Raw genomic sequence first — 57,671 nt, forward strand, 5'->3', positions numbered from 1 at the left:
AGACGGAAATTCAGAATCTTCCACTTTTCGGATACGGGATCAAAGGTTTCACACTTTCCCTGATCGAAACGGCCATGCGCATCAGCCAATACCGCGTCAGCGCCCGGCAAATCGAACAGATCATCCAGATCGGAAAATCCATGCTGCAGTATCCTGTTGAGCTACTGCCCGAGGTCGAAACTACACTCAATCGCTTGACTCCTCATTACCGCCTGATTCTGGCCACCAAGGGCGATTTGCTCGACCAGGAGCGCAAGCTGCAACGGTCGGGAATCTCCCACTTCTTTCATCACATTGAGGTCATGAGCGAAAAAAACGCCGCCGCCTATCAACACCTGTTAGCCCATCTCGATGTACAACCTCACGAATTCGCCATGGTCGGCAACTCGCTGAAATCCGACATCCTTCCCACACTGGAGATCGGCGCGATTGCCTTTCATGTCCCCTACCATGTGGATTGGGTCCACGAGCGCGTTGAATCCTTTTCGGCACCCGAAGGACGTTGCTTCACCTGCCAACACATAGGGGAAGTTGCAGATCATTTGCACGTGGCCTAGCCATTCGTCTCGCGCCATGGTCACCATTCTCATCCTCTGTTTCAACAAACTGGAACTCAGTCAGCGCTGCGTGCAGGCCACGCTGGATGCTGGCTATCACCCAGAACAGATCAGCGTGATCGACAATGGCTCCTCCCAACCGTTGCAAGCAATGCTCCAGGAACGGTTTCCGGCGGTCAATTGCATCCGACTGGAGCACAACCTCGGTTTTGCCGGTGGCTTCACTCAGGGTATTCGGCGTTTTCTCACGATGCACCCGAATTGCCGGGATTTTCTTTTTCTGACCAATGATACCCAACCCCACCCCGGATGTGCAGAAGCGTGCGCAGCAAGCGCGAGAAAACACCGAAGCCACTTGATCGCGCCTCGCTTGCTGTTTCGCAACGATCCTGAGCGTATCGACTCGCTTGCAGCCCGATTTGAACGCACGGATGGAACGTTACACCACTGCCGGACCCTGGGACTGTCACCCCTGCTCCAGCACGATGAATACATTCCCGGGACCGCCATGTGGATGACACGCGAGGCGTTTGAGCAACTTGGTGGCACCGATGAATCGTATGTCATGTACTGGGAGGATGTGGATCTTTGCTTTCGCGCCCACCAGCAGGGAATCCGGATGGCCCGTTGCGAAGAGGCCATAATCGCACACGGAATCGGGCAAACCTGTCACAAAAAACCGCTTTATTCGACGTATTACTTCCAGAAAAACCGTATTCGATTCTGTAAAAAATGGCTCGATTCAGAATCGTGGAAACAGGTTAGCTCCCGCATTGCAACCGATCTTCAAGCCCTTATGGAGCGCGCCACACTACGGAATGACACCCAGCGCCAGCACTTTGTCGAGCAGCTTCAAATCCTGCTCAAATCTGAAAGCGCATAAGCCTGTTCAGGCAGTCGTACTTCGGTAGTCCAGAAACCGTTCGATGCGTTCAGGGGTTCCCAAATCAAAATACTCCTGCACGTCGATACTTCCTGCCGGAAAACAAGCACTGTGACCACACATGTTCTCATGCAATCTCGATGTTAAGCTCTGCATGAGCATCGGGTGCAGTTCTCCTGCAATACTCCGCTGAAATCCAAGGCAACACCAGATCGCGTTAAACGCACGCACATCCGTCGGCTTATCCTGCAGTCCACTAACCCTAGCGTCTTCATCCAACATCAGCGCACCGAATTGTCGAAGCTCCGCTTCATCATGGCTGCGTTTCACCCCAAATACGAGGGAATGGTAGGACAATGCTTCAATCATTCCTTCCAGTAAAGTAACGCGGACGCCTCTCCGCAGCCACGCGCTGCGGTCCAGAGAGGACAGCACCAAAAAACTGTCAGGCAAGAGCACTACGTTGCTTTCAGAAAAATGCTCCCTCGCCGAATGGATCGATCCGGGCCACTCGTGAAGTTCTGGATCAAACGAAACCGCCACAACCCGCATCACCGTCCCTTCGAGTTGCTCTATTACCCGCGAAACTACGGATTCCTTGCCGCTTCGGATCACGACCACTACTTGAGTTTTGGCGGCTAACTCCGGTGGCGTCTGCATCAACAGATCCAGCGAATACTGGATCAGCGGAATGCCAGGCTCAGCTTCATGCAATTCTTTCGGCCCACTTGCACCGAGTCGCCGTCCTTCTCCAGCACAGGGGAGTATCACCGAAAGCTTCGGTTGAGTGTTCAGTTGTGGATTCACACTCAGGGGAGCACTCCGGCTGGGATTGGGTTTCATGCTAAGAGGGAATTTCAGAACAGGCGTCTCACGATCCACCCACAACCTTTCCCCATGACTGCCGTTCGAGCTAGCCCAGGATTGAGATCAGGAGTTTTGCGATCACTGTCATCACGATGAGCGCAACCGGATAGGCAGTCGCATAACTGACGACAGGCAACTGGGAGTCAGTTCGTGCAGTGAGCGCACCCAGCGCAGGTGTGGAGGTCATGCCACCACAAATACCACCGAGTGCCTGCAAATTGTTTAATCCAAACAGCTTACCCGCAAGCAGATAGGTGACCACCATCGGAAGCAACGTGATCAGCACACCTGCGAGAAACAGCACGGGACCATGATCCACCAAGGTATCGACCATCGCCGCACCGCCTTTTACTCCCGCATTTGCCAGGAAAAACACCAGTCCCAGTTCCTGCAGCAGTTGCCGCGTCGGTCGTGGAATGTGACCTACCAATCGGCCCACTTTTCCGAAGTGCCCAAGCAACAGTGCCACAAACAGCGGTCCTCCCGCCATGCCCAGGGTGATGCCCTGACTGCCCGGAAGCGCAAGGGGAATCATGCCCGCAACCACCCCCAGTGAAATTCCCAGCGACAGGCTCAATAGATCCGTTTCATCAAAGGCTTCGGAGCGATGCCCAATCGCCTTGGCGAAGCGATCCAGTTCATCCGGGTTCCCCACAACCGTAAAAATGTCGCGACGTTCCACACGTGTATCCGCACTCGGAACGAAGGTAACATCAAGACGGGTTACGCGGCTGATCAAAACCCCGTGTTTGCGCAACGGCTGCAGCTGCGCCATCGTCAATCCCACGATGGAGGGATCGGTAACAACCAAGCGCCGCTGCTGTTTTTCCACGTCTTTGATAAAGGGTCGTTCACTCTTTTCACCAATCAAGGCCACCGCCAGTTCCATATCTCGCTGGCGTCCCACGATGAAGAGATGCTGACCCGATTCGAATTGGTCGTCATATTTCAGAGGAACCAATCGATCTCCTTCCAGACGGCGGGAAATTTGCACGGCTCCCAACGAGGACTCCAGCACCTCAGAGATGCGTTTCCCAAGCAATGCCGTGTTCTTGACTTCCACCAGGCCTGTCTGAACCGAATGATACAGGTCATTTGCCACTTTGTATGCGTCGGCTTCACGATCCAAATCCTGTCGAAGGATTCGAGGCATCAACTGTACGAATAATACCACTCCAATCACACCAAAGGGATAGGCTATACCATATCCGATCACCACGTTCGACCCGGCATCAGCCAGCCCTTCGGTTGCCGCCGCAAGGGCTGGGGTGCTGGTCAACGCCCCCGCAAAGATGCCAACCGTGAGGTCCGCCGGAATCTTCATCCACGTGTGGCAGGCCCACGCAATAAGGGCACCGAGTCCGACGATCATGACGCCAAGTTTCGCAAGTGTGGCTCCCTCGCGCGCGAGTGCTCCAAAGAACCGGCCTCCAGCAGATATGCCCACGCAGTAGACAAACAGTACCAGCCCGATGGTTCCCACCACGTCGGGCAACACCACCCCAAAGTGTCCCGCAAGCAGGGCAGAAAAGAGCACTCCCGAGCTGCCAAGGCTGAGCCCCTTAACCTTGAGCGAACCCAAAAACAGGCCCACTCCGATGATCAGAAACAACGCAAAAAGTGGATTACCGAGGAGAATTTGGATCGAATTCATGGGCTGAAAAGAATGCGCTGAACCTATGCACAAGCTTCAGCACTGTCCAGAGTTATGTCACTCAGCGTTGACCCGATCAGGGGCGTTCCCGTAGGCCTTCAAGCAGCAGCGAGCTTTGCGACTCGTTGATTGCGATGGTTTTTCCGTTCCACTCCAACAAAGCGTCAACTTCTTCTGGAATCCGTAGCATCATGTTCCATTGGTTTTGCTCAGGCAGATATTGCATTTGCAGGGTTAACTGCCCTTGGGGAAGGACCACGGTCGTGCTCAGGTCTTCAAGCGTACCCGGTCGCGGTTTCAAATGGACCGTCTGAAACCCCGGAGTTCCGGGACGCACGCCCGCTACCGACACGGGTAGATGATAGAGCGGGTGGGCCGCCCAGGCATGCACATCGGAGCGACTCTCGATATGGTGCTCCGGAAAAGTGGTGAGTCCCATCTCCAAAAACTGCATCCACCGGTCGAGTTGCGCAACAATGAGATCTGCACGTCCTGCCTGCCGATAAGCTTCGAAGACATAGAACTGGAAATAGAGGGTGGCTTGAATCAACGTTGCGTCGCTCGCAATGCGTTCGGCAAAGCTGGATCTCTCTTCCGCCGGAACCACTCCCGCAAGCAGGGCCAGTGCGTTGGTGTGCTGACTGAAAACCTTCTGTTCTGCCGTTTCTGCAAATTGCTTCCTCGCATCACTCCATGCCAGCGATATCACTGCCTGTTTCAGCCGCCTCGAAAGCGTCTCATAGTTTTCAGCGGCATGCAATTCCCCCTGGCTCTCCAACATCTGCGCCGTCTGATCGAGAGCAATCGCCAACATCAGCGACAGCTGCACCGATCCACCTTCTTCAGAGCCGGGTGGAGATCCATTAAAAAACCCTGAAGCACCACCATCCGTGTGATTCCAGTATGGCAGGGGTCCCAATAGCCCATCTTGCTGAATGCGCTCGGTAAACCAGGAAAGAATGTATCGGATCGCGGGCAGGTTTTCTCGAACCAGGTCAGCATCATTCTTATAAAGAAAGTGATCGTGGACCATGCTCACGAAGACCAGCGAAAAGGGCGGGATGATTTGTGCCGCCATTCCGCTGATGGGAAACGCGCTGCGAATCAATCCCATGGGCTGCAGTGAGTCGTGAAATTGATCGATGGCATTGCGCATCAGGCGGTCATCGCCGGTCAGGCAGAGGGATACCAGCGATTGAATGCGGGTATCACCGATGTACTGAAGCTGTTCGTAGTAGGGGCAGTCCATGTAGGTCTCGAGCGCGCACAATTCTAGCGTTCTCCAAGACGCATCCAGAATCGGTTCGATACGCAGATCCGACTTGCTTGAAAACGTACCTTGTTTGTCGAAGGGATAGCGAACCTGCCGGTAGTCGAAGCGTTCGAAAAGCAGGGGTTCGTCACGGGTTTTGATATCGAGTTCTACATAGCGAAAGGATCGCATCCAGAAGGGTTCGAACAAATGATTTTCCGATCCATCAGGATAAAACTGGTCGAATATTCCACGCATGGACTTCCCTTCGATTTGGTTGCGGTTTCCTTTTCTGCCCGCCGCATCCACGAGTGCTTCCTGATACTTCACCGTGATCTCGGCTCCAGCCCCGCCACTCACCTCCAGCATCGGAAAACCGTTGTCGACCACTCCATTGTCGAGCAGTAAAGTGACTCGACAGTTTGCAGGAATGTCGACTGGCCAATCTTTTGGGGTCGTAGTGGGTTGCCCATCCTGCGAGCTTCTTCGAAAGTCATTTAACGACAAAATCCGGGTTTCAATCAAGGGAATGGGGCGCTCCTGCAACAGCCGGTAGTTGAATACTTTCCACGTATTGAGTCCAAGGTGACTGCCCTTGTTCTTCACAACCGCATTTGGCCAGTCGCTGTCGTCAAAATCTGCCTGCAGCCAATCCGCAGGATGCTGTCCCGCATCCCAGGACTCGGTTCCTCCAGCGATATAACCTCTCACGGAATTTGTCGCTGTCATTTCGAGTGGTTTCCACCCAGGACTTTGAAGAACCTTCCAACTCGCATCACTCTGAAGGCGTGCACCCTGAATATCCGGACCGGACAGAATCATACCTGTCCAAAACGTGATCTCTCTCGGTCCGTTCAACGCAGCCGCTTGACGAACTTCAACTGCGATGATGTTGGTTCCCGTTTTCAGGAAAGGTTGGATGTCGAGAGTCTCGTAGTTCCAATGATAAAAATGACCAGCCGCAGGCCCAAAGGTCACCCACTCTCCATTGACCCACAGTCGATAACGTGGGTCCGCAGAAATGTGGATGACAAATGAATCCGGAATGTTCTTCACTTCGAATGTCTTACGAAACAAATAGAGACCCGGTTCATCCGCTTCGGGCGGAGCGATCCAATGTGGAAAAGTTGCATCATCGACCTGATGTGCACTCGTCAGGAATGGACGAGCGTGCATCCCATTCACCATAAACAGAATGCAGAGACAGAAGAGATTGGTAAGCGAATTCATCGTTCTGGAAGGGATTGACATGAATCGAAAGTAGAAATCCACCAGGCAGCAGGTTCCTGAAGCATGCTGCACGAATTCCGACTATTTACAATCCACACCTCTACCGATTTTTGTCTGGAATCATCCAAAGGGTCTCAATTGCAGATTGCGCATGACACGCAGCTCTCCCCAGTCTGCTCCCCGCATCCGTGCAGCACATGTTTTGCGGTTTGCTCCAAACCAGTCCCGATGGCACTCCTGCAGCTCCTTCAGATACGCCGCGCTACCGAGAGCCATTCCATCCGAAAAATACCGCACCCGACAGCGCAGTACTTCTGTCATTTCCAGTTTTCCCTCACCAGCCAGTACCGACTCCACCTTCTCTTCACTCAAGCGTCCCCGATCTTTACCCAAACTGCCCTTACTTCGGTAACCCTTGCCATACAAACAGATACGATAGGAACGAATGGCAGTCTTCCATGGCTTTCCAAAATAAATCCATGTATAGCCTGCCCGCGCTTCTTTCTGCCCACCCATCGCAGCACCGTAGCTGCAAAATCGATACTCAGCGGGATCTTCCACCAGTTTTGCCCTTACCGGGTTCAGATCAATATACGCTGCCAGCGTGCTCATTGCTTCCCGACTGGGTTCCACAATCAGACTCTTGAATCGGTCAGACCAAATGCTGCCTCGATTGTCATGCCGATGGTTGTACCAGATCCCGAAGCGTTGCTTCAATTCCCGCATGAACACTGAAACATCACCCATGCGGTGGCATAGACGCTGTCGCCATTCCATCGCCTCCTCTCCTCCATCGTCAAACAGCTTTTCAAGCTTTTCAGGATGGATTGCCCGAGGCCCCAAACGCTCGCCCCGATAGAGAATGCGATGGCGCCTGAGTAATTCAGTATCTGGAATTTCCGGCTCATGCCTCACCCGCACCAAGATATGGAAATGATTGCTCATCATGCAGTAAGCCAACACATCCACACCACAAAACAGTGCCTGCTTTCGCATCATGCGCACAAACATCTCCTTCTCCTCATCCCCAAACAAATGCTGCCCACAACTTGTGCGACTGATCAGATGATAAACACCGTCCATCCCCTGTATCACAGCCCTCGGCCTACGTTTGCTTCTCATTCACCCAAACTACCCCACTCCATCTCCAATATCAATTCAATTCTCAATTATCAGCCTGGGTGTTTATTGAAGAACTTGTATGAGTTGGGGTAAGCCTTGATGGAAAGCTGTGTTTCAGTCATGTTGGTGAACATGCGGTTCTGGCTCATGATTCTGTTGCTAGGGTTGTGTGGGTGCCATTCCCCAAACCCACACCTGCCTGTGTTCTGGACGCGCACGGCGGTTGACCCGTTGTTGCTGGCTGACGATGCAAGCCACCCGACCCTGCACCTGTTTATCATCTATTCGAGCAATCTCTGCTCGCACACCGTGCTCAGGATTTCAGATCCTTCATTGGGAACCGTCTTCTGGGATCCTGCTGGAGGATATGGCAAACCGGACTACCCCGTTGTTGCTCGCAGAGTGAGGGATCTTGTGGTCAATCCCGTTCCTTCCCTAGCGGACTACATCCATTTTCGCAATTATCTCCCAACTGCCTCCATGGAGATTTTTGAATTTTTGCTCGATCCGGTGGTTGCCAGGGAGATGATCGAAGCCCTTCGAGGAGAAGACACATCCTCACCCTGGAATACTCGAACCCAAGCGTTCCAGTGCAGTTCCAACATTTCCAGCTTTCTGGCGACGCATGGGGGAGAGCGATTTCGAATGAAATCCTTCTTTTTTCCGCACGATCTGGCTGCACAGCTCTATGAAATCGGCCCTGATCGCCTCTATCTGCTCAACCAGACAGGCTTTTATCTCTATCTTCCTCCTCCCAACAAATCCTTGAACCAAATGGCTAGAACTCAAGACCTACCGTGAGGAAAAACTGACGCGGATCTACGATTCGATAGGTATGAAATACTCCATCAGGGTTAACTCCAACCGGACGTAGTCCTCCTGCTTCAAAAGCGTCCCTGACGTTAAATTGAACTGTCAGCTGTATTCGATCATTCCAAATTCGATTCCGGTAAGTACACCACAAATCCACATGCCATTGTGCTTCATCAAATACGGGTTGATTTGCATCCAGCTCGCGCACGACTCCGTCTGTGCCAGCTGCGCCCGCCATATAGCCAATGACTGATTTGTCCTCCCATCGAATTCCACCCCCAAAACTCCAATTCCTCATCACTCCACTGGAAAATCGGTAATCACTCAGTAAATTCCAGCGCCACTCTCGCTGACCGCTTGTCACCTTGTCTTCCAATCCTTTGGAAAGGGTCACCAGCGAATCCACATTGGTGTAAAACCACGATTCCGGTGTTGCCGTCGCCTCACCACCGATGACTCCGATATGGCGGATTGGATCGCGTGCGGTGAGATTGGGGTAAGTCCAGAAATACTGATACCCTTCCGGAAGTGCGGGAGAGTAGGCCGCTTTCCAAACCTCGAGCCGCGCCTGCTTCCAAGCTTCATACTCTGGAAAAACATTGGAATACCGCGTTCGCTGCTGCGCCAGATTGAACTTGATTGTCCAATTGCGAGTTGGATTGTAAATCAGGTTCAACTCCAATCCGCTCGCAACAATATCTGAGGTACTGCTCGTTCGGTTCCAATACGACTGAAACCCCTCTGGAAACTTGAGAATTCCGGCAACACGTGCTTCGGCCTCTACACCTACCAGTCCTTCCATCTGCGCAACCAAATTTGCCCAATCCTGAAATGCTTCAAAATCGAAGTATCCCATGCGCCACAGTTGCGAGCTGATTCTCGTGTTCTTCTGTTCAATCTCGAACCCATTGACTCTCGCATAGAAACGACCCGCTCCAAGATCAAAGCTGACCCCAAAGTCCCTTCCGTGCCCCGTCGGCAGTGGTACGGTGCTGCCATCCAGAATATTAAAGCGAACTCCAGCTGGCTGAAAATTCTCCGATTCGTTAACGTGAACTGACAACCCCTTCCAAACCTTTGCCACAACACCCGCAGAGCGGGTATCACTCGATACCTTTTGAAAAGGGAACCATTGCTCCCCAATCTCATTGATGTCAGGCAAGCCCGTTTCAGGATTGACGGATGGAGGTAAAGTGGAGCGTGCATGATGCTCATCCCGTCGCCAGCCAAATGTCGCAACGAGACGGTCATCCCATGCGTAGTGCTGGTACACCCATGATTTTGACCGAATCTGCCGTTGCTCGATGCCGGAAACGCTGTGCAATGCATTGGTCATCTGCACACGCTCTCGAGTCCATGACCAGTTTTCGATCTTACTATGGTTCGAAGTTCCCGGAACCGGAATCGCTCTCTCAAGCCAAAAACTTTGCTCACCATTGCGAACCAATCCCGGACCCAAACTGACATTTCCTCCAGAATCCCCAAGGTAAAAGCGTCGATGCACGGCACCGCCCGGTCCTGTGGAGAGATCGCTACGATTCACCCAGCGGTTATTCGAATTCACCATCTGGCGAAACCGGTAGGTTCCCTGTTCCACATCCCGTTGCGACCAGAGCAGCATGAAATTCAATCGTCCCAATTTGGCCCATTTCGAAGAGATTTCCCCAAAATCCATGGCATAGGCCACCGCAGCCCTAAAATTGTGATTCGTTTCCCACTGGTGAAAATCATCAGGTTCACGGATTTCAATGAATGCTTTGCCGAAAAATGGATTGGTACTTCCATCAAGACGATGCGAATTCGGATCCACTTGAAGCGTAGCACCCGTCTGCTGTGCAAGGTAGTAGGAATTGTCCGAAGAAAACGACTCTCGAAACCAGCCAAAATTCACATACAAGCCAGCCAAAATTTCCTGATCAAATTCAACACCCCACAGGGTCGCTTCATCCTCGCCAGTGTTTCCCGAGAGCAAATTGAGATGTTCCCAGTCATAAAGATCCCGGTCCGTCACTCCAGTTGCCACCCACAAGGGGCCGGGTTGAATATAGCCACTGACCAGCGTTCGATAAATGGAAGTTCCATCGACTTCGTCTGGCTCATGACTCAAGCGCCTCTGCGTGAAAGACTGGAACACACCCCGCTCATAGGAAAGCAGTGGCCGGTTGCTCTCACTCCAGAGAACCCCGGGCAGGGCATCATCGGAGTCATACGGACCTGAGACTTCTCCACGCCAAGTCACGGTGCGATCCACCGGATGCCAGGAAGGAGAACCCGCCTGCTTCCAAGGAGTGATCAAATCCCGTGGGGTAAACGAATTGGGTCGTCGATTCTTATTTCGATAAACTTCATAAAACCCAATCACATGAGTTCCATTTCCCGGTTGAAAATTGAGCGAGGCATAGCTTCGAGTTGTGCGGTCATGGGACGGTTTTCGCTGAAAACCCTTTTCATCCCGAACACCCGCAATCTGGAGTGCCAGGACATCCTGCCACAGCGTTCGGTTGAGATTCCAGTTCGTTCGCTGCGCCCCCCAACTCCCCCATCGCTGCTGAAATGAAGTAGAATTCACTCCCATCAGCGGAGTACTCAGTGACTGGTTAACAATGCCAGCAGCATTGCCCAGCCCAAACAGAATGGAATTCGGCCCTCGATTGATCTCAAAAGTTGCAGCGTTGTAGCTGTCGAAGGGTATGCGATCAATGCTCGGAAAGTAGTTCCTCGCGGTTTCCGCACGGTCGATGCCACGAATGCGATTTGCACTGAACGGACCCGATGCAGTCGGACCATTGCTAAAACCTGCCGCGATATCCTGAACCGCCCCATCTTTGTCGATGGAATAGGCGGAATAGTTGAACATGCCCTCCGTATTGGCCTCGTAGAGAAACACATCATTGAGATCGACCGAGGCGGTGTCGCTCATCTGTTGACGCGTGATCACCGTGATGGAAGCCGCCAAATCCGACACTTTGCTGTTGAGACGACTCCCCGCTAAGGTGTACTCAGCAAAATACCCCTGATCCTGTGCCGAACTGTCCACCAGAAATGGCGACAGTTCAAAAGGTTCCTCCTGCCAGGGATCCCGATGTGAACGCTCATCATTTTCCCCCAAAACCTGCCGGATCCATTCGAACAAATTGCGAGCTGGAGGGAGGACCGGATCTTCAGACTCAGATGACTCCTGCTGTGCAGCGAGATCCTTGAGACGGACGTTAGATTCGGACAACTTGATTGCAAAGATCCGCTTCTGATCCGTCTGCACAATGGCCAGCGGAGTATCCCTCAACATCAACTCCAAGACACGCTCAGACACGAACCAACCTATCACTGCACGGGTTTGCACGCCGCTGACCGCAGCATCAGAATACATGAGCTGCAAATTTCCCTCCCGGGCGAATCGATTCAGTGTATCCGATGCAGGACCTTCCGGGATGTTCCAGAAGCGTGATTCCTCGGCTCGGAGCGACTGTAGTCCGAAACATGCAAGGCACAGCCACAAAAGCGGTACAAGGCGACGAAGCGAGCCTTTTGTTGGAATCGGCAGCATGGTTCGGGGTCAACAGAGTCCATCAGAAAAATCTGGGCAAGTCGAACATGCCAATATCTCAAAAAATGCGAATACTGCTTCGATGTGGACTGTCAGATCACTTTCAAAAAACCAACTGTCTTCCGACAAACGGATCCGTCCCATGCCCATCAACCCTATACTTTCACCACTGCGACCACTGGCAGTTCGGATTTCCGGCACCCATGCCACAGCGTCCAGCTCATCACGGAAGCCCCCGCTTTCGACATTTTGCCTCAACGCTCCACCCGGTTCCGCAAACTGAAAAACACAATTGCCCGCTCTCTCCAGTCGAACAGAGCGGGCATCGAATATTGCGGAGTATTCCGCAATTACAGGAAACGGGATCAGAAGGACGCTTTCACGCCGATCTTCCAAATCGTTCCGGTTTTGAGGATGCGCACAAAATTGTCGGCATCCCCGCGATAGGTATATTGGGAAGGAGTGTTTGTGAGATTTCGCGCATCCAGGAAGATGCGAATGCCGGGACGAATCATGTAGTCCAGATTCAGGTCAAGAAACAGACGCTCCTTCTGGTATTCCAACGGTTGTGCTGTTTCACTCCACTTTCCGGTTGATTCATCAAAGGACGAAACTGCCCAGGTCAGAATATCACCGATGTAGTTGGCATTCAGGCGCGCACTGAAATGCCCGATGCTCGCGTTGAACCCACCATTTGCAGTGTATTCAGGTGCTCCCACGAAGAAGCGCTCATCCTCATAATCAAGGTAGGTGAAATTGGCAAACACACCGAAACTGCTGAGCGGTTTTGGTACATTTTGAAACTGCTTCGAGAAATCGATCTCGAGTCCGTTCAGTGAGATCGAGCGGGACGCATTGGTCTGGGTAAAGAGCGTGTATCCCGCAAAACTGGAATCACCTCCATATCCATCCGCGCCCAGCACCTCTGATCCCCCGCTGATCTGACGATCCTTCCAAACCCGGTGGAAAGCCGAAACCGAAATCAATCCGACTGGCTCAAAAAACTTGTCCACGGTGAAAAAGTAGGTCTGTGCCTTCTCTTCCTTCAGGTTGGGATTGTTCGCATTCATTTCGCGTTCGGTTTCATTGATATTGGAGATTCCCGGAATCAGGTTGGCAATGTCTGCTCGTGTGATGGAATCATGATAGGCAAAGCGCAGCACCAGATCATCCCTGAGTTCGTAGTTTGCGTGCAGGTAACCGAGCAACACATCGGTCGTATCCCCTTTCGCCGTAACGGGACGGTTGTTTACAGCATCCCAGCCCGTTCCCTTTGGCTTTGAGCTTTCCCAACGCAAACCCGGTGCAATCTCAAACTTACCAAAATGGAACACATCGGTCACATAGGCACTGAGAATTTCTTCCTCAAAATACCAGTTGTTCCGACGACGCTGATCCCCATTACGCTCGTCATTTTCCACCCAATCCCCCGGGTGTTTGCGGTAATGGTCGTAGAGCTTCCAGGGACTCAGCGGACGAATTCCTTCGAGATTGGTGCCCGTATCAAAGTCCATTCGAAATGTGCTGTCGACAAAGTCCCCCGGATTCGGATCGTCAGCAGTTCCCACCAACCCATCTGCGCCAGTGAAACTCGCCCACAGTCCGCCATAGCGGTGAACTTCAAGATCCCGGGTGTTGTACATCACCCCATATTTGAGTTCCTGCGAAAGGTTCCAGTCAGTCCAGTCGTGCGCAAAATCCAACCGGATCGTCGACTGATTGTCCCGTGAATTGCGCTCGTGCCACTGCATTGCGTTTTCGGTAAACGCATAGTTTGCCGGGTTGCGCCAATCAGGGCCGGACAGCTGCGTGAACTGCAAGTCCGTATCCCCGTCCGAATCCCTCGTCCATGTCCACGAAATGTCTTTGATGTCTGCACGATAGTCCGTGAAGTGACCATTCTCGAGGCTTTCGTACCAATTTCGTGCAATACCGCGATTGATGCGAAAACGGATGCTCAAATCATCGCGCTGGTAATCGGCACCCAGCGTCAGAATCATCGTATCGCCCAGTTTTTCCATGAACTGATTCGACTCATTGGAAATCGAGCCGCTGAGAACCGTCTGCCGGGTCCGCGAATATTCCGAAGTCAGATCGTATTCGGTGGGTCGCAGGCTCAAGGTTCGATTGTAGAAGCGAGCTTCGTAGATGCTGTAGTCCCAGCGTGCAAAAAAGCTCAACTGGTCGCTGTGTCGATAATCCACACGCGCAAAGTAGTTTTCACGAACAGTGGGTTTGGGACCATCCTGAAACCACATCCACCAATACCCCGGAACCTCGGTATCATTGTTATTGGGATTATCGTCGTAATCGTTGTGCCAAAACCAGATGTGCTTCTGAGCAGCAATTGTTGCATGGTGACTGGTACCAAGAGTTACACCCAGTTTTCCATCCATGAACGTGTTGAAGTATTTGAAGGAATAGTTCGCATACCACTTGCGGCTGTCCTGATCCTGCCAACCCGGTGTTTCATCAAGGTCAGTGTAGTAGGAATTTGTTGCAAACCCGAACGACAGGTCAATGACCTCCCCATCAAAATCAAACGCGCTCTGGGTGACCAGATCGACTGTGCCTGACAGCGCTGACGGCTGATCCGGCGTAGGCGTCTTGGTCAACTGCACCAGTTCCACACTGTCCATGGAGAGTTGTTCAAACTCAAACACACGACCCGTTCCAATATTCGAGGAGCCCGCACTGGGAACAAAAAGCCCCTCGAGCAGCACGTTTCCATACTTCGGGTTCAAACCACTGATGCGCACTGCGCGGGCATCCGCTTCCACATAGTCCAGCGAAACACCGGGCATCAGCTTGAGAAACTCACCCGCATTTCCCTCGGAAATGTTCCCGAGCGAGTCCGCAGACACAACTTTCACCGGATTGAGAGCCACCTTCTGCTCCATGACCGCGCGCGCCGTTCCGCCACGTGCTTCAGTGATCACCTCAAAAGCCTCGAGTTCATAGACCTCTTCGCCCTGTGCAAATGCACTGATCAGCCGAAAATTTGCATCCACACTTCCCTCGCTCGGCACTTGTACCGTGAGTTCGGCAGATTCCAATCCGGCATAGGACGCCCGCAACGTCACGGCACCTTCGCGAAGCCCCGACACCACAAACCGCCCACCGGGTCCGGCAAGGACGGAACGTCCTGTGCCCAGAACCTCAATTCTCGCATTTCTCAAGTTATTGCCAGTATCTGCTTCTGACACGACACCACGGATATCGCCCGCGATCAGCCAGCACGGGGAAAATATCAGGAATACACCGCACAGGGCTTTGCGCCACCATGTGTGTGACCGAGTAGAACTCCACAAGAACAGGGGTCTTTTCATATCAATCAATTTTGGGTTCAGAAGAGGTTTCATCCGCATGAATCCACCTCGCATGAGTTTCAGTTCGCATACACCTGCAGCTTGCTCGGGGCCGCATCTTCCCGCTCTCAGTGAACACCATGGGGCGAAGGATGGATCAAAAACCCGCCGTCAGATCGACTGCGATTGGGGAGATGCAACCCGTGCAGTAACACTGCAGGGTCGCACTCAACACGGACCAAGCCCTCGCACTACTCAAAAAATTTTCTGCCCACGCAAGATACCTTGTTCGGCAGACAAGGGAGCATCCAACCACACCCGTCCTTTGCAGGAGCACGATCTACGCGGGTTGGACTCGCACCTCACCCGCTGGGAAATCTTCCATTGAACACCACCCAGGATTGCTCAGGACTTGGGCTGGAGCACGATGCCTGTGGCAGATTCGACCACTTCAATTTGCAGGGTCATTTCAAGCAACTCGAGGAACTCCTGCTGGTTATCCGGACTGACAGTAACCGACATGCGCAATTGACCCAATGCAGGATCAGAAATCACGATGTCCACCGCGTTGAAACGGTTAAACTCCTCAATGATTTGATACAGTGGCGCCGATACCATCTCAATGATCTGATCCTTCCAAATCATCTTTGATTGATATTCCGCAGTGGAAAAGCGATGAACCTCCGGTGCCGAACGATTCTCCCCAACACGAAAATTGACCATCTCCCCAGCCTTCAGCTCCGGCAACCAGGGTTCCGATGCTGTAGGATCATCGTGCACACTTGCACGATCCTTCAAAGCGACACGACCTTCAGTCACATATACTTCACAAAAAGTGTCACTGGCATTCACCGAAAACACCGTTCCCAATGCGACAACCTCCGCGTGCTGCATTCCCACCACAAACGCACGCTCCGCATCATGGGCTACTTCAAAAATCGCCTCCCCATGGCGCAAATCCAATCGACGGGATTTTGCATCATACCACACTCGCAGATCGCTTCCCTGTTTCAAATAAACCGTGGAGCCGTCACTGAGAAAGTGCTTTTTCCCACCCTCAAAATGCTGCCAATTCGCATGGTCTGTTGTCAGAATCTCCGGTTCGACACGACTCCGGTTATGCCATGCAAACATGAGCAGCACACAGGCCGCGATTGCTACAAGCGGACTCCATAGCCATTTCCCTGTCCCCAATGCCCTTCGGGACACAAACAAATCCGGATTGGGTTCTGAGCTGAGTTCAGGCTTCCAGAAGCGCATGGAATCAAGATTGCTCCAATCCACCTGGTGTTCGAAAAAACACTTCTCGTGATTGGGGTGCTGCTTCTTCCACCTTTCGAACGCGCGTTCCTGTTCTTCCGACAAGCCCTCTTCATGCAGCAGTACCCACCGCATGGCTTCCCTGATTTGCCTCTTGCTGTATTCCTGCTTCATCGCTTGTGCTCTCCCCGTTTCCCCTGAAGTCCTCGATCCAACGAGGCATAAAACTCCCTACATCGTTTCATCCCGATCAGCAACTGATTCTCGACCGTTCGGTGCGATAGCTTCAACTCTGAAGCAATCTGCTTTGCGGACATTCCATAGACCTTGCGCAAGGTCACTACCCGACGACACTGTTTCGGCAGCGTTTGAATGGCACTTGTCAAAATCTCAAACTCCTCCTGTTCAATCAGTTCCGAGCGGACATCTCTGCCCGGCATTGCCAAGCCATGTCCGTCCATCTCCTCACAGCTCATCGAATGAAACTTCACCACCTTCTCCCTGCGCAGTGCATCAATACAGAGGTTCCTCGCTGTCGCAAAAAGGTAGGCTTTGGGTGCCTTCAGACGGAATTTTCGGTGAACCTTCAGTACCTTCAAATACGATTCCTGCACGATTTCATCCCATTGCTGAAGTGACGGATAGCGGTGTTTCAACCACGCCTTCAGTGCTGGCTCGTGGGGATAAACCTCCCTCAGGAACCACTCGTTCTCAGATCGACTGAATTGGGGTAAACTCATGGGTGCGATGCAACCTTCCGTCATCATTCCCAATGCTCGAGTCCGACAGAATGTTCACCCTCAATACGAAGCAAAAGATCAGGTTACTCAAAACTTTTTGCACGGCTGACGGTCCGGGCGCTTTCCAATACCCTCGACCATTCAACCCATTTCCGGAAAAGCCACATCGCCACACCCGTGTAGAGGGCCGCATTTACTGAGAACATTCCCACAAGCTCTGAAATCACCCATTGACGGTTCAAAAATCCAGCCTTCTGTGCAATTGCTTTTCCTAATAGACTCTATAAATTCCACTTCAATCGAAAGCGACAATTCCAATTGTCGAATCAACTCAATATTCTAAAATTCTCCGTATGAACAAAAAAGCTGTTCTTCGCTTCGGCCTGCTGATCTCCCTCATCCTGACCTCACATAGTTTTGGTGAAATTCAGGTACTCATGAAACTGGATGGCATCACACTGCCCAAAACCTTCTCTTCAAAATCGGAACTCCCTGCATTCACTGATGGATACATCACCATTCAGGGCGCATCTTCCGGTTACGCTGTGAGCGGAACCGATTCCGGTGCCGGTTCAAGAACAGCGGGACGGGCAGATTTTTCTGAATTCAGTATTTTCAAACCTGCAGACGAAATCACCCCCATCCTGACACTGCACGGTGTGCAGGGTTCCGTCCTCAACAAGGTCATCGTTGTCTGGGTGGAAGTAACCGACGCACAAGCCCGCCCGGCCAAACTCATGGAATTCACGCTCGAAAATGTAAGAGTGTCCGGTGGTGCAATTTCCGGAAGTGAAGGAGATCAAAGCGGAACCGAATCGACCACCTTCGTTTGGGAAAAAATGACAATGCAATCCTTCATCAGGGATGACAAAGGTGGCGTCACCGACGGACCCAAAGTGGTGATTGATGCGACAAACAACACCGCATCCTCCTGAAGCCACCCTTGCTTACAGAGTCCAAATCCTTTTCCCCTCCTGTCAACCTTCTCAACACACTGTTACAGGGAGACGTCAGATGCGATATCTGACGTCTCAACCGCCCAAAGGCACCACACTGAGGACGACCGAGAATCACCGGAAATCCCCTAATCCGTTGATCCTATAGTGAACGCGCAGCGTGAACCAACAGCATGTAGCTCGAGGCGATATTGACCACATACTCGTTCTGCCCCCAGAAGAACGGCCAGTCCTCCTTGTTTTCAGGAAAATCCGGCTTGAGAATCAACACACCCGGCACGACTCCTCCCGCAATAAAGGAAAAATCGGTGCGATTCGTTCCATACGCAACCTGTTTGGAACGCGCGCCAACGGCGGACACAAACGACAGGTCGGAACCGGGATGCGTGCCAAGCAGGTAGTGCAGGCTTCGCAAGGTGCCGGAACCATCAAATTCATCAGGAAAGACTTGATGCAAGGCATGCTGTGTGAGTCCGTAGCCCACCACGGCTCCATTGCCAGCCCACCCCCCACGCGTGATGGGCACTTCAAAGGGATTTTCATTGAGCATCGGCTCCATGAAACTGCGGAGTTCCAGAGAAAGTGCCCGTATGCGTTGTTGGGCCTGCTCGGGCAAATCCGCATACACCCGCAAAAAGTTCGCAGCATCCCACATGAACGATTGCACTCTGTCGGGAATCAATGCTTGCACCGCCTCAAGGTAGCGCGACTCACGTGTTGCCACCCATAGTTCAACTGCAGCCTTGAGTTGCTCACTCTCGATTCGCCCCCCAGTTGTATTGCCCCAGCGAAAAGTAGCGGGTTCATGAGTCTGCTCAAATGCCCATACACGGGTAGCCGTTTCGAGACATTCGATTGCCAGATCCGGGTCGATTTCCCCAAGCACGCGACTGGCGGCTGCAAGCGCCGCTGCAGAACCATAATTCAATGCAGTGGTGTGGGTGGTAAAGGCCCAACGGTCATCGAACTTTCCGCTGCGGTCACCATCGACTTCCTGTTCACCCAGTGATGCATCGTAAAAGCGATTGTCCGTCTTGGTGACCCCGTCTCCAAGGTGCGTGTACTGATGCAAGTGGGCCGCCACAATGCCAGGAATCGCATGTCCCACTGCGCGGTGCTGCGCGATCAGCGCGAGCGTTCCATGTTTGATCTGCTGCAACAGATCACAAGTGCCATCGGGTTGGTGCAGTTCGACTTCCCGGGTATCCCAATTCACTGACGTATGGTCGCGGGTAACGCCATACTGCTCTGCAAGGCGAACGAGATTCAGAACGACCGCATACTGAGTCTGCGTTCGGATGTCGTAGTCACCAGCATCATACCAGCCACCGATATTCAATCCGGGGATCGTTTCACCCGGTTCAAACTCAGTATCCGTGCTCGGCCCCATGGCGTAGAGATCAAAGTGTTCGTGATTTGGAGGAGCCTGCAGCGCGTCATCGAGGTGAGAGGCACCATGCCACACCCGGTAGGCTTCATTGACAAACATGTGATCCATCTGCACCGGAAAAAACACATCGAGCGTCGCGTGCCATGCTGCATCATAGGCGGGTTGGCGAATCGGAAAGGCTGCTGTCGTCACCCCGTCGTACTGAATCTGGTACAGCCCCGATTCGCTCACTTCGCTGAAATCGAATCGATAGTAGTCATATCGCAGGTAACGCTGCGGGGATTCGGGAGTCCACTGGAGCACACGCTCCCGCTCACCACTGGGTTGAATCCGGATCAGCTCAATCGGACCCGATATTGCGGCATTGGGATCCATTTCAAGCATTGCCACCTTTAGATCCTGTGGACGGTATCCGACTTGTGAGTGTGCAATGACGGGCTTGCGCACCCAATCCGAAATCGCAGATCCCTCGATCGTCCACTCGATCACCGTGCCAGTCACATCGGAAGGGAGGGTTTCGCGCAGCACAAACCAACCATTCTGGGCCTTGCTCCGACCGTCGTAAAGCGCAAGCTTCCCGCTGCTTTCGCTCGTGATGCGAATGCGTCGACTCACATCCTCGGGTGCCATCACAAACGTGGACCCAGTGGCCAGTGGTGTCGCCTGAACGCGACCGTCGTCAAGAGCTTCCACATTGCCAGCCGGGTAGAGCGGAAACGCCTGTGCGTGGTCACTCACGACGAAGGTTTTTCCGAAATAGGCACTCGGAAGAAACTCAAGGTTGAACCCCGCGCGACCCTGCAAGGCTTCGGGCACGGGAGAATCGATTTCCACCCGAAGTTTCAGCTGAAGGGGTTTCCCCGTAGGTTCGACCACTATCGCATAGTCCCAGTCATGCTCCGGGTAATGCAGTCGGGCCGTCACCTTCCCGCTCGATTCATCGATATTGCGCTCCTTGAAGGTTGGAATTGCATCCCACTGTTCAGGCGTGACATCCAAGCGCACATCGCCATTGGTCACCGTGCGTTCGCCATGGTGGATCATTTCCACGCTGCTGATCTTGGCATCGCTGAACAGTCCGTCATACCAGTTGCAAAAGACCAAAACTTCCCAGCCGGGAGTCTGAAACACTCCTTCGGACGTCAGACTGGGGGGTTGCACATTGGCCTGAATCACCTGAATCGGTGTTGAGACAATAACACAAGCGATTGCGATCCGACGCAGAGGGGTAGAGATATTCTTCATGGTTGTCCGGGGAAGTGGGTGAATCATGCCCAAGTGGAAAGGGCCGGGAAACATCCGAAACCTTTCAATTAATCGTTTTATGACAAGCAGGAATTTCACAAACTGTCACTGAGATTCATCAATGGAAGTTTCCAAAGTCGAATCGATCCCAAGTCTTCGAGCCAAATGATTGACGCTTTTCGGAAGGTTTGACTCTCCTTCATCACGGGTTTTTCGCCCGTTTCCGATCCTCAAATTGAGTCCGATTGCGTGAATTTTTCCTGTTCGAGTGTCGACAGCAAAACGTTTGCAATGTCGTGCTGTCGAAAGGGTTTTCCGATGAAACCATCCATCCCTGCCTGGAAACAGTGATCCACAAACGCCTCATTTCTTGAAGCCGAAACCGCTACAATGCGCGTGTGTTTGTGGCTATCCAGATTCCGGATTCTGCGCGTTGCTTCCCACCCATCGAGATCAGGCATATTGATATCCATCAGAATCAAATCATAATCCTGCCGGGAAAGTGCCTGTATCAGTGCCAATCCGTCAGAAACGCAATCTGCCTGCACTCCACATTTTGCGAGTATCCTGAGGATGAGTTTCTGATTGAATGCATTATCCTCTGCAACAATCACACGCAGTCGATTGACCCGCTCACGCTGCGCTCCCAGCAACTCGTTCACATCAGCTTTCGGGTCCGGGTGGAGCGGAAGCTCCGTCTGCATGGGAGGGGGTGTCGTGCACGGAAAACTGAGGATAAAATCGCTTCCCGCTCCGGGTTTGGAGACCAGTGTGATCGTACCCTGCATCAGATTCATGATCGATTTTGTGATGCTCAATCCCAGTCCGGTTCCCTGAAATTGATAGGAATCAGAACCTTCCACCTGCGAAAAGGCTTCAAAAATATCGGCCTGACGCGATTCCGGAATGCCCCGCCCGGTATCGGACACCGTTAGAATCAACTGCCCCGAGTCCTTCTGGACTGTGTGCTCGTGGAAACGAACCCGCAAGGTGACTCGCCCACTCTCCGTAAACTTCAGCGCATTGGAAAGCAAGTTGTTCAGGCATTGCACCAGCGCATCCGGATCCATGTGCACGAGCACCGGGGCAAGCGGGTCGATTTGCAAATCAAATTCGAGTGCCTTCTTCTCCGCAAGATGTTTGAAGGAATGATAGACCTGCGACATCAAGGTGTGCAGTTCCACCTCACGCAGGCTCAATGCCATCTTGTCCGCTTCGAGGCGGGAAAAACTCAGAATCTGGTTGATCAGGTGAATCAGCTGTTTGCCGTTGTGCTGAATGACCGAAACCCATTCCTGCTGTTCCGCATCCAGCTTGCTCTCTTCGAGAAGCTCCGTGAATCCAATGATCGAATTCATGGGTGTGCGAATCTCGTGGCTCATGTTCGCCAAAAAACGTTCCTTGATTTGATTGGCCTGTTCCAGCTCGCGATTCACGCGTTCAAGGTTTTCCGTATCGCGATAGATCCGCCTCACCAACAATCGAACAGGTATCATCGCGAGTAAAAACACCCCGACCCCAAGCACAAGTGTTGAGGTCAGTGCACGCCGAACCAGCTGTTGCTCGGGAGCACGATTCATGTGAACCGTGACTCCACCAATAGTCTGCCCCTGCGCGTTAAATACAGTATGAGAACGCGAAGCGATGATCGAGTTCTGCTTGAACACAATGCCCGGTGGATTCAGGAGGGGGTCGACCGTTGGCAGCTCGCCCGTCCACCCCAATGCCTGCAGTGCCTCACGATCCTGTACCTGAACCAGGATTTTGCCCTGACCATCATAGACGATCACACTCAGAACGTCTTCATCACTCAAGAGTGATTTTGCCCCGGTCTCGATGCGATGTAAGGAACCTGTCACGATCTGTTCACGAATCACATTCGAGTAGGAAATCACGATGGACATCAGTTTCCCCTGATACCCGGAACGGATCGATTGTATGCTTCGATAGGCAATCCAAGTCGTAAAAAACGCAGCAAGACATGCGAGAACAAGCAGCAAAGGACCAAGGTAGCGTCTGTTCTCCTTCGAAGTCATCGGATGAGAACAGACTAGAACGCGAGTCGTCCCGAATCAATCGCAATGACAATGGTTACGGTCGATTCTAAAAAACTAAACGGAATATCATCATAACACTCATGAAAACAACGAAATGCCGCCAAATTCTTGGCCTGACGGCATGCTGAGTGCAATGATAGGATCCATCATTCGTTTGCTTCAGGGTTCTTCAGCCTCACGCGTCGATGATTGTTTTGCAGACTTTCCCTCGCGAATCTGGCGAATCGACTGAAAGAGCAGCAGACTGGCAGCAACTTCGTCGAGGTTTCCAACAATCGGCAGGTTATCCGGAATCTCGAATACCCCCATCGTAAAGTTGAGCAGAAACAGGATCGAGATGGCGGCAAAAAAATAATGGCGAATCATGGCAAACAAGGGTGCAGGAATGCTGGATGTGAAGGGAACAATGTCGTTCCCGTTGAAGAAACCTGATTCTCCCAAATTCGCAACGACAGGCGGATTTCTTGTGAAGCAAAAGAATCCCTGGAGGCCGGGTTTAGCGCGAATGAAAAAAGGGATGCCCCTCACGAGGCATCCCCTGATTTGATCGTAAGATCGTTGTGTCAGATAGGCTTACGTTTCCAGCATCAGAAGCGGAATGTATTGGTAACAGCCCAAGTCATTCCCTCGGTAATGCGCTGTGCTGCAATCGATCCGTCCGGATTTGCGGAAATCGGAGTCAGGCTCACGTCTTCACCCACGTTGCGCAGGTTGACCTGAATGCGCCAATCCACCTTTTAGGTGATCGACCGCTCATAGCCTACCCAGAGGTCGACCCTCGTTACAACGTCACCGTAGATTTGTTTGTTCACATCTATACCCGATTTGTCATCCTTGAGGCCGTATCCGAGGATTTGCTCATCCTGGTAGCGGAGGGCACCACCGATGTTGAAACCCTTGTAGCGGTCACCCGTAAAGGTGTAGTTGGTGATCAGTGAACCATGCCACTGGCTGAGTTCCGGTACCTGAAACCCGATGGATTCTTCCTGGAACTTGACCGCAGACATGATGTTGTCATCATAGTAGCGACGCAAGGTTACGTCCCCACCCCACCACAGGCGAATGTCACCGGCAGGTCCCTGGAGGCGTTCCCACTGCTTCGCAATGAAGTCAAGCATGGGGGTACCGAGCGACTCACGATACGCATCCGTCTTCGAGGCATTCAGCTGAATGTTCCAGTTGGATACCGGACGATAGTTCAGCTCGAATTCCCAACCCTTTGAGGTATTGTCGATGGTTCCGTTTGGATTGATACCATTGATCTGCCCATTGTTCTGGGAGGAGAATCCGGTAGTGTAGGTTCCGACCTGGAAACCCGAGTTTGCAGCAGCCGCAATGAGTGGCTGGATGTCGCCTGTAGACTTATAAGTGTTGTAGGCCGATTGCAGTTCACCGACATTGGCGGGGATCTGATAGTTGGCGAAGAACTCAGCATCGAGTCCGTTCATCCAGTCATCAATGACCTGCGCCTGATGCTGCATGCTCGGGTGATCAAGCCAGCTCTTAGTGGCTGCATCATCCCATGCAGAATCCCAACCAGAGTCCACAAGCGCCCAGTTCCAGTGCCAGTTCTGATTCGGATCGAGACCTTCACGACCGAAGAGATACATGAGGGAGTTCGCAGTTCCCCATGCCTCGAGCTGATACAAGTAGTACTGATTCGAACCGAGGATGGAAGTGCCGCCCGGCAAGTTCGCATTCTTCACCTTGGTTTCAAAACGACCCACCTTGAGTGTGAGCTTATCATCGAAGAGGTTCACGACCACCCCGAAGTCCTCGCTCTCTGCCGAAGGATTGTCCAGCGGATTACCATCGTAGTTCATGCGCGCTTCAACCTTGGTGTTTTCACCCACGTTGTAATACGCACTCAGACCCGAGACGAACTTGACCTTCTCGACCCACTTCTGCGGCATGTGTGCCACAACGCCCCAAGATACGGTTTCTCCTTTGTTGTCGAGCACCTTTTCCTGCGGCACTGCATGGGTATCTGAGATTCCAGTCTCATCTTCGAAACCTGTTGCTGTGTAGGTTTCGAGAACATCTTCACGCCAGCCCAGAGTCGGCACCAGCAATCCATCAAACAGGTAACCCTGCCATACAAATCCCTTGGAGTCCACAATCTGTTCCCTCACACCATAGTTGGTGATCAGCTGATCGCGCTCGCCTTTATCCGCATTGAGGATGTAGGCGGGACCTGATGTCCATCCGGTGTAGTTCGCCGGATTGTCAGCCTGTGCTAATGCAGCGTCAGGATCAATGGAACCTTCACCAAAGTGTGCGACCCACGCACCAGCAGGATCCACGTAACTCGGATCTGAAGGATCGCGTGAAGGCAGCCACTCGGTCTTGAAGTAAGTCGTATTATAGACTCCCGACGGATTGTAATAGGTATTAATCTTCCCGATGTTGAGTCCCGAAGCAGAGTTGCGGTTAAACAACGGATCGGTCAGATAAATCATCGGAGTTACATCGCGTTCAGATTGACCGAGCAGGATGTTGCTACCCTTATTGGCTGAGAGATCGTATGCCCACTCGTAGGTGGTCGCGGAAGGACGCCATTGCGTTACGGTTTCATACATCTCTTCGCGCGTCATCAAGCCTGTGAATACATGGCGACCGATGAAGCGGGCCAGCCAGGATTCCGCATCCATGAAATCCGCTGCGCGGAATTCGCCAAAGGCAGTGATGCGGTTGGTCTCACGCTTGATAGTGCGCATTTCGTTGCTCGCGAATCCACCGGCCAGGAAGGCCGCGCCTGCCATCGGATTGACGTAAGGCTGCTCAGCACTGGGCGTAAACCCGGGAACGGTATAGGAATCAGGATCGATCAAACCATCGGTATTCTCACCCGTCGGATCCACGACACGGGAATAGGCAGACTGCTGATGTTGCAGGTTCTTGTTGATGTCGATCGAGATGTAGGGACGATCCCAGGTTGCACCTTCGCGCCATTCCTTGTAGTCTTGGCGGTCATACACATATTCCACACCCAAACGATTATTGAAGAAGGTCTGAGCCACCGAAAAATTCGTGTAGTCCCACTTCTTGAACTCACGTTTGTTGTCACCATCCACGAGGTAATCGTAGAAGTTGAAGATGGAATCATCCGTCAGGGTGCGATCCTTGTAATACCCACGGGTTGCCAGCGGAAAGCGGGACACATTCCCTTCGGTTGTGTCGATGCGGTCAATCTGAACGGCGTAGTTGTTATAACCCGCCACACGCAACGGTGATCCGTAAGGGATGTTGATTGCATTGTCAATGGAGCCATCACTAGACAGACCTCCCGGGTAATCACGCGGTGCCTGACGGGACACGAAGAACGGACGCGAATCGCCATTGCGGAACCAGAAACCAATGCCGCCGTTGTTCAGTGCAGAACCGTCAATCGCAGCTGTTCCCGGAATGTAGCGTGGGTTCAGTACGGCTGAATCGGCAAGCGGACCACGCGTCGGGTCTCCGCCACCGCCCTGATTGTACAAGAACATGTCAATCACGCCCTTTCCAAGTCCGATCAGGTTATTGACACCATCTCCGGCAGTATCTTCAAACCAGAGCGTGATTCCATCCTCGGGAGGTAGCATGCGCGGGTAGTTCGACTCGACCATCGCCTTTTCATAGGACAAGCGCACAACCGTCTTGTCTGCCCAGGAGTCCGGCAGAATCTGAGTCTGGAAGGTTCCCGTTGCGAACAGGCGTTCGTCCTGATTGAAGGCAGGCTTCTGACGGAACTTCTGATCGTTGAACAACCCTGCCACTCTCACTGCAAACACATCGGGCATGACTTCCACATTGTAGTCTGCAACGATGCGATTGGAGTTGAACGCAGAGTATTCGTTCTCGATCTTTCCGGAGTTGCCGTTCATCTGAGCCACAATCGTGGTGTGGTTGATGATACCGGCCGGACTTCCCACCCCAAACAGGATGGAGTTGGGTCCGCGCTGGATTTCCACACGATCCACGTTGTAGGAGTCCCAGGGAATTTCAGTCAGGAAAAAATTCCGGGTATTGTCTGCTGAGTCCAGACCACGCACACGCGTATTGTTGTTCGGACGCAGCAATGCGCTGCGGTCACCGATGCCCTGGGAATTTCCAAAACCGCCCCAGTTCCCGTAAAGACCACCCACTTCCGTATTGGTTGTGTAGGTCAACAGGTCCTGATTGTTTTTGGACGCCGTATCCTGCAGAAACTGTGCCGTTACGGCTGTCAGCGGAGTCGCCAGATCCCGGTAGTCGGTGCGAATGCGGGTTCCACCGAGAGTATCCGTGGCGGCATATCCGTCATTTCCTTCCGTCGAGACTTCGAACGGTGAGAGTTCATAGACCTCATCATCGAACTCACTATCCTCTACCTGGGCAATCACATTGCCCTGTAGAAACACCAACCATATCAGCATTAATGGCCAGTGTGCATTCTTCGTTATGCATCTTTTCATGGGGTTATTCTGTATTTGGGTTAGACCCGGGCCCAAAATGCAACAAGGGCTTCGGGTTTATTGAGAAATTCTGAAAGGTTCTGATGCCATGCAACCGGCAGCACGTCAGGAGAACGGGTGCGAGTATGGGGTACCACAGAGCAATGGCACACACCGCATGCGCGACAAATCAGCATAAAAGGAATATGGGGTCATACCATACTGCGTCCCTTAGAAATGGGGTCGGAGCGCAATGGCATGGATGGGGTTTGGGGTTAAGAAATTAAGATATCAACAAGAGTGGGGTCATGCAACATGGACGACCGAAATCAACAAATTCATGATGAAACGGAATACCTGAAACATGCTCTTATTTGACGACGCGGACACTTTTGAGTCAAATGCATTCAATGCAGAATTACTCTTTCTAAAGAGTCAGATCTGAGCTTCTTTAACTCCTGACCTTCAATTACTTCCAGACTTATCAAAACCTCAAAATCCTTGCAATCCCCCCGCATTTACTCACACGAAGCATCGCACCCAGTCCCGCAGCCCGACTCGACATTGAGATCGGAATCCATCCCCTGAAACATTCAGTGAATGCCCTCGTTCAGGGGTGCATCCGGGTTCGCAACCGACCCCATGGAGCGAACGGTGGGTCCATCCACCCATGCAGACGGAATGGTCGTGTTCGATGCAGTCTCCGGGATGCCATACTTGTTGGAATAAATCTGGGAAACCAGCAGCTCCATTGCGCGTTCCCCGATGAGGGAAGGCTGCAGGTCGAGTCCGGCAACCGGCACTGAACTGAGTTTGACATTGAGACAGCAGAATCCATGGGTATGCGGAACCACAGCACCCACACCCTCCATCCAGCGCAAGACCCGCGTTCGATGACTGAGTACCACATCGGGTCGGGTTTCCAGGAACCACTCCCGAAAGGATGTTTCTTCAAACTGACGCAAAATCAGGGGATGTATTGCCTCAAAATAAGGATAATATTTGTGGTAGATCTGATACGCAGCCTCCCAGCGGTGCAGCAGGCGCTTGTCATGGTCCAGGTGCATCACCAGTCCGGGTCGACGGTATCCGAGCTGTTTCAGCTTGTTGAGCACCAGAAACATGGAGCGAAAATGATTGGAGCACACCGAATCAATGGCCGGATGTTCGATAATGTAGTCCGTGTACACCCCCGAGAAGTGTTCCCAGTTCAACACTGAGAGTTCCGGTGACGCACCTGCCGGAAGGATGAGGATACCGCGAATACCGCGGGAAATCAAAATCGAATTCAAGCGATCCACCGAAATGCCTTCACTGCCCAACGCAAAAAACTCCACCTTGAACCCCATCTTTCTCGCCGCCCGGTCAGCCCCTTCCATGACTTCGCGATGGTAGCGTTCAAAGACCTCGGGACGCTGCTTAAAGCTCTCCAGATCGACCACCGCAATCACGCCTCGAAAGGTGTCTGCACGCGAACGCCGCATCTGCGACATCAATGCGCCCGCCAGGGGGTTGTACTGGTAGCCGTGTTCCTTGGCCGCAGCCAGTACCTTGTCGCGGGTGGACGCCTTGACGCGTGGACTTCCTCTCAGGGCGTCCGAAACGGTTGTGTGCGAAAGCCCGAGGACCTTCGCAAGTTCCCTTACCGAATTGATTGCCATACGAATTGTTGTTGGGTGGGGTCTGCCGAAAGGGATCGTTGTTTCGGCAAAAACGGGGAGAAGCCACCGCACGATGCTTCTTACTGTCAGAAATGTGGCAACTCGATTAACCAATGCAATCATTTTTTTCTGAATTCAGCCCTTTCCGCCGCAGAAACACCCATTGCGCCCGACGAAAGGATTTTCCAACAACCCTTTGAATATGACAGCAGGTGAAAAACCCCGAATCAGCCTGGTCGGCGTGACCGGTTATGCCAGTATTTATGTCGATCTTGTGCGCAAGGCCCAACAGGAAGGAAGGCTCGATGTCAGTGCATTGATGGTACGCGAGCAGCGTTCGGATCACGAAACCGTGAAGGAGTTCCAACAAACGGGAACCAAAGTGTATCACAGCTTTGATGCAATGTGCGAAGGAGAGGCGGGGAAAATTGACCTCTGCCTCATTCCCACTGGCATTCAGCTTCACGCTTCCATGACCAACAAGGCGCTGCGCAGCGGAGCGCATGTGCTCGTTGAGAAACCGCTTACCGGCTCTGTCAAGGATGCGCTGAGCATCATTCACACCGAAAAGGAAACCCGGCGCTGGGTTGCGGTGGGATTTCAGGACATCTACTCCCGCGATATTGCCTGGTTCAAGCAACAACTGCTCGAGGGTGTGATCGGCAAAATCAAAGCGGTCAAGGTAATCGGTTTCTGGCCCCGCGCCATATCCTACTACCACCGGAACAACTGGGCGGGCAAATTGATGGTGGATGGCTGGGCCGCCATGGACTCGCCGCTCAACAACGCGTTCGCCCATTTTGTGAACATCGCGCTGTTTGTTGCTGGTCCCCAACCCAATAAATCCTGCAATGTGATGGTCACTTCAGCCGACCTGTATCGAGCGCACGACATCGAAAGCTTCGACACTGGCATTGTTCAGGGCATGTCCGACTCAGGCATCGAATTCTGGTTTGGGGTCAGTCATGCCTGCGCGGAGCGGCGCGAACCTGAAATCCACATCATCGGTGAGGAGGGAACCGCGCAGTGGAACCACGAGCAGGACATGATCATACGTCCCAAAAACGGCAACGTGCTCACCCAACCCGTACCGGACTACGCCGCAACCCGCAGCGCCATGTTCGACGCGGTAATTGAAAAACTGCTCAAACCCGATACCTTCATCTGCGATACCCAGATGGCCATTTGCCAGACCCAGATCATCGACGCCATTCACAAGTTTGCGCCCATTCGCACCGTCGCCAATGCCGGCATCGATTTTGTGCAGGGAGCCGACGAGGAATTTATCACCCCTGCCATCAAGGGAGTCGAACGCCTCTTTGAACGGGCGTTTGATGAAAACGTGTCGCTCAGCGAAATCGGAAGCATCCCCACCCTTCCCGCAAAACCATGATCCGCAAAGCATTTGTCATGTCGGTTCACAAAGGATGTGAAGCCGAATACGAAAAACGGCACAACCCGATTTGGAGTGAACTCGAAGCCGTTCTCAAATCACATGGGGTTCACAATTATTCCATTTTTCTCCATCCGGAAACCCGCCAACTGTTTGCCTACGTCGAGATCGAAAACGAAGCGCGATGGTCCGCCATTGCCAGCACCGAAGTGTGCCAGCGATGGTGGAAGCATATGGGAGACGTCATGCCTTCCAACACGGATCACAGTCCGGTCTCTGTCGATCTGAACGAGGTCTTTCACCTCGATTGATATCCGGACGGAACGAGCAGATGCTCGCTACCGTCTGCCCTGAGACTCAACCCGAAACTACCCTGAAACATGAAACCGATTTCTCGCCGAGATTTCGTCAAGCACAGTGCATTGGCGACCGCAGCGCTTCAGCTGCCCCGCGTGATGGCGAACACCGCGTCACCATCGACCACACCATCACCTGAGGTCTACGCATCCCAGCAACCCTACACCCTGCGGTGGCTGGAAGGGTCCGTGCCCCAGGTGCAATCAGGAACCACATGGGGGGTGCCCTGGCCCAAAGGCAAACACCCCAAAGACACCACGTTTTCCCTGCATGCCTCTGACGGCACCGCCGTGCCCGTACAAAGTTGGCCCACTGCCTATTGGCCCGATGGTTCCCTCAAATGGACAGGTCATGCCATCCCGGCAGGAGTCGGACAGCACCCACACATGCAGCTGCAGCCTGGAGTTCCCACAAAGCCGGCCTCATCCGTCAGGGTGAAAACACATCCAGACTCCTTTCAGATCGATACCGGAGCTATGCAATGCGTGGTGCCCCGTTCGGGTCAAACCGTGATCGAGTCCATGACCAGCAATGGCACCCTTGTCGCAAGCAATGGACGCCTGCTTGGAAGTCGCCGGGACCAACCCGATGCCAGCGCCGTCGATGAGGCGTTTGAGGGCGTGACAGAATCCGCCGAGCTTGAACAGGACGGACCCATTCGTGCCGTGATCAAGCTCTCCGGTCATCACCAGACATCAAGTGGCAGAAAATGGCTTCCGTTCACCCTTCGGCTTCATTTCTACGCAGGCGGCACCTGCGCGCAAATGACACACAGCTTTGTGTTCGACGGGGATGAGTATCAGGATTTCATCACAAGCCTGGGGGTCAGCTTTGACGTGCCCATGCGAGATGCCTTGCACGACCGACACATCCGCTTCGTGGGTGAAAAGGGCGGCGTTTGGGGTGAAGCCGTTCGCGGGATCACCGGACTTCGCCGCGACCCTGGGGAAGAAGTGCGCAAGGCACAGGTGGCGGGGTTGCCGACCCCACCACTCGAACAGTGGAGTCCACGTGTGACGGATCGCCTGCACTGGGTACCGACCTGGTCAGACCACAGCCTGAGCCAGCTCTCTGCAAATGGATTCTCTCTTCGCAAACGCACAAAAGAAGGCTGCGCCTGGGTTCCGGTAGATCAGGGACACCGCGCTGAGGGAGGCGGATACGTCGGTGGCATTTCCGGCGGGCTTGCATTTGCCATGCGGGATTTCTGGCGCCTGCATCCCACACAACTCGATATCCGGGACGCTGCCAGCGATACCGCCCGGGTTACCCTGTGGATGTGGTCCCCCGAGGCACAGCCCATGGACATCCGCTTCTATCACGACGGCCTCGGTCAGGACACCCATGCAAAACAGCTGGATGCACTGGACATCACCTATGAGGACTATGAGCCTGGCTTTGGAACCCCGCACGGTGTTGCACGCTCCACTGATCTCACGTTCTGGGCACTTCCTGCCACTCCTACCAGAGAAGATCTCGCCGCCATGGTGCAAAATGCAGATCGACCCGCATTGCTCGTGCCCCGTCCGCAGGATTATCTGAATGCCGGAGTCTTTGGTTCACTCTGGAGCCTGCCCGACCGCTCCACTCCTGCCAAAAAACAAATCGAAGACAGATTGGACTGGTCGGTCCAATATTACATCAACCAGGTTGAACAGCGCCATTGGTATGGATTCTGGGACTACGGTGATGTCATGCACACCTACGACCGCGACCGCCATGTGTGGCGCTATGATGTGGGTGGTTATGCCTGGGACAACTCGGAACTCTCACCTGATCTCTGGCTGTGGTATTCCTTCCTTCGCACGGGGGATGCATCGACATTTCGTCTGGCCGAAGCCATGACGCGCCACAATCGGGATGTCGACATTTATCACCTCGGACGATTTGCGGGCTTTGGCACACGTCACAACGTGCAGCATTGGGGATGCTCTGCCAAGCAGCTTCGCATCAGCACTGCTGCATACCGGCGCTTCCACTATTTCCTCACCGTCGACGAGCGCACTGGCGATGTGCTCAATGAAGTGATTGAAGCGGACCGCCAACTGGCCACGCTGAACCCTGTGCGAAAGCTTCCGGGTCAGCCGGAAGTGCCAGCCGAGGTCCGCATGGGTCAGGGCACCGACTTTGGATCGGTTGCCATGAACTGGCTCACCGCCTGGGAACGCACCCACGACGACACCTACCGCCAGTGGCTCGTCAATGCCATGAAGGTGATCGGTTCCCACGAACTCGGCTTTTTTGTTCCCGACTACGGCTTTAACATCGAAACCAAGGAATTCATCCTTGCGAACGATCCAAAACCCAGGGTTTCACACCTCTCCAGTGTCTTCGGCATGGTCGAGGCAAACAAGGAGTTGATGGACCTGCTCGATGTGCCCGAATTCAACCGGGCCTGGCTGGAGTATTGCACGCTTTACAACGCTGGTGCCGAAGCACATCGCGAACGCTTCGGTGCTCCGCTTCGCGGAATCAGTCTGGTCAACGCCCACAGCCGCCTGACCGCCTATGCCGCGAAGCTGAAGAACGACCCAGCTCTTGCAGAGCGGGCACTCAGCGAATTCAGCAATGAATGGGGTGGCCCGCGTCAAATCGAGTCAACGCACATTGATGGTGCCCAGGTGTTGAATCCCGTCGACGAAACTGCGTGGGTTTCCACCAACGATTCCGCGCAGTGGGGTTTGGCGGCAATCCAGAACCTCGCGTTGATTCCCGAAGTCTTTTAACCTGCGGCGGTTCCAATTGATCCCGATCCATCCACTTCCATTTTATCCCGAATTCCTATGAAAACTCACGGAGTCAGATTTTCCATCTTCGTTCTGTTGTTGCAGATCACCAGCCATGCGTTGTTCGCCTCGGACAAGCCTTCCATCGACACGATCCTGGACTACCAGGATTTGCCTGACCTTCCTGTTGCTCTGGAAGGAGCATCCCTCGGTTTGATCGGAGGTTCGCTGATCACTGTGGGTGGGCAACACGACAGCGGTCCCAACACGAACGTGTATGTGCTCACGCCTGATTCCACCGAATGGAAAGTCGCCGGAGAGTGGAGCAAACCTCAGGTCAATGCGGGATACTCCAGTGACGGCAGCCAGTTGATTCTGGGCGGCGGCTTGATCGAGGGGGAAGCCTGCGACGCTGTCACCCGATTCAGCCTCACAGGCACTGAAATCCAGATCAACTCGCTGGCATCCCTTCCCGAACCCATGCCTGCACCCGCAATTCTGATTGAAAAGGGCACCCTCTATCTCGCCAGTGCGTCCAATCAGGGAAATCGCTTTGAACAGCTGTCGTTGGGAGTCCCGGAAGCAAGCTGGCAGAACCTTCCGGATTTCCCCGGTCAAGCTCGTGAAGGTGCGACACTGCTGCGGTCCTTTGACAATCGGCTTTACCTGATCGGTGGCACCCACTCAGGTCAACCCGTGCTCGGCACGCTCGAATACTCCATCAAGGATGGATGGGTGGAAAAGGCACCCATTCTCGACTGGGTAGGCCAGCCCTCCGCAGTTGCTTTTGGGGAGTCCCACCTCTTGGTATTCGGCGCGACCGATCACGACGCCATCCTTGCCTACCACACCATCACCAATCGCTGGATTGAAGTCACGCAGTGGGAAAACGCACCCAAGGGTGAACCCATCGTCACCACAAGTGGAGATCAGGTATGGGTCATTGCGGGAGCCGATGCCCGAAAGATTCTCGTTTCTCCGCTCAAGACCAAATACGGGTGGATCGATCACTCCGTGGTCATTCTCTATCTCGTCGCGATGGTGGGGATCGGAGTTTATTTCACAAACAAGGAAAAAGACACGGCTGACTATTTTCAGGGAGGCAAAAAAATCCCCTGGTGGGCAACTGGCATGAGTCTCTTTGCCACGATGGCCAGCGCGATCAGTCTCATGACCATGCCCGGAAAATCCTATGCAGGGAACTGGGAGTGGTTCATGGTTTCCATCTTTTCTGCCATCACCTTGCCCATTTCGCTGTTCATCCTGGCACCGATCATCCGCAAGCTCAACATCCGCACTTCAAACGAATACCTGGAGTATCGCTTCGGCATCGTCGCTCGCATGCTTGGAAGCATGATTTTTGTGCTCTTCCAAATGCTGGGCCGCATGGCACCCGTCATGCTGCTGCCCTCCATTGCGCTAAATGCGATCACGGGCATTTCCATCGAAATCTGCATCCTTGTCATGGCTGCTGTCACGATCTCCTACACCTTCATGGGGGGACTTTCAGCGGTGATCTGGACCGATACGATCCAGGGATTTATCATGGTAGGCACCATCGCTGCCTGCCTGATCATGGCAATCATCCAACTCAATACCCCCATTGACGAAGCTCTCGGACTGGCACGTGAGGCGGGCAAACTTCGCATGCTCGACTGGAACTGGGACCTCACCTACCCCACAATCTGGCTCTTTTTCATTGGCACACTCTTCACCACACTCAACAACATTGGTGACCAGAATTTCGTTCAGCGCGTGCAGTGCACTTCCTCCCTTCGCGAGACCCAGAAGGCAGTGGGTCTGCAGATGTCCGTTGCGGTTCCCATCAATTTCCTGTTATTCGCCGTCGGAACCGCCCTGTTCCTTTACTACCAGAAGCATCCGGAACAGCTGAATCCCTCCATGAAATCTGACGGTGTTTACCCCTTCTTCGCCGCCCAACACCTTCCAATCGGAGTTTCGGGACTGGTCGTTGCCGCATTGCTTGCCGCCACCATGTCCACGATCTCGAGTGCCATTTGCTCAGTTGCCAACCTCGGAGTGGACGATTTCTATCGCCGCTTCTCCAAGACCGCCACCGAGACTTCATCGGTATTGGTCGGACGCCTTCTCACTCTGGTCATTGGATTGTTTGGAACCGGTGCGGCCCTCTTTCTGGCCAACGCAGATATGCCATCGGTGTGGGATCTTGCACTCTTCCTGACCAATCTGGTTTCCAATGGTCTGGTCGGTATGTTTGCCCTGGGTTTAATCACGCGAAGGGCAAATCAGCTCGGAACCATCATCGGCGTGATCACGGGAATGACCGTAGTGTTCCTGATTCAGAAGAACACCGCCGTCAACTTCTGGCTCTTCATGCCCATCGGCTCCACGGTCACCTTCATCGTCGGTTATCTGGTCAGTCTCGCCATCCCCGCAAAAGCTCGCAACATTCAGGGACTCACGATCTATACCATCAACCAACCTCGCCAACCCTGATTGTCCAGCCATGCAATGCTTTCTGGTTTTCGCGACAACTCTGGCGACGCTCTCCGGAGCTACCGCCGCAGAATCCTGGAACTTTTCATTCGGAACAGAACCCATGGCACAAGCGACGCATGTGTCACCGGCAACGGAATTCGACCCGCAGCTCGGCCATGGATTCCTTCACTTTCCGGCGGAAGCTGCGCGCCAACTCTCCGCAACTGGCGATGCGATTCGGCCAGGACTGAAAAGCCGTGAGCCTTACGTCTTCGCGATTCAAACCGGAGAAGGGCGCTTTCGGGTAAGCGCCCGATTCGAAGGTCCCAGCGAGCAAGCGGGAATCACCATCAAAGCAGAATCGCGCCGGCTGATGGTTCACGAACCCGACCTGCATCTTGACAGTGAACAAACCCGGGAACTTCGTTTTGTCACCGATGTTCGCACACCCACGCTCGATCAGGGAGGAAAAGTGCAGCTCAATTCCAGAGAAGAAGGCGTCTGGCATTGGGATGACTTACTGCAGATCGAGATTCACAGCGATACCGTGCTGCACTCACTTACCGTTGAGCGCGTCGATGACCTGCCTGTGCTCTTTCTGATGGGAGATTCAACCGTGACCGACCAAACCACCGAACCCTGGACCGGGTGGGGCCAGATGCTACCGGTATTTTTCAAACCGACACTGGTGATCGCAAATCATGCCGAATCGGGCGAAACCCTGCGACAGTTCCGCGCGCAACGGCGGCTTGAAAAAATCATGGACACGCTCAAGCCCGGGGATTTTGTCATGCTGCAATTCGGCCACAATGACATGAAAGAAAGCGGCGAGGGCATCGGTCCCATGCAGTCCTATGCCGATGATTTGCGATACTTTGTCAAACACCTGAGAGGACGTGGAGCGCAGCCCCTGCTCGTGACTTCCATGAAACGTCGTCGATTTGACGAACAAGGCAGGCAGTATGCCACCCTCGGAGACTACCCGCTCGCCGTGCGAAAGGTGGCCGCAGAGTTGGCAATACCGTTGATTGACCTCAATCTCATGAGCGGTGTGCTCTTTGCCGCGCTGGGTCCGGAGGGTTCCAAACAAGCGTTTGTGCACTACCCTGCGGGTTCATTTCCTGGTCAGGATGAAGCCCTGCGGGATGACAGTCACTTCAGTCCCTACGGTGGATATGCGTTGGCGAACTGTGTTGTTGAAGCGATCAAAATCGCCTGTCCGGAACTGGCTCAACACCTTCGTAAAGACCTGAAACTCTACGACCCGGCTTCACCCACAAAACCGGACTCCCTGCACATCCCCGCCAGTCCACGTGCGTCCGTCCAGGCTCCGGAGGGCAGCTGAACTTTCAGAATCTTGCTACGTTCTGCAGCCCCAGCATGGAACGTCCGCCTGCAACCCGCCATGCACGCTTCGCCAGCTCGATTTGCGATTTGACCTCTGCGCCTGCAGACCCCAAATACATAGGTTTGCAATGCCTCAGATATCACAACCCACGCTTTGGATGCAGATAGAACAAGAGATGGACAAGCGACAGGCCCGACCCGGGAGATTCTGGGTTAATCTGAATCCGCTGGTGATCCTGAACACCCTTCACCGAAACCGTGGATTGCTGCGCCAGTTCACCGCTCGCATTTTCCACGAGCGCCACAAGGGTTCCCTGCTGGGTGTGTTCTGGGCGGTATTGCTCCCAATCCTGATGATGGGACTCTACACACTGGTTTTCGGGTTCATTTTCGGAAGTTCCTACGGTGTCATCCCCAATGAAAACAAGACAGATTTTGGTCTCGGAATCTTTCTCAGTCTTACCCTCTTTGGTCTCGTATCCGAGTCCTTTGCACTGTCTCCGACCATCATTCTCAACAACCCGAACTTTGTTCGCAAAGTAGTATTCCCGCTGGAAGTGCTACCTGTTGCCCACCTCGGATCGTCCCTCATCAATTTTCTCATCAGTATCCTTCTCTTCCTGATCGGATTGACCTTCATCGGACGTGGACTGAGCATTCATGCCCTGTGGTTCCCCCTTATCATCGCACCGCTGGTCCTTCTCTCCCTCGGGATCTACTGGACTTTTTCCGCACTGGGGGTGTTTCTGCGCGATCTCAACCAGATCATGGTATTCGTCACTCAGGCGATGCTCTATTCTTCCGCCATCTTCTATTCCACTACCAAAATTGAAGGCACCAACCTGGAATTCCTGCTCCCGATTCTCAATTTGAATCCCATCGTGCATGCCGTCGAACTCAGTCGGGATGTGATGCTGTGGCACCTGCCCATGCAACTTTCGGATCTTGGTTTTCTCTACGGACTCAGCCTCGTGGTATTCTGTGCTGGATTTGCGTTTTTCCAGTCCCTCAAACCTGCTTTCTCAGACGTAATTTGAGCATCCTGCGGTCGTTTGTGACCCTGTGAATGTCACTGGTTTTTATCTGTTGAGCCATTCCAGATGCAAGTCATCCGGAGCTTGCAAACAACCCCTGCTTTCGCCATGAAAAGGAATCCCATGTCATCCCGGAAGTCAGGATTCTCCAGACGCATGAGCAGCCGCAAGGTGAGCCAGCCCCTGGTTCCCAAGGAAAAGGTGCTCATTGCCCTCGTCTGCCTGCAACTTGCCCTTGCGATCTGGTCCATGGCGCTGACCCATCTCTGGTCAGAGTTGCTCTTTGCCGCGCTCTCCGTTGCAGGATTCATGATCTGCCTGATTCCACAGCAGCGCGACCTGCGCTGGCAGGACCCCGCGCAAACAACTTCCGCTGCCTGGAAGCGACTGCGTCGTTTTCCACTGTTCTGGTCGGGCATTCTGCTCCTGCTCTACATTGCAATCCAAGGCCTCAACCCCGCCTACGGATATGAAGAAAACCCAGAGACCTGGCGCTCCTTCCCCATCGATCACCTCTCCTGGTTACCCTCTTCCATCGCCAGTCCATTCCACAAACTCAACCCCTGGCGCATGATGCTCATGCTGGGGGCAGCATGGCTCTTTCTCTGTTATTCCTGGACTGGATTACAGCGTCGCCGATCCCTTGCATTTGTGCTCTGGTTTCTGTTTTTCAATGCTTTGGCGTTCTGTGTACTGGTGATCGTGCAAAAACAGACTGGTGCCTCCGGCATCTACTGGAATTTCGAAGTCTACCCCAATTTTTTCGGAACCGTTCCTTACAAAAACCGGGGAGCCGCATTGCTCTACCTGATGATGGGTTGCTCCATGGCCCTGTATTTTTATCAGGTCCGCATCATGCGTGAGCGACTGCTTCGCTCTGGCCCTCACCTGATCGTGCTGCTGGGCATCCTCGTCCAATACGCTACACTATGGTCTTCGTTCTCCCGGGGTGGACTCGCAGTCGCCACGGCCATGCTCTTTGCCTTTTTCCTGATGATCCTGCGCACGAGCTTCGAAGAAGGCGACTCGCCCATCCTCAAGTTCCTGAGCATTCCCATCTGTGCACTGCTCATCGTGCTGGCAGCGACTGCAGTACCGCGCCTGCCTGATTTTGAGGGAACCCTTCAGCGATTCGAAAGCGAGAAGCTGGAAAAGGAAGTCACCACTCTCGACTTCAATGGTCGTCTCATTCCAACGCAAATCACCTGGGAAATGATTCAATACAAACCCTGGTTCGGCTGGGGTGCAGGCAGCTGGCGCTTTGTCTTCCCCTATTATCAACTCAACTATCCGGAGATCCTCAATGACGGAAAAATCGTCAGAATCTGGCATGACGCCCACAACGACTGGGCACAGTATGTGAGTGAACTCGGCATTGTTGGAACCCCATTTTTGCTATTTTTTATCCTTTGGCCGGTGATGTTTCTCAGCCGAAACATCCGACAAAGCCGCTGCACCCACATCATGCTCGCCATCACCCTGCTTGGGGGTTTTGTCCATGCCCTGATCGAGCTGCTCTTTCAGAACCTGAGCATCCTTTGCCTGAGTGCGACGGTCATCATGCTTCTGCTCAAACTGCCCTACTCCCGCAGAAGCCGCGAACACACAAATCGGCTCCCAGGTAGCATCACTTGAATACAACTCACCTCAACAACCGGGTCCGAAAGAGATTGCGTCAACTGCTGTGTTTTGAAACCAGTGAGGCCTGCGACTGATCGCAGGCCTCGCTATTAAAAATCAATTTGCAAACGCTGTTTGCCAATCAACCACCAAACAGGTCGCCCAGTCCGGGAATTTTCATCGACTGTGCTTCCCCCTTGATCTTGGATACGGCACCCTTTTTACCATGATCGAGCAACAGGGACGATGTGGTCGTCGTCTTGCCGTCCATCGTGCTCGTTGACTCCGCCTTGACGATGGCAAATGGCACATCATCGCTCAACCACTGCTTGGCGGTGCTATCCACCCGGATGGTTTTGAAAATCACACTCATCTCAACTGAACCACTGCCTTCGACCACTCTCGATTTAAACTTACCGGCAGGAGTCTCTACCCGTTCGGTACCGGTTTCATCAAAGTTGTAGTCAATCTCCATGCCCAGGGACTTCATCATCGCATTGCCGATCATTCCTCCTTCTTCGATCTTGATCGGGTCCGCATCGCCCTGCTGCATGATGATCTCCTTGCCCATTGCACGCAGATTATTGATGATGTCCTCAGGATTTCCCTTGAGCGTGGACTTCTCCATCAGAATCTTCAGAAGGATCGGTTCTCCAGTGGCCTTTCCTTTTTTGCCCTTGTTGTAGCGGAAAGTGTTCATCTCCATCTCGACCCACACGTGGTCCACCCCCTCGCGCTTTTCCTCACCAACCATGGAAGTGCGAACCTCCATGAGCTGCTCCTTTCCTTTGGCATCGCGGCTGATTTCCTGGCGCAACTGCCAGCTGCCCACAGGAGTGGATTTTGTGAGATCGTAGGATGCGGCATGAGCACTGCTCACTGTGACTGCCATCATCACCCAAAGGGTCACCATACATTGGATCGTATTTTTCATAGAAGTTTTCGATAGATTTGATTTGAGAGTATTGACGGTATTGGAAAACCGACGTTCTGCAACGCCAGACCGTATTTGAGAATGGGTGCGACGTGGATTCACGCAGTGCTATTCAAACTTTTCCAAAACCTGACGATGTGCATCTTTTCCCAATCGATTCATTGACTCACCAGCAATCCTGCGCATACAGGAAAGCTTTGTACCCAACTCTGCACCAACCATGAAAATCGCTCTGGGAACTGACCATGCTGGCTATGAACTCAAGGAATGCATCAAAGCATACCTGATTGAACTGGGACACGAAGTCGAAGACTACGGAACTCATACCCCGGAATCCTGCCACTACCCGACATTTGTTCAATACGCGGCCAAGGCTGTCGCCGCTGGCATCTGCGACGCAGGCGTCGTTTTTGGAGGAAGTGGCAACGGAGAGACCATCGCCGCCAACAAGGTGAAAGGGATCCGTTGCGCACTCTGCTGGACCGAAGAAACCGGGCGCCTGGCCAAAGAGCACAACAATGCCAATGTGATTTCATTGGGAGGTCGGGTTGTCTCCCAACCCAACGCAAAGGCAGCCGTCAAGGCCTGGCTCGATTCCAGCTTTGAAGGTGGGCGCCACCTCACGCGGATTTCCATGCTGGAAGAGGATCTCGCCCCACCCCCTGGACTTCCTGCAATCCAGCTATAATTCACTGCTCAGTCCATTGCACAATTTACCAGTTGCCTGTTGACACTCCTGCCAGTGCGACACACGTTCAACCTTTGGAAAAGTGAAATGACCATGACACGTTACGAATCAGAATCGGACACAAACACCGATAAAGGGACCAAACTTCCCAGCGTCGAAATTCAGAAAAAGTTCCTTGAGAATCGCAAAATTTTCCTCTGGGGCGAAGTCTCGGACAAATCGGCCAAGGACCTCACCGAAAAGCTCATGTACCTCGAGCTTGAGGCTCCCGGTAAACCCATTCAGTTTTATCTCAACTCCCCCGGTGGTTCCATCACGGCAGGCATGGCGATCTATGACACCATGCAGTTGATCACTTCTCCCATCAGCGTAATTGTAACAGGCATGGCTGCCAGCATGGGTTCCATCCTGCTCTGTGGCGCTCCCAAGGGTTCCCGCTACGTGTATCCCAACGCAAGGGTCATGATTCACCAGCCCTTGATCGCCGGTCGCATGGTGGGACCTGCAGCGGATATTCACATCCAGGCCATTGAAATGGAGCGGTTGCGGGATGAACTCAACCAGATCCTTGCCAAGGCAACCGGGCAGTCTCTGGAAAAGATTCAGAAAGACACAGATCGCGATTTTTACATGACGGCCACTGAAGCAGTGGCATACGGCATCGCGGATAAGGTTGTCGACTCCTTCATCTAGGAGTCCCACTTCCATCTTCTTCGCATCATTGCACTGGCACGGGTTCATGCGGGCAGTCGAATTTGCTGTTGCAAATCCGCGTGAATGCGTTTCCCTGAGCCACTTTCTCAAATCATCACAATGGAAAGAACCTTCATTATTCTTAAACCGGACTGCATGGAGCAGCGCAATGTCGGCGACATTGTCTCCCGCTTCGAAGCAAACGGATTCGAAATCGTCGCGGCAAAAATGACGCAACTCGATCCCCACCTGCTGGAGATCCACTACGCGCATATTGTGGACAAGCCCTTCTATCCCGAGGTCGTGAAGTTCATGACCGAGCGTCCGGTGCTGCTGCTGGTGCTCGAAGCAACCGATGCCATCCATCGCGCCCGCGAACTGATTGGCCCGACCAACCCCGAACACGCTCTCAAAAGCACCATTCGCGGTGGGTTTGGTACCTGCACCATGCGCAACGTGATCCATGCATCGGACTCAAGAGAGGCGGCCAGACTGGAGATCGCACGCTTCTTTGCGGAGACCGAAATTTTCCACATCGAGAAGCCCGAAGCCGTCATATGACGCTTCATCAGCGCTGAGCTTCTTCCATCGGCACAAGCAGGCAAACTGCATGGGCTGCAATGGCCAGCCCTTTCCCGATGTCACCGACCTGCTCGTTGGTGGTGGCCTTGACACCAACGCAGCCGGGTTCTACCCCAAGCGAATGCGCAAGCGTCGCTTTCATCTGTTGCATGTACGGTTGCAGCTTGGGCCGTTCTGCGATCAACATCGAATCCACATTTGCCAAACGATACCCCTTTGATGCCGCTTCGGCCACAGCCTTCTTAAGGATGCGCTGAGAATCCATACCGCGAAGCGACGGATCCGTCGGAGGAAAATACGTCCCAATATCCGGCAGGCCCATGGCACCCAGGATCGCGTCAGCGATCGCATGGGAAAGACAGTCCGCATCCGAGTGTCCCTCCAGTCCCACCGGACCGGGAATCCGTACCCCGCCCAGCACCAATTCCCGTTCCTCACAGGTTCGGTGAATATCATAACCGATTCCAACGCGCATGCCTTCCCAGCATGTTCATCGAACTCACGCAATCAACGCTCATTTTTGAGCTGATCTTCCCTCAGTAGAAAAACTGCCGCATTCTCTTGGCCTTGGCTGTTCACACTGGATCAATCCACGCCTGCCAACCTCGAAACAAGTTCCCGAATGCTCAGCCACTGCGCTCCCGCAACTTGCGCATCTGCTGCCGTCTCACCACCTCCAGCCAGGTGGACCAGGCTCGCGCGGAGAGTGCCCGCTTGCATGCATCAATCTCCTGACTGCGCGATTCCAGGTTTTCGTTTGCGATGCTTGAAACATCGTCGAGATTGTAGAGGAACACCTGCGAAATCTTGCCAACCGATGGTTCGATGTCACGCGGCATCGCAAGGTCAATCATGAACAGGGGACGAAACGAACGTCTCCGCATCACTTGTTTCATGGTTTCACGACTCAACAACACCTGAGGAGAGGCTGTGCTGCTCACCACGATGTCAAACTCGGGCAGGCGTTCCACCAATCCTTCCATCGCAAAAACCGCCCCCTTCATCTCAGTTGCAAGCAGTTGGGCATGCGCCAACGTCCGACTCGTAAACGTCAGGGAACGGGCCGCCCGACTCCTCAGTGCCTGGGCCGTCAGTCGCCCCACTTCGCCAGATCCGATCACCAGGACTTTACAGGAGGACAGTTCGCCAAAAATACGGGTTGCGAGGTCAACCGTGATGTTTCCGATACTGACCTGCCCCCGGCCAATCTGAGTATGGGTTCGTGCCCACTTGGCTGCCTGAAAGGCCTTGTTGAAGATTCGGTGCATGACCAAATCCACATGGTTCGCCTCATCTGCATCTCCATACGCAGCTTTGACTTGCCCAAGAATCTCTGTCTCTCCCACCATCTGGGAATCCACACCCGCACTCACTTCAAACAAGTGCTGAATCATGCGACTCTCCCGATACTCATTCACCAAATGGTGCAACTCTGCATCTGAAACCGGAAAAGCATCGCAAATGCACTTCCACACCTGATCCACTACTCCCTCTCGCAGAGCAACCCCATAGACTTCCCAACGGTTGCAGGTATCGAGCACAACATGTGAACACAAGCCCGGAATCCGCTGCAAAGCATCGAGCAACTCCCGTCGTTCGTCAGTATCCAGCTTCAACTGTTCACGAAGGTGCAAGTCCGCCTGGTGGTGGCTGAATGAGAAGGCGAACAAGGCAGGCGTGCGTTTCCCCCTCGTGCCGATGCTGCTCACAGATACGGTCATTTCGGGTTGCTGTGGTTGGATGGTGCCTCCACGGGCAAATCCGCGTCATGGCGTGCCCGATCTACAGGAACCAGTGCCAACAATGCCACGGCAAAGGCGATGATCGATGCACGCGAAAAATTGGCGGAAACCAGACGTTTGCACAAATAAAGTCCGAGAATCACCACATATACGATCCAGACCAATACGGTTGCACCCAGTTTGTAGACCGGGATCGCACCATATCCGTGAAAAATGCTGAACGACCCCATGAACAGGGACACACTCAGTACAAACACTCCGGTCGCAAGGGTACCAACTTGTAGTTTTTCCAGCTTCAACAAGGGTGGCAACACGGAGAAAAACAAGCCCATGCGTCGTCGAGCCAAGCCCTGAAACTGTAAGAGATACATCAGGGCAAAGAGTGCCTGTACCGCAAATATCCCATAGCTGAACACTGCCAGGGAGGCATGGAATCCCACCACGTGACTCTGATCGGTGTGGTTTACCTGGTAGTCATAATTCAGATCGGGAAACAACTGAATCGTTGCAAGCGTCACGGTTGCCAATCCTGCGGTAAAAAAGCCGAAATAGTTCACCCTGAAAAACAAACTGATCAGGATGAAAAAAAAGAGACTCGACCAGACCATCATGCTGACGATCTCGTATGGATTGCCAATAGGACAGGCATGAATGCTTCGTCCGCGCATCACCAGAAAGAGGGTGATCGACAGAAATCCAAGTCCCAACAGTGGCAGCGAAATGCGGCGACTCAGGTATTGTTTGCGACGAATGTAAACCCAATGCAGGACAAAGGTGGCCGCAAAACACAGCAAGGCAATCAGGTGGTAGCCCATCGTTTCAGTCAGGTTCTTTCCATTCCATCCAGAAGCAAGGATACTACAGGGGAAAACGTCAACGAACTTCAGCGATGAGGGGTTGTCGAAGAGGTTCGGCATCCACAAATCGCTGCACCAGTGATGCACTGTAGTCGATCCATCGCGGATTCAGGTTGAGACAGGGAATCTGTTCAAACGCAGTGCCACCCGCTTCCAGAAACAATTCCTTGCCCTCTTCGGAAATCTCTTCGAGGGTTTCCAGGCAGTCCGTCACAAACGCCGGACACATCACCAGAAGCTTCTGGATTCCCTTTTCCGGGAGGGATTCTAGCGTGTGGTCGGTGTAGGGTTGCAGCCAGGGGTCCTTGCCCAGTCGGGATTGGAATGACACTCCATACTTCCCTTCTGGAATCCCTGCCCGCTCGACAAAAGCACGCACGGTCGCCAGGCACTGGTGGCGGTAGCAAGTCGCATGCGCCGGATGATCGCGCTCACAGCATCCTTCCTTGAACAGACAGTGACTGTGGGAGGGGTCCCCTTTCACAAGGTGGCGCTCAGGAATCCCATGAAACGAGAACAAGACATAGTCATGCTGCTTGGCGAGGTACGGCTGGGCCTGATCCATCAGGCATTCAATGTACTCGGGGTCCTGATAGAACGGATTCACCACCTGATACTGGATTTGCGGTGCCTTGGCCTTCAGGCAATCCGTCGCACAGACCAGCGCCGACTCGTAACTCGACATCGCATAATGGGGGTAGAGCGGAAAAATCAGGACTTCTTCGATTCCATCCCGAATCATCGCGTCCACCTGGCTTTCCGTGCTCGGATTTCCGTAGCGCATACCAAGGTATACCGGAATCGACAGTTTTTCGCGAAGTTGCTCCGCATACTGCTCACTGACGACGATGAGCGGTGATCCCTGCTCAGTCCAAATGCTTTCATATGCCTGTGCTGAGTTCTTAGGACGGGTGGGGAGGATGAACAGATTCACCACAATCCACCGGATCAGGTCCGGAGCATCCAGCACGCGTGGATCCATCAGAAACTCCCTGAGATACTTTCGAACATCGGAAACCGAGGTCGAATCCGGCGAACCCAGATTTAACAGCAAAACTCCTTTTTTCGGCATAGTCATTCCTCCCACATATACTGTTGAGCCAGCCTTGCATTTCAAGCGCTGGCTCTCCTCTTCTTCCAAGCTTTTTCAGGGAAACACTCTGAACTACCCTGATACAGGACCCCGGACCGCATCCACAGCCTCCAGCATTGATTCCACAGATTCGATGCGTGCATGCGGTAATATTCCGTGTCCCAGATTGAAAATATGTCCGGGAATCGGACCCGCAGGATCGAGCAACTCCCGCGTCGCACGCCGCACCACTTCAGGAGTCATCGACAAAAGCAAGGGATCCAGATTGCCCTGAATCGCATGGGTGCGCCCTTCCTGATTCACAAAATCGCCAAGTTTCAGGGAACTGTCCAGACTCAGAACCCGGGCGCCGGTGCGAATCCACGCTTCCCGATGCGCACCCATTCCTTTTGAAAACAGGATGAACGGAACGGACTGCCCCACTTCGTCAATGATACGGCGAATCCATTTCAATGACCAGGATTCATAGCAAATTCCCGGGCATGCACTGCCCCAGGAATCAAAAATCTGGATCGCCTGCACCCCACTCTGCTGCATGCGGCGAAAGTAGCGAATCAGTGCCGAGGTGATCAGTTCCAGTAGTTGCTCCAGCAAATCCGGACGCTCAAACCCCATCGCCTTGATGTTTGCAAACTCTTTGGAGGATCCACCCTCGACCATGTAGGTAGCCAGCGTCCACGGAGAACCTCCAAACCCAAACAGTGCTTTTTCGTCCCCCAATTCCATTCGAATCTGCGCAAGTGCCTGGAAAACGTATGCGAGGCGCTCCTCAATGGCACCATCGTCAAGGCGGGAGAGGTCACGATCCGAGCGAAAACTCCAATCCATGGAAATGCCCCCGGATTCCCGAAAATCGTAGTCCATGCCCATCGCTTCCGGAATCACCAGGATGTCGCTGAACAGGATGGCAGCATCAATCTGAGGAAATCGGCGCAGGGGTTGCAGAGTAACCTCAGTCGCAAGATCCGGAGTCTGTACCATGGTACGGAAATCAGATTTGCTCTTCAACGCCCGATACTCCGGCAGATAGCGACCCGCCTGCCGCATGAACCATACCGGAGTACGGTCGACAGGCTTCAATTCCAAAGCATTCTGAATTCGTTGATATCCGTTCATGTGAGTTGCGATTCATCGCCAGTGTTATCTACCGCAAGGTTGGCCCAGTCCCGTGGAACCAGAAACTCCGATTCCAATCTTGCCTCCGGTGAGTCGGGTGCGTCGCTCCAGCCATAGTCAAAGCGAACCAGTGGCGGGAGCGACATCAAAATGGATTCCACTCTGCCACCGGACTGCAATCCAAAAAGGGTTCCACGATCATACACGAGGTTAAACTCCACGTAGCGGCCACGCCGATAGAGCTGGAACGCCCGCTCCTGCTCCCCATAGGGTTCCTGCTGTCGAGCCTCGACGATGGGAGCATAGGCATCGATGAAAGAACCTCCCAAGTCCCTGACGAAGGCAAATACCTGCTCAAATTCGGGTTGGTTCAGGTCATCAAAAAAGACGCCACCAATGCCGCGGGCAATGCCGCGGTGTTTGATGTGGAAATAATCATCACAACTCTTTTTAAGTTGTTCATAAAACGCACGACCATAGTGCTGGTCGCAAACCGCCCGGGCAACCTGATGCCAATGCACACAATCTGCCACACGCGGGTAGTAGGGTGTGAGGTCATAACCGCCGCCAAACCACCAAACCGGCTCTCCCGTAACGGCGTCCCGTGTGCGAAAATACCGCACATTCATGTGAGAGGTCGGCACATGAGGTGAGCATGGATGAGCCACCAGCGAAACTCCCATCGCCAAAAAAGCTTGCCCGGCGATGTGCTGCCGTCGTGCGGAGGCCGAGGGGGGAAGGCATTCCCCTGTTACCTTGGAAAAACCAATTCCAAACTTCTCGAACACATCACCTCCCTGCAGCACGCACGTCAGCCCACCTCCACCCGCCTCTCGCTTCCACGCATCCTGTTGGAACTTCACCGTTCCTTTCTCAAATGCTTCAAACCGACTCACGATCTCCTGTTGCAGAGAACGAAAGAATCCTTCAACCCGCTCCTCCCGTTCTGACAACACGCCTTGCAATGCACTGCCTTCCTTCATCTGAGTTCACCATCCCGTCATCGCATCCGCATTGCAACCCGAACTCGCACAGAGCATTCGAAATTCTGCATTTTCATTAGAAAATCAAACCCAAAAAAGATATCAAATAAGCGAAATTAATACACCCCAAAAAGTGTGCCATTTTGAGCTTTGTTACCGCACTTTGACTTGTGAATTTTGGATTTGTGACTCTAGTAATTCTTAAGACCGTAATTGAGGTTGGAGGAATAACTGGTTAATCCAGTTAAAAGATAGGAATGAGAGGCCCGATTTGAGGAAGTCGGGCCTCGTTTTATGTACTGAAAAGCGAACTTTTCCGACTCTCCAGATCCCGGATCGACCCAGCTTCAACGCAGGGTGCGAAGCTGTTCACTCAACCAGATCTTGTGCGTCCATCGCACGTTTTTCGAAGACATGTCGATCGCGTAAAAACTGTTGTCCCGCTGGTCGCATTCAATGTCCAGAATTCGCCCGAGGTTGAGCGCCAGCCATTTTTCAATCTTGAGGACGACCATTTTTTTGCGCAAGCGCCCCTGCACATCTCGATTGAGAATCGTCGGGATGGTATTGGTGGTCAAAATTTCGTCGATCGCAGTACTCGCCATTTTCGCGCGACCTTCATCGCTGGCATAAAAATGAGTCAGCGCAAAAACCGTCTTTCCCGGATTAATATCCTTGAGCAACTGACAGGCCCTCACAACCGTCGAACCCGTTCGAACCATGTCGTCAAACAGCACCACATCATGCCCGCCAAGCTCTTCAAACGTCGATTCGCTCTCTGGGTGCAGTTTGATCTCTACGCTGCGTTCTCCCGTACGCTCCTTATCGAGCAGGATGAACTTCGCCTTCGGCAATCCCATGCGCCGGAAAATCTCTCTCACAAATTCCCTTGCCCCCTTGTCCGGTGCGCAAAATGCCAGCCCTTCGCCTTCCGGACCAAAGTTCACGATATCGGAGTTCAGGATGTAGTCCACATAGACATCGTAGGGGATGAGGTTATAAAAACCTCCTTCAAACACCTCGGAAAATACCGTTTCCACCGAGTGGGAGTGATTGTGAACCGTCAGCACTTTGTCCACGCCCGACAGTTTCAGCATCTGCGCATAGAGGCGAGCTGTGAAGGGTTGACCGTCAAACTTTTTATAATCGTAAAGATCACGCTTGAAGTCCGTTGTACCGTGTTCTTCACGCGGTCCTCGATCCTGTGCACTGTAATAAAGGTCCGGCTCCACGAGCACCACTTCTGCGGCACCGTTTTCCTTCGCCGCCCGTGCGATGAAAAAATTGCGCATGGCCAGACTCTGACGGCTGCGCGTCAGGCTGCTCGTGCTGACTACAATCACGGTCTTTCCTTTCAGCTTGCTGCCGATATGATTGAAGTCCAGTTCATCGGAAATGAATCGCGGACAGAACTCGGTGTTCGCAAAGTTTTTCAAACTGATGAGATCCGCGATATCCTCCCGCTGCCCAAGCGAGTGTGCGACATCAATCGCAAATGGGTCGTCCGAAGAGTTGCCGACTACAATACAATTCCGTTTATCCACGCGTGTTCCAATCCGGTTCTGGTTGAATGTTGAGCCACTGCAGTTTGCCTTCTCCAGCAGCAAGCCACTGTATTCTGCAGGTTCCCCAATTTCGAGCAACTATGAAGTGCGGATTCCAGCGAAAGCAACTTCAATCTCGATTCTGGGCAGACATCGGGTTTTTCCTCATTTTGAAGCATGCTTAGCGGAATTTGTCCGGCGATTTTGCGGTTTGCACTCGAATGGGCTTTTCCTTCAAATGGTGCAATGGACTCAGGATCTCCCCCTTTGCTCGAAGGTAAACGCACTCGTCTTCGTGCCTATCATCGCACCGATCTTAACGCCGCAGTGCAGTTCCTGAATCAGCACGAAGTTCGCTCGCTGCTCGAACCCGGAATCCTGTTCCCCCTGCGCATGGAGGACGAAGAACAGTGGTATCAGTCGTTCAGTGCCATCAGTGAAGGGGTTTACCACTTTGCCATCGAACGCATCGACACCGGAGAATACATCGGTGGATGTGGTATCAACCAGGTCTCCCAGAAGTCCAGGGTCGCAACTCTCGGCATCTTCCTGGGCGCCATGCACCAAAATCAGGGATTCGGATCGGAAGCGATGCAACTGCTCATCGACTTCTGCTTCCTTGAGATGAATCTTAACAAGGTAAAACTCAGGGTATATGCCTTCAATCAGCGCGCCATCCACTGCTACCAGCGCCTGGGATTCCAAACGGAAGGCGTACAACGTCAGGAGATTTTCCGAAACGGCACCTATCATGATGAATGGCTGATGGCCCTGCTGCGCACGGAGTGGAAGTCGCAGCGCGGCAAATCGCATTGATCCTTGGGACTTACTCCCATTCCATTTTCAGACCCTCATGACGCTCAGTGACACCGAGATTCAACTCTACTTTCGCGATGTTCACCCTGTCGTCTTTGCTGTGATGCTCGAAATCCGGGAACACCTTCTCAGTGTGCTGCCCGACCCTCAGGAGCAACTGCGCTGGAGTGCCATCGCCTTCGACAAACCACATGCAAAGGCGAGTGTGAAGGACAACATCTGCTACCTCCGCCCGCGCAGCAAATGTGTCGAAATCGGTTTTGGACTCGGCGTTTTTCTAAAAGACCCCGCCCGACTGCTGCGGGGTAACGGGCGATACAAGCGCTTCATTCCCATCACCACCATGAAAGCATATCCCGGGGAGGTCATCCGGGATCTTGTCTTGCAATCCAGTGCATTTGATGGAAATCGCGTCCTGTACAAGTTGCTTCCCAACGACGACTACCAAGCCTTGCGCCACGGCATCTGAAGTGCAGAGTTCTCATCAGCTACCATCCAAACCCACCCATGATACTGCAATCCATTCAGCTACTTCGCGCTATCGCAGCGATCATGGTGGTTGTTTTTCATGCAAACAGTCTGGTCGCTGAAAAGATTCCGAGCCACAAATTCAGCAATACCGGTGCGGCTGGAGTCGATCTCTTCTTTGTGATCAGCGGGTTTGTCATGGTTTATTCCTGTCGCAACCTATTTGCACAGCGAGGTGCATTCTCGGGTTTTCTGCTCAAGAGAGCCATTCGCATCCTTCCCACGTATTACCTCTTCACTACCCTTACCCTGTGCATACTGATATTCCTTCCTCATCTTTATGAGAACATGGAGCTTCGAATCCACCGTGTCATCGCCTCTTATGCTCTCATCCTTACCGAAGATTCCCTGAATATTCCGGGGACCATTGTTGGAGTGGGTTGGACCTTGGCCTTTGAAGCATGGTTTTACTTGAATTTTGCGTGGATTCTATGTTTCAGCCGGCGATGGATGTTGCCCCTGCTTCTCATGGTGTTCCTTATCGGAACCGCCAGTCATTGGTGGCTTCCCTCGATACCCGCATTCTGGATTGTCGCAAGTAACCCACTTGTTTTTGAATTTCTGTTCGGCTGTGTCATTGCGCTCGCTTTTCAACAAAACATCGTCATTTCTCCGGCGATTTCTGTCTTGTGCATTGTCGTGGGTTCAATCGCGTTAGCAGTTGCGGGTCAATACGCATGGGTTGTTTATTTTCTCGACACGGATCGCATTTGGGCGTTTGGAATCCCGTCCGCGCTCATCGTTGCAGGAACGACCAACCTCGAACAACATTGCTCAAAGTTTCGCATTCCTTTCCCTGTTCTGCTTCTCGGGGACAGTTCGTATTCCCTCTACCTCTCTCACACCTATGTGCAGCATGCAATTGTCATATGGATCACTCCAGGTGTTGCACCATTGGGAATCATTCCTCTGGTGCTCTGCACCGTAATGGTGAGTCTGTCGGTGCTCGTCGCAATCGTCTGCTATCAATGCTTCGAAAAGCCCGTAACGGCCATGCTCAAATGCAAATTTTCACGTTCTCTTTCCCCAACAGAGACTCGACCACAGCAGATTTCACAGCGTATCTAAAATCTCATGCGGGAAAACCCGATCAGGGTTTCCGAAGCCGCAGGTTCAGACTGAGCAGCTTGCAGCCGGTCGCTTCATCAACAGTGCTTTTACCTCCTGGCTCTGCGCAATCGCCTGCTGAAGGGTCTCACCGGAACAATGCAAGTGTCCCATCTTGCGCCCCTTGCGTGCGTGCTGTTTTCCGTAAAGGTGCAACTTCACCGACGGGAAGGCATTCAGCAGTGTTTGCCAATCCGGTGCAGCATCCTCTGACCAGAGATTGCCCATCAGGTTGAGCATCACCACCGGATGCTTGAGCGTCGTGTCACCCAAGGGCAGATTGCATACCGCTCGAACAGTTTGTTCAAACTGACTTGTAATGCACGCATCCATCGTGAAATGACCACTGTTGTGAGGACGGGGTGCGAGTTCATTGATGATGAGTTCATCTGCGTCAGTCACAAAAAATTCAACCCCCAGGGTTCCTTCCAGTTGCAGTATCTGAGCAATGCGCATCGCCAGTTCAGCAGCACGCTTTTGCACTGTATCCGGTAACCTTGCCGGAACCATCGTCCGGTCGAGGATGTGGTGACGATGCTCATTCTCCGCGACGGGGAAAACGCTGGTTTGCCCATCGGGCGTGCGGGATACCATGACCGAGCATTCCGCACGATGGGAGACCCATTGCTCAACGATTGCCAGAGGCACACCCAGTTCCGAAAAAATGTGGTGGGGGTCCTTCCCTGCATCTTCAATTTTGATCTGCCCTTTTCCGTCATAACCAAAATAGGCGGTCTTGAGCACAGAAGGAGTTCCCAATCGATCCAGTGCATCCCGAAGGGCTTCACCGCTGCGCACCACTTCAAACGGAACATGCGGCAGATCATGGTCCCTCAAAAAGGTCTTTTCCCGATAGCGATTTTGGCAGATTGACAACACATCTGAAGAGGGTCGCACCAACTTGCGGGACTCGACCCACCGCACCGACTCCACCGGAAGTCCCTCAAATTCGTAGGTAACCACATCACTCTGTTCAACCAGTCGCTGCAATGCCTCAGTATCCGTGTATGCAGCGCAGAGGTGTTCGTCGGCAACACCTGCCGCAGGACAATTCGGTTCCGGATCCAGAACCACAAAGCGATATCCGAGATTGCGCCCCGCAAGGATCAGCATTCGTCCCAATTGACCACCTCCGATCACGCCGATTACGGCTCCGGGTAACATTGCACTCATGCGGGCAACTCCTGATTTAAGACGGTTTGAGTCTGTGTCTTGCGATACGCTCGCAATGCTTCCCTCACCTTGGCATCTCCGAGGGAGAGAATCGCTGCAGCACTCAGCGCCGCATTTTTCGCCCCTGCAACACCGATCGCAAAGGTCGGCACCGGTACTCCTGCAGGCATTTGCACGATCGAAAGCAGTGAATCCAGGCCATTGAGGCTGCGTGACATCACTGGCACTCCAAGAACGGGCAACTGAGTGAGTGAGGCAAGCATGCCCGGCAAATGTGCCGCACCACCTGCGCCTGCAATGATCACTTGCAACCCCCGGGTTTCTGCACTCTTGGCATACTCAAAAAGACGCTCCGGGGTGCGGTGCGCACTGACGATCTGATGCTCGTGGGCAATGCCGAGTTCTTTCAGGATCTGCACCGCAGCGCTCAGGGTTTCCCAATCGCTTGCACTTCCCATCACGACCCCCACACGGGCACGGTCTGAATCTGTTTGGTTTTCCATGTTGATGTTTTCAAATTTGAGATTGCTATCTGTTGTCAGGTCTTCTCGCCAGTTACGAAGCGGATTCGAGGTGCGTTGACCAGCTGCCATCTCGATAGCGCAGCACCTTTCCCGAATCAGCGTCGATACGGAAAAGATAGAGCCACTGGCCGTCAACCAGTTCCCGCACTTTCTCATGCTTCTTTACAATGCGCTCGATCCAATCTCCCGGTGCTTCAATGAGTACATTCAGGCGCAGGGGTTCGTGCACCCATCTGGAACCGTCATGCACGGATTGTTTGGGCAACCCGATGCGCAAATCGCCGCTGTTTCCCTCCAACACGCCAATGGTTCCTCCAACCACGTTGTGGATGACTTTGTTGCCCGCGCCATAGTGGAGGGGATCCACCGTCGAGGCAAAATACTGCAGGTTAATCCAGTGAGCAACGATCATGGGAGCAGTCATGATTTGCTCCAACACCGACGCATCCGTGTCTTCCCATGCGCGATACTCGTGTAAAAAGCTCCGACCCTGCAGGTTCAGTGCACGGGTACGGGAACGAGGGGCAACCACCAGCGCAGCATTGCCAGCCAATCCCCATTCCGGTCGCACCTGTGACCAGTTCAACGCGTAGCATTCCAGCTTTTTCGCAAGGTCAGCATCGGATTCCGCATGCACGCCGAGTCGAGCGGCCCTCTCACGCCGTACCTTTGCTCCCGCCCCATCCAGCCACTGCTCAAGCTCACGGAGCAGTACACGGTCAAGCGGCTTCTCAAGATCCCGGGTAAAGAGTTCCACTCGATCCAGTGTTGTATCATGCAACGCCGCAAGAAATTGAGTGGTTTCCGGAATCCGAATACCACGGTCCCCAAGCGCCTTGCGAATCTGTCCATCATTGAGCATTGCGGCAAGCAATCGCGCATTCACTTCACCCCGCTGACCGCAACAGGCTCCACAATCGAGACTCGCCGCATGGGGATTATTCTCAGAGGAGCTTCCATGCCCCACCAGCAGCACCAGGGGAGCAAACTCCGTGGTCATGGCCATACCGCGCAGGGCCGAATGCACGAGTTCAACGCGTGTTTCAAGGGAAACCGCTCCCTCGGGTCCACGCAGGACAGGATCGATTTCAGTCACGCTGATGGAGCGGGAATTTCGTTTTTCGAGCAACCCATCTTTCAGGAGTTTCCATCCATACTGCATGCCGAGAGCTTCCACAAATCCGAAAATCCCCACCCCCGACTGGGAAAAATGCGACCACCGCTGGGCACCCCAGGCCTGCTCACGACGCGTGACACCACAACAACCCGTAGCGTCTCGTTCACCCACGATAAACTTGGGCGAAAGCAAGCCGGGAGCATGTGGCACCGCATGCTCTGTTCCGGCAGATTGATAGGCAATGGGAATTCCAAAAAAACCCGCAAACCCTCGGGTTTGCACCTTGCCTGCAGAGATCTGCTCCAAAGACCTGCGAATGGGTTCAGAACGCACATCAATGCAAAACACCGCATCGACTTGAACCATGTTCGGTGCAGCTGCGCTGCCCTCAGTCTCAATCGCTCGGACCCAGTCATCCTGGTATGAGTATTCCAGTGCCCGCTGCCATACCCAGTCCCATTCGAACTGACGGCGATTCCAGTCGATCTGCTTCGTTCCGCTCGCCATGCCCAGCTGCATACACGGGTCCAGATCCCCGTTCCCACATTTGGCATGTCGCCACAGCACCAAATCCCAGGCCAGTCGAATCGCCAACAACTGCCGCATTCCATTCGGCATGTTTGTGGCATCCGGATTCGCTTCCCACTGCAAATAGGCACAATAGGATGCCCAACCACTCACACTGAGAAGCAAAGCACTGGCGTAGTTTGGCCATGCTTCTTCGAGAAAGGGCAAGGTTTGCAGGGCCTCTTCGATCAACTCCCAATCCTGATGGGGCAATTTTGAAAACTCGGCACGCAACCCTTTTACCCCCATCAGCATCTCCACACCCCGATCCTGTGCGGCAGCATTTTGCCAGGCAGCATACATCGCCATGCCCTCTCCACTGGACCACTGTGCCTGGTGCTGGTCAAAATACCCCGCACAAAACCGACTGATGCGATTCACCACTTCGTCGTGCCAGGAGACCGAATGCGTCAGGTCACGCATCCGGTCGAGTTCATCGGTCACGAGGCGAATACTCTGCCAACTGCGCTTCTGTTTGAGGTGATCGCACAATGCAGAAACATCCGCCTGTACCTGTAGCTCCTGCGCTGCACGCTTCAACTGTGATTCCTGGATGCGACCCTCATCCCAAAGCTCCGCATAGTATTCCCTCGGCATGAGGGCCTGTGTTCCTTTCCAGAATGCCAGTTTTGCGGCACACTCCGACAGGGGTTCATGCGAGAGATTCCACCAGGGATTCACCGCGATATACCGATCCAGCGGCCACACCGGTGTGATGCAGCGGAAGGCGGCCAACAGACCAGCCTCCACCAGATCGGGTGAGCGTTTGACTGGCTCAATGGGAAGTGCAGGCGAGTTCATCATGCCTCCACGAGTTCGAGTTCTCCATGAACGCGCTGTTGCTGACACGCCGTGGTGGGAAGGGTTTGTGGAGGCCACCAACGAAAGGTCATGCGGGTGAACCATTCATCCAGATACAATCCAGCCGAGAACCATGCATACAACACACTCCACTTTTGAGAGTGCGGTGACAGTACGACCCAGCTCTGCAGTCCATATTGCAGCGCAAATCCGACGCCCAACATCAACAGGCTCCCTGAAAGCGGGGAATGATGGGGAACCTCAGTGCTGCTCAACGCAACAAATCCCGCATGCCACGCGAAGTACAGCGTCACCACCATCGGGATCTGCCACATGGCCCGAGTCAGCGCAGACCAACCTTGGGAGGCCCAGGCATCCCGGAGCAGGATGGATGTGCCCAGGGTCATGATCAACGCAGCCAATATAAAGTGAGGTTCGTTCCCAAGATCAATGCCCCACACTTGCATGCTTCCCCAAACCACACTTGCCACCACAAGAGGTGCAAGCATCGACGCCACTACCGAACGCCTTAGCTGCAGTGGACACCGCGCAGCCACCTGCACACGGGATACCGTTCGTCCCGACGACAGGAACGCATGCGCCTTGTAGAGCGAATGCGCCATCAGGTGCAACAGTGCCAGCGCATAGGCGCCCACTCCACATTCCAGCAGCATGAATCCCATCTGCGCACAGGTCGACCAGGCCAGCGAGAGTTTCACCGATGACTGGGTCATCATGATCATACCTGCAAGGATCGCAGTGACTGCACCCGTCAAAATCAAAAGGAGCTGCGCCCACTCCGAAGCGGCAATCAGAAATGAAAGTCGAAGCAGCAGAAATCCTCCCAGATTCACCACCCCCGCATGCAAGAGTGCCGAGACAGGTGTCGGAGCTTCCATCACCTGGATCAACCAA

43 protein-coding genes (1 of these 43 running past the window's edge) are annotated in these 57,671 nt (G+C 53.4%); 17 read left to right on the top strand and 26 right to left on the bottom strand.

The genetic code is table 11. The features are described 5' to 3' along the window. Both ABQ298_07225 and ABQ298_07230 read left to right on the top strand, forming a co-directional pair. Window positions 1–557: HAD family hydrolase (locus ABQ298_07225; GenBank protein ID MEQ9824158.1), on the top strand; the 557-nt coding region annotated here is incomplete at its 5' end. 16 nt (window positions 558–573) lie between these two features. Then, on the top strand, window positions 574–1,440 hold the full coding sequence (locus ABQ298_07230; protein ID MEQ9824159.1) for a glycosyltransferase family 2 protein: 867 nt from the start codon (window positions 574–576) through the stop codon (window positions 1,438–1,440). Between the two features lie 6 nt (window positions 1,441–1,446). Here the strand turns inward: ABQ298_07230 and ABQ298_07235 are convergent, their stop codons facing one another. The 4 genes from ABQ298_07235 to ABQ298_07250 all read right to left on the bottom strand — a co-directional run bounded on the left by ABQ298_07235 (window position 1,447) and on the right by ABQ298_07250 (window position 7,526). After that, window positions 1,447–2,283 (bottom strand): hypothetical protein, encoded by an 837-nt coding sequence (locus ABQ298_07235; protein MEQ9824160.1) that lies wholly within the window; start codon window positions 2,281–2,283, stop codon window positions 1,447–1,449. Between the two features lie 70 nt (window positions 2,284–2,353). Then, entirely contained in the window at window positions 2,354–3,961 is a 1,608-nt protein-coding gene (locus ABQ298_07240; protein MEQ9824161.1) for a TrkA C-terminal domain-containing protein, read from the bottom strand. A 76-nt stretch (window positions 3,962–4,037) separates the two neighbouring features. Beyond that, the gene (locus tag ABQ298_07245) at window positions 4,038–6,443 is read right to left on the bottom strand and encodes a family 78 glycoside hydrolase catalytic domain (protein MEQ9824162.1); all 2,406 of its coding nucleotides are present in this window, start codon (window positions 6,441–6,443) and stop codon (window positions 4,038–4,040) included. Between the two features lie 120 nt (window positions 6,444–6,563). Further along, complete coding sequence (locus ABQ298_07250) at window positions 6,564–7,526, bottom strand: transposase (protein ID MEQ9824163.1); 963 nt, start codon at window positions 7,524–7,526, stop codon at window positions 6,564–6,566. A 186-nt stretch (window positions 7,527–7,712) separates the two neighbouring features. On the opposite strand from ABQ298_07250, the gene ABQ298_07255 reads away from it, so the two are divergent. After that, window positions 7,713–8,366 carry a hypothetical protein gene (locus ABQ298_07255; protein ID MEQ9824164.1) on the top strand — a complete coding sequence of 218 codons (654 nt, stop codon included), beginning with the start codon at window positions 7,713–7,715 and terminating at the stop codon, window positions 8,364–8,366. Here ABQ298_07255 and ABQ298_07260 read toward each other — a convergent pair. The 4 genes from ABQ298_07260 to ABQ298_07275 form a co-directional block, all read right to left on the bottom strand. Beyond that, the gene (locus tag ABQ298_07260; GenBank protein ID MEQ9824165.1) at window positions 8,344–11,922 is read right to left on the bottom strand and encodes a hypothetical protein; all 3,579 of its coding nucleotides are present in this window, start codon (window positions 11,920–11,922) and stop codon (window positions 8,344–8,346) included. The genes ABQ298_07255 and ABQ298_07260 overlap by 23 nt on opposite strands. A 365-nt stretch (window positions 11,923–12,287) precedes the next feature. Next, the gene (locus ABQ298_07265) at window positions 12,288–15,128 is read right to left on the bottom strand and encodes a TonB-dependent receptor (protein MEQ9824166.1); all 2,841 of its coding nucleotides are present in this window, start codon (window positions 15,126–15,128) and stop codon (window positions 12,288–12,290) included. Between the two features lie 507 nt (window positions 15,129–15,635). Next, window positions 15,636–16,625: a FecR domain-containing protein gene (locus ABQ298_07270; protein MEQ9824167.1), complete on the bottom strand. Its 990-nt coding sequence runs from the start codon at window positions 16,623–16,625 to the stop codon at window positions 15,636–15,638. 35 nt (window positions 16,626–16,660) lie between these two features. Further along, complete coding sequence (locus tag ABQ298_07275) at window positions 16,661–17,230, bottom strand: sigma-70 family RNA polymerase sigma factor (protein MEQ9824168.1); 570 nt, start codon at window positions 17,228–17,230, stop codon at window positions 16,661–16,663. Window positions 17,231–17,583: 353 nt separating this feature from the next. On the opposite strand from ABQ298_07275, the gene ABQ298_07280 reads away from it, so the two are divergent. After that, window positions 17,584–18,165 (top strand): type VI secretion system tube protein Hcp, encoded by a 582-nt coding sequence (locus ABQ298_07280; protein MEQ9824169.1) that lies wholly within the window; start codon window positions 17,584–17,586, stop codon window positions 18,163–18,165. A gap of 163 nt (window positions 18,166–18,328) precedes the next feature. Here the strand turns inward: ABQ298_07280 and ABQ298_07285 are convergent, their stop codons facing one another. The 6 genes from ABQ298_07285 to ABQ298_07310 form a co-directional block, all read right to left on the bottom strand. Beyond that, complete coding sequence (locus tag ABQ298_07285) at window positions 18,329–20,821, bottom strand: glycoside hydrolase family 9 protein (GenBank protein MEQ9824170.1); 2,493 nt, start codon at window positions 20,819–20,821, stop codon at window positions 18,329–18,331. A gap of 230 nt (window positions 20,822–21,051) precedes the next feature. Continuing rightward, window positions 21,052–22,725, bottom strand: coding sequence for an ATP-binding protein (locus ABQ298_07290; GenBank protein ID MEQ9824171.1), 1,674 nt, complete (start codon window positions 22,723–22,725; stop codon window positions 21,052–21,054). Between the two features lie 312 nt (window positions 22,726–23,037). Then, window positions 23,038–23,244: a hypothetical protein gene (locus tag ABQ298_07295; protein ID MEQ9824172.1), complete on the bottom strand. Its 207-nt coding sequence runs from the start codon at window positions 23,242–23,244 to the stop codon at window positions 23,038–23,040. Window positions 23,245–23,465: 221 nt separating this feature from the next. Further along, window positions 23,466–23,612 (bottom strand): hypothetical protein, encoded by a 147-nt coding sequence (locus tag ABQ298_07300; protein MEQ9824173.1) that lies wholly within the window; start codon window positions 23,610–23,612, stop codon window positions 23,466–23,468. 3 nt (window positions 23,613–23,615) lie between these two features. Continuing rightward, window positions 23,616–27,275 carry a TonB-dependent receptor gene (locus ABQ298_07305; GenBank protein MEQ9824174.1) on the bottom strand — a complete coding sequence of 1,220 codons (3,660 nt, stop codon included), beginning with the start codon at window positions 27,273–27,275 and terminating at the stop codon, window positions 23,616–23,618. 611 nt (window positions 27,276–27,886) lie between these two features. Next, window positions 27,887–28,954, bottom strand: a complete 1,068-nt coding sequence (locus ABQ298_07310; protein ID MEQ9824175.1) for a LacI family DNA-binding transcriptional regulator — start codon at window positions 28,952–28,954, stop codon at window positions 27,887–27,889. A 202-nt stretch (window positions 28,955–29,156) separates the two neighbouring features. Here ABQ298_07310 and ABQ298_07315 point away from each other — a divergent pair, with 202 nt between their 5' ends. The 7 genes from ABQ298_07315 (at window position 29,157) to ABQ298_07345 (ending at window position 39,906) form a co-directional block, all read left to right on the top strand. After that, a complete protein-coding gene (locus ABQ298_07315; GenBank protein ID MEQ9824176.1) occupies window positions 29,157–30,347 on the top strand; it encodes a Gfo/Idh/MocA family oxidoreductase in 1,191 nt (396 codons plus the stop codon). Then, the gene (gene rhaM / locus ABQ298_07320) at window positions 30,344–30,658 is read left to right on the top strand and encodes an L-rhamnose mutarotase (GenBank protein ID MEQ9824177.1); all 315 of its coding nucleotides are present in this window, start codon (window positions 30,344–30,346) and stop codon (window positions 30,656–30,658) included. Before ABQ298_07315 ends, rhaM begins: the two co-directional genes overlap by 4 nt. A gap of 69 nt (window positions 30,659–30,727) precedes the next feature. Then, window positions 30,728–33,430 (top strand): twin-arginine translocation signal domain-containing protein, encoded by a 2,703-nt coding sequence (locus ABQ298_07325; protein ID MEQ9824178.1) that lies wholly within the window; start codon window positions 30,728–30,730, stop codon window positions 33,428–33,430. Between the two features lie 57 nt (window positions 33,431–33,487). After that, on the top strand, window positions 33,488–35,908 hold the full coding sequence (locus tag ABQ298_07330; GenBank protein ID MEQ9824179.1) for a sodium/solute symporter: 2,421 nt from the start codon (window positions 33,488–33,490) through the stop codon (window positions 35,906–35,908). Between the two features lie 103 nt (window positions 35,909–36,011). Beyond that, entirely contained in the window at window positions 36,012–37,235 is a 1,224-nt protein-coding gene (locus tag ABQ298_07335; protein MEQ9824180.1) for a rhamnogalacturonan acetylesterase, read from the top strand. Window positions 37,236–37,395: 160 nt separating this feature from the next. After that, window positions 37,396–38,274, top strand: a complete 879-nt coding sequence (locus ABQ298_07340) for an ABC transporter permease (GenBank protein ID MEQ9824181.1) — start codon at window positions 37,396–37,398, stop codon at window positions 38,272–38,274. 153 nt (window positions 38,275–38,427) lie between these two features. Next, a complete protein-coding gene (locus tag ABQ298_07345) occupies window positions 38,428–39,906 on the top strand; it encodes an O-antigen ligase family protein (protein MEQ9824182.1) in 1,479 nt (492 codons plus the stop codon). Between the two features lie 127 nt (window positions 39,907–40,033). Here ABQ298_07345 and ABQ298_07350 read toward each other — a convergent pair whose 3' ends face one another. Beyond that, window positions 40,034–40,825 carry a hypothetical protein gene (locus ABQ298_07350; GenBank protein ID MEQ9824183.1) on the bottom strand — a complete coding sequence of 264 codons (792 nt, stop codon included), beginning with the start codon at window positions 40,823–40,825 and terminating at the stop codon, window positions 40,034–40,036. Between the two features lie 220 nt (window positions 40,826–41,045). On the opposite strand from ABQ298_07350, the gene rpiB reads away from it, so the two are divergent. From rpiB to ndk, 3 genes are all read left to right on the top strand, one after another. Next, the gene (gene rpiB, locus ABQ298_07355) at window positions 41,046–41,513 is read left to right on the top strand and encodes a ribose 5-phosphate isomerase B (protein MEQ9824184.1); all 468 of its coding nucleotides are present in this window, start codon (window positions 41,046–41,048) and stop codon (window positions 41,511–41,513) included. Window positions 41,514–41,606: 93 nt separating this feature from the next. Then, window positions 41,607–42,206, top strand: coding sequence for an ATP-dependent Clp protease proteolytic subunit (locus ABQ298_07360; GenBank protein ID MEQ9824185.1), 600 nt, complete (start codon window positions 41,607–41,609; stop codon window positions 42,204–42,206). 120 nt (window positions 42,207–42,326) lie between these two features. After that, window positions 42,327–42,767 (top strand): nucleoside-diphosphate kinase, encoded by a 441-nt coding sequence (gene ndk / locus ABQ298_07365; protein MEQ9824186.1) that lies wholly within the window; start codon window positions 42,327–42,329, stop codon window positions 42,765–42,767. A gap of 7 nt (window positions 42,768–42,774) precedes the next feature. Here ndk and ispF read toward each other — a convergent pair whose 3' ends face one another. The 7 genes from ispF to ABQ298_07400 all read right to left on the bottom strand — a co-directional run bounded on the left by ispF (window position 42,775) and on the right by ABQ298_07400 (window position 50,123). Then, entirely contained in the window at window positions 42,775–43,263 is a 489-nt protein-coding gene (gene ispF / locus ABQ298_07370; protein ID MEQ9824187.1) for a 2-C-methyl-D-erythritol 2,4-cyclodiphosphate synthase, read from the bottom strand. 151 nt (window positions 43,264–43,414) lie between these two features. Continuing rightward, window positions 43,415–44,509, bottom strand: a complete 1,095-nt coding sequence (hemA, locus tag ABQ298_07375) for a glutamyl-tRNA reductase (GenBank protein ID MEQ9824188.1) — start codon at window positions 44,507–44,509, stop codon at window positions 43,415–43,417. Continuing rightward, window positions 44,506–45,447 (bottom strand): cytochrome c biogenesis protein CcsA, encoded by a 942-nt coding sequence (gene ccsA / locus ABQ298_07380; GenBank protein ID MEQ9824189.1) that lies wholly within the window; start codon window positions 45,445–45,447, stop codon window positions 44,506–44,508. The genes hemA and ccsA overlap by 4 nt, the downstream gene beginning before the upstream one ends. Next, window positions 45,404–46,459 (bottom strand): ferrochelatase, encoded by a 1,056-nt coding sequence (gene hemH / locus ABQ298_07385; GenBank protein MEQ9824190.1) that lies wholly within the window; start codon window positions 46,457–46,459, stop codon window positions 45,404–45,406. The genes ccsA and hemH overlap by 44 nt, the downstream gene beginning before the upstream one ends. A 93-nt stretch (window positions 46,460–46,552) precedes the next feature. Beyond that, the gene (gene hemE, locus ABQ298_07390; GenBank protein ID MEQ9824191.1) at window positions 46,553–47,596 is read right to left on the bottom strand and encodes a uroporphyrinogen decarboxylase; all 1,044 of its coding nucleotides are present in this window, start codon (window positions 47,594–47,596) and stop codon (window positions 46,553–46,555) included. After that, window positions 47,593–48,549, bottom strand: coding sequence for an oxygen-dependent coproporphyrinogen oxidase (hemF, locus tag ABQ298_07395; protein MEQ9824192.1), 957 nt, complete (start codon window positions 48,547–48,549; stop codon window positions 47,593–47,595). Before hemF ends, hemE begins: the two co-directional genes overlap by 4 nt. Before the next feature lie 377 nt (window positions 48,550–48,926). Further along, complete coding sequence (locus ABQ298_07400; protein ID MEQ9824193.1) at window positions 48,927–50,123, bottom strand: phosphoribosyltransferase family protein; 1,197 nt, start codon at window positions 50,121–50,123, stop codon at window positions 48,927–48,929. A 246-nt stretch (window positions 50,124–50,369) separates the two neighbouring features. Here ABQ298_07400 and ABQ298_07405 point away from each other — a divergent pair, with 246 nt between their 5' ends. The 3 genes from ABQ298_07405 to ABQ298_07415 are packed head-to-tail and all read left to right on the top strand — an operon-like array spanning window position 50,370 to window position 52,535. Next, window positions 50,370–50,939 (top strand): GNAT family protein, encoded by a 570-nt coding sequence (locus ABQ298_07405; protein ID MEQ9824194.1) that lies wholly within the window; start codon window positions 50,370–50,372, stop codon window positions 50,937–50,939. A 37-nt stretch (window positions 50,940–50,976) separates the two neighbouring features. After that, on the top strand, window positions 50,977–51,408 hold the full coding sequence (locus tag ABQ298_07410; GenBank protein ID MEQ9824195.1) for a DUF1801 domain-containing protein: 432 nt from the start codon (window positions 50,977–50,979) through the stop codon (window positions 51,406–51,408). Between the two features lie 38 nt (window positions 51,409–51,446). Beyond that, on the top strand, window positions 51,447–52,535 hold the full coding sequence (locus ABQ298_07415; protein MEQ9824196.1) for an acyltransferase: 1,089 nt from the start codon (window positions 51,447–51,449) through the stop codon (window positions 52,533–52,535). A gap of 45 nt (window positions 52,536–52,580) precedes the next feature. On the opposite strand, the gene ABQ298_07420 is transcribed toward ABQ298_07415, so the two are convergent. The 4 genes in view from ABQ298_07420 to ABQ298_07435 are tightly spaced (at most 52 nt apart) and all read right to left on the bottom strand, a layout consistent with a single transcriptional unit that may run on beyond the window. Further along, complete coding sequence (locus ABQ298_07420) at window positions 52,581–53,747, bottom strand: 5-(carboxyamino)imidazole ribonucleotide synthase (protein MEQ9824197.1); 1,167 nt, start codon at window positions 53,745–53,747, stop codon at window positions 52,581–52,583. After that, window positions 53,744–54,250 (bottom strand): 5-(carboxyamino)imidazole ribonucleotide mutase, encoded by a 507-nt coding sequence (purE, locus tag ABQ298_07425; GenBank protein ID MEQ9824198.1) that lies wholly within the window; start codon window positions 54,248–54,250, stop codon window positions 53,744–53,746. The genes ABQ298_07420 and purE overlap by 4 nt, the downstream gene beginning before the upstream one ends. A gap of 52 nt (window positions 54,251–54,302) precedes the next feature. Continuing rightward, complete coding sequence (locus tag ABQ298_07430; GenBank protein ID MEQ9824199.1) at window positions 54,303–56,759, bottom strand: DUF2309 domain-containing protein; 2,457 nt, start codon at window positions 56,757–56,759, stop codon at window positions 54,303–54,305. Next, window positions 56,756–57,671 carry the 3' portion of an NADH-quinone oxidoreductase subunit L gene (locus tag ABQ298_07435; protein ID MEQ9824200.1) on the bottom strand. It continues 725 nt past the right edge of the window, so 916 of the gene's 1,641 nt are visible here — the last part of the coding sequence; its start codon lies off the right edge, out of view; its stop codon occupies window positions 56,756–56,758. The genes ABQ298_07430 and ABQ298_07435 overlap by 4 nt, the downstream gene beginning before the upstream one ends.

It is taken from the genome of Puniceicoccaceae bacterium, from assembly GCA_040224245.1.
Classification (GTDB): domain Bacteria; phylum Verrucomicrobiota; class Verrucomicrobiia; order Opitutales; family JAFGAQ01; genus JAKSBQ01.

Coding starts and splice junctions, on each gene's coding strand:
- ABQ298_07235 (MEQ9824160.1), bottom strand. CDS start 2,283: ATGAAACCCAATCCCAGCCGGAGTGCTCCCCTGAGTGTGAATCCACAA.
- ABQ298_07345 (MEQ9824182.1), top strand. CDS start 38,428: ATGAGCAGCCGCAAGGTGAGCCAGCCCCTGGTTCCCAAGGAAAAGGTG.
- ABQ298_07260 (MEQ9824165.1), bottom strand. CDS start 11,922: ATGCTGCCGATTCCAACAAAAGGCTCGCTTCGTCGCCTTGTACCGCTT.
- ABQ298_07310 (MEQ9824175.1), bottom strand. CDS start 28,954: ATGGCAATCAATTCGGTAAGGGAACTTGCGAAGGTCCTCGGGCTTTCG.
- ABQ298_07415 (MEQ9824196.1), top strand. CDS start 51,447: ATGATACTGCAATCCATTCAGCTACTTCGCGCTATCGCAGCGATCATG.
- ABQ298_07255 (MEQ9824164.1), top strand. CDS start 7,713: ATGATTCTGTTGCTAGGGTTGTGTGGGTGCCATTCCCCAAACCCACAC.
- ABQ298_07360 (MEQ9824185.1), top strand. CDS start 41,607: ATGACACGTTACGAATCAGAATCGGACACAAACACCGATAAAGGGACC.
- ndk (MEQ9824186.1), top strand. CDS start 42,327: ATGGAAAGAACCTTCATTATTCTTAAACCGGACTGCATGGAGCAGCGC.
- rhaM (MEQ9824177.1), top strand. CDS start 30,344: ATGATCCGCAAAGCATTTGTCATGTCGGTTCACAAAGGATGTGAAGCC.
- ABQ298_07230 (MEQ9824159.1), top strand. CDS start 574: ATGGTCACCATTCTCATCCTCTGTTTCAACAAACTGGAACTCAGTCAG.
- ABQ298_07335 (MEQ9824180.1), top strand. CDS start 36,012: ATGGCACAAGCGACGCATGTGTCACCGGCAACGGAATTCGACCCGCAG.
- hemH (MEQ9824190.1), bottom strand. CDS start 46,459: ATGCCGAAAAAAGGAGTTTTGCTGTTAAATCTGGGTTCGCCGGATTCG.
- ABQ298_07290 (MEQ9824171.1), bottom strand. CDS start 22,725: ATGTCCATCGTGATTTCCTACTCGAATGTGATTCGTGAACAGATCGTG.
- ABQ298_07285 (MEQ9824170.1), bottom strand. CDS start 20,821: ATGAAGAATATCTCTACCCCTCTGCGTCGGATCGCAATCGCTTGTGTT.
- ABQ298_07270 (MEQ9824167.1), bottom strand. CDS start 16,625: ATGCGGTGGGTACTGCTGCATGAAGAGGGCTTGTCGGAAGAACAGGAA.
- ccsA (MEQ9824189.1), bottom strand. CDS start 45,447: ATGCCGAACCTCTTCGACAACCCCTCATCGCTGAAGTTCGTTGACGTT.
- ABQ298_07340 (MEQ9824181.1), top strand. CDS start 37,396: ATGCAGATAGAACAAGAGATGGACAAGCGACAGGCCCGACCCGGGAGA.
- hemE (MEQ9824191.1), bottom strand. CDS start 47,596: ATGAACGGATATCAACGAATTCAGAATGCTTTGGAATTGAAGCCTGTC.
- ABQ298_07240 (MEQ9824161.1), bottom strand. CDS start 3,961: ATGAATTCGATCCAAATTCTCCTCGGTAATCCACTTTTTGCGTTGTTT.
- ABQ298_07305 (MEQ9824174.1), bottom strand. CDS start 27,275: ATGCTGATATGGTTGGTGTTTCTACAGGGCAATGTGATTGCCCAGGTA.
- ABQ298_07350 (MEQ9824183.1), bottom strand. CDS start 40,825: ATGAAAAATACGATCCAATGTATGGTGACCCTTTGGGTGATGATGGCA.
- ispF (MEQ9824187.1), bottom strand. CDS start 43,263: ATGCGCGTTGGAATCGGTTATGATATTCACCGAACCTGTGAGGAACGG.
- rpiB (MEQ9824184.1), top strand. CDS start 41,046: ATGAAAATCGCTCTGGGAACTGACCATGCTGGCTATGAACTCAAGGAA.
- ABQ298_07405 (MEQ9824194.1), top strand. CDS start 50,370: ATGGACTCAGGATCTCCCCCTTTGCTCGAAGGTAAACGCACTCGTCTT.
- ABQ298_07250 (MEQ9824163.1), bottom strand. CDS start 7,526: ATGGACGGTGTTTATCATCTGATCAGTCGCACAAGTTGTGGGCAGCAT.
- ABQ298_07330 (MEQ9824179.1), top strand. CDS start 33,488: ATGAAAACTCACGGAGTCAGATTTTCCATCTTCGTTCTGTTGTTGCAG.
- ABQ298_07420 (MEQ9824197.1), bottom strand. CDS start 53,747: ATGAGTGCAATGTTACCCGGAGCCGTAATCGGCGTGATCGGAGGTGGT.
- purE (MEQ9824198.1), bottom strand. CDS start 54,250: ATGGAAAACCAAACAGATTCAGACCGTGCCCGTGTGGGGGTCGTGATG.
- ABQ298_07430 (MEQ9824199.1), bottom strand. CDS start 56,759: ATGATGAACTCGCCTGCACTTCCCATTGAGCCAGTCAAACGCTCACCC.
- ABQ298_07410 (MEQ9824195.1), top strand. CDS start 50,977: ATGACGCTCAGTGACACCGAGATTCAACTCTACTTTCGCGATGTTCAC.
- ABQ298_07325 (MEQ9824178.1), top strand. CDS start 30,728: ATGAAACCGATTTCTCGCCGAGATTTCGTCAAGCACAGTGCATTGGCG.
- ABQ298_07275 (MEQ9824168.1), bottom strand. CDS start 17,230: ATGAGTTTACCCCAATTCAGTCGATCTGAGAACGAGTGGTTCCTGAGG.
- ABQ298_07245 (MEQ9824162.1), bottom strand. CDS start 6,443: ATGAATTCGCTTACCAATCTCTTCTGTCTCTGCATTCTGTTTATGGTG.
- hemA (MEQ9824188.1), bottom strand. CDS start 44,509: ATGACCGTATCTGTGAGCAGCATCGGCACGAGGGGGAAACGCACGCCT.
- ABQ298_07295 (MEQ9824172.1), bottom strand. CDS start 23,244: ATGATTCGCCATTATTTTTTTGCCGCCATCTCGATCCTGTTTCTGCTC.
- ABQ298_07280 (MEQ9824169.1), top strand. CDS start 17,584: ATGAACAAAAAAGCTGTTCTTCGCTTCGGCCTGCTGATCTCCCTCATC.
- ABQ298_07315 (MEQ9824176.1), top strand. CDS start 29,157: ATGACAGCAGGTGAAAAACCCCGAATCAGCCTGGTCGGCGTGACCGGT.